The 57368-nt window shown below is 63.1% G+C and carries 47 protein-coding genes and 2 tRNA genes (1 of these 49 only partly in view); 30 read left to right on the top strand and 19 right to left on the bottom strand.

The features are described from left to right. Positions 1 to 484, top strand: partial view of a GNAT family N-acetyltransferase gene (locus K0F86_RS21910; protein WP_071077956.1) — the 3' portion only. The gene continues 278 nt to the left of window position 1, outside the view; the window shows 484 of its 762 coding nt (coding positions 279-762); its start codon lies beyond the left edge, outside the window; its stop codon occupies positions 482 to 484. Here the strand turns inward: K0F86_RS21910 and K0F86_RS21905 are convergent. The 3 genes from K0F86_RS21905 to K0F86_RS21895 form a co-directional block, all read right to left on the bottom strand. Further along, entirely contained in the window at positions 417 to 5894 is a 5478-nt protein-coding gene (locus tag K0F86_RS21905; RefSeq protein ID WP_219136293.1) for a CHAT domain-containing protein, read from the bottom strand. The two genes, K0F86_RS21910 and K0F86_RS21905, sit on opposite strands and share 68 nt — an antisense overlap. Before the next feature lie 291 nt (positions 5895 to 6185). After that, positions 6186 to 6473: a hypothetical protein gene (locus tag K0F86_RS21900; protein WP_219136292.1), complete on the bottom strand. Its 288-nt coding sequence runs from the start codon at positions 6471 to 6473 to the stop codon at positions 6186 to 6188. 179 nt (positions 6474 to 6652) lie between these two features. Then, on the bottom strand, positions 6653 to 7345 hold the full coding sequence (locus K0F86_RS21895) for an ABC transporter ATP-binding protein (protein ID WP_219136291.1): 693 nt from the start codon (positions 7343 to 7345) through the stop codon (positions 6653 to 6655). A gap of 320 nt (positions 7346 to 7665) precedes the next feature. Between K0F86_RS21895 and egtD the strand changes: the two genes are divergently transcribed. Both egtD and egtB read left to right on the top strand, forming a co-directional pair. Then, positions 7666 to 8658, top strand: coding sequence for an L-histidine N(alpha)-methyltransferase (gene egtD / locus K0F86_RS21890; RefSeq protein WP_219136290.1), 993 nt, complete (start codon positions 7666 to 7668; stop codon positions 8656 to 8658). Positions 8659 to 8666: 8 nt separating this feature from the next. After that, positions 8667 to 9911 carry an ergothioneine biosynthesis protein EgtB gene (gene egtB / locus K0F86_RS21885; RefSeq protein ID WP_219136289.1) on the top strand — a complete coding sequence of 415 codons (1245 nt, stop codon included), beginning with the start codon at positions 8667 to 8669 and terminating at the stop codon, positions 9909 to 9911. 5 nt (positions 9912 to 9916) lie between these two features. Here the strand turns inward: egtB and K0F86_RS21880 are convergent, their stop codons facing one another. Both K0F86_RS21880 and leuA read right to left on the bottom strand, forming a co-directional pair. Continuing rightward, positions 9917 to 11521, bottom strand: coding sequence for a methyl-accepting chemotaxis protein (locus K0F86_RS21880; protein ID WP_219136288.1), 1605 nt, complete (start codon positions 11519 to 11521; stop codon positions 9917 to 9919). Positions 11522 to 11692: 171 nt separating this feature from the next. Continuing rightward, a complete protein-coding gene (gene leuA, locus K0F86_RS21875) occupies positions 11693 to 13399 on the bottom strand; it encodes a 2-isopropylmalate synthase (protein ID WP_219136287.1) in 1707 nt (568 codons plus the stop codon). A gap of 490 nt (positions 13400 to 13889) precedes the next feature. On the opposite strand from leuA, the gene tssF reads away from it, so the two are divergent. The 5 genes from tssF to K0F86_RS21850 all read left to right on the top strand — a co-directional run bounded on the left by tssF (position 13890) and on the right by K0F86_RS21850 (position 23198). Beyond that, the gene (gene tssF, locus K0F86_RS21870) at positions 13890 to 15725 is read left to right on the top strand and encodes a type VI secretion system baseplate subunit TssF (protein WP_219136286.1); all 1836 of its coding nucleotides are present in this window, start codon (positions 13890 to 13892) and stop codon (positions 15723 to 15725) included. Then, positions 15689 to 16720, top strand: coding sequence for a type VI secretion system baseplate subunit TssG (tssG, locus tag K0F86_RS21865; protein WP_219136285.1), 1032 nt, complete (start codon positions 15689 to 15691; stop codon positions 16718 to 16720). Before tssF ends, tssG begins: the two co-directional genes overlap by 37 nt. A gap of 79 nt (positions 16721 to 16799) precedes the next feature. Further along, a complete protein-coding gene (locus K0F86_RS21860; RefSeq protein ID WP_219136284.1) occupies positions 16800 to 19553 on the top strand; it encodes a type VI secretion system Vgr family protein in 2754 nt (917 codons plus the stop codon). Positions 19554 to 19593: 40 nt separating this feature from the next. Further along, on the top strand, positions 19594 to 21816 hold the full coding sequence (locus K0F86_RS21855) for a DUF3274 domain-containing protein (RefSeq protein ID WP_219136283.1): 2223 nt from the start codon (positions 19594 to 19596) through the stop codon (positions 21814 to 21816). A gap of 38 nt (positions 21817 to 21854) precedes the next feature. Further along, entirely contained in the window at positions 21855 to 23198 is a 1344-nt protein-coding gene (locus K0F86_RS21850; protein ID WP_219136282.1) for a hypothetical protein, read from the top strand. Positions 23199 to 23212: 14 nt separating this feature from the next. Here the strand turns inward: K0F86_RS21850 and K0F86_RS21845 are convergent, their stop codons facing one another. Together K0F86_RS21845 and K0F86_RS21840 are read right to left on the bottom strand one after the other, a co-directional pair. Continuing rightward, the gene (locus K0F86_RS21845; RefSeq protein WP_257572297.1) at positions 23213 to 23470 is read right to left on the bottom strand and encodes a barstar family protein; all 258 of its coding nucleotides are present in this window, start codon (positions 23468 to 23470) and stop codon (positions 23213 to 23215) included. Between the two features lie 26 nt (positions 23471 to 23496). Next, positions 23497 to 24159, bottom strand: coding sequence for a hypothetical protein (locus K0F86_RS21840; RefSeq protein ID WP_219136280.1), 663 nt, complete (start codon positions 24157 to 24159; stop codon positions 23497 to 23499). 165 nt (positions 24160 to 24324) lie between these two features. Between K0F86_RS21840 and K0F86_RS21835 the strand changes: the two genes are divergently transcribed. From K0F86_RS21835 to K0F86_RS21810, 6 genes are all read left to right on the top strand, one after another. Next, positions 24325 to 25236, top strand: coding sequence for a patatin-like phospholipase family protein (locus K0F86_RS21835; protein WP_071077947.1), 912 nt, complete (start codon positions 24325 to 24327; stop codon positions 25234 to 25236). Between the two features lie 59 nt (positions 25237 to 25295). Then, the gene (locus K0F86_RS21830) at positions 25296 to 25703 is read left to right on the top strand and encodes a heme-binding protein (RefSeq protein ID WP_102123312.1); all 408 of its coding nucleotides are present in this window, start codon (positions 25296 to 25298) and stop codon (positions 25701 to 25703) included. Positions 25704 to 25998: 295 nt separating this feature from the next. Next, positions 25999 to 27177: a glutamine-hydrolyzing carbamoyl-phosphate synthase small subunit gene (carA, locus tag K0F86_RS21825; RefSeq protein ID WP_219136279.1), complete on the top strand. Its 1179-nt coding sequence runs from the start codon at positions 25999 to 26001 to the stop codon at positions 27175 to 27177. Then, the gene (gene carB / locus K0F86_RS21820; protein ID WP_219136278.1) at positions 27170 to 30400 is read left to right on the top strand and encodes a carbamoyl-phosphate synthase large subunit; all 3231 of its coding nucleotides are present in this window, start codon (positions 27170 to 27172) and stop codon (positions 30398 to 30400) included. Before carA ends, carB begins: the two co-directional genes overlap by 8 nt. A gap of 163 nt (positions 30401 to 30563) precedes the next feature. After that, positions 30564 to 31040 (top strand): transcription elongation factor GreA, encoded by a 477-nt coding sequence (gene greA, locus K0F86_RS21815; protein ID WP_071077944.1) that lies wholly within the window; start codon positions 30564 to 30566, stop codon positions 31038 to 31040. Beyond that, entirely contained in the window at positions 31040 to 31483 is a 444-nt protein-coding gene (locus K0F86_RS21810) for a DUF4149 domain-containing protein (RefSeq protein ID WP_219136277.1), read from the top strand. Before greA ends, K0F86_RS21810 begins: the two co-directional genes overlap by 1 nt. A gap of 198 nt (positions 31484 to 31681) precedes the next feature. Here the strand turns inward: K0F86_RS21810 and K0F86_RS21805 are convergent, their stop codons facing one another. Next, positions 31682 to 32152 carry a YhbY family RNA-binding protein gene (locus K0F86_RS21805; protein WP_010397237.1) on the bottom strand — a complete coding sequence of 157 codons (471 nt, stop codon included), beginning with the start codon at positions 32150 to 32152 and terminating at the stop codon, positions 31682 to 31684. Positions 32153 to 32194: 42 nt separating this feature from the next. Between K0F86_RS21805 and K0F86_RS21800 the strand changes: the two genes are divergently transcribed. The 6 genes from K0F86_RS21800 to K0F86_RS21775 all read left to right on the top strand — a co-directional run bounded on the left by K0F86_RS21800 (position 32195) and on the right by K0F86_RS21775 (position 37620). Then, the gene (locus tag K0F86_RS21800) at positions 32195 to 32878 is read left to right on the top strand and encodes an RlmE family RNA methyltransferase (protein ID WP_096234939.1); all 684 of its coding nucleotides are present in this window, start codon (positions 32195 to 32197) and stop codon (positions 32876 to 32878) included. A 203-nt stretch (positions 32879 to 33081) separates the two neighbouring features. Beyond that, a complete protein-coding gene (ftsH, locus tag K0F86_RS21795; RefSeq protein WP_071077941.1) occupies positions 33082 to 34965 on the top strand; it encodes an ATP-dependent zinc metalloprotease FtsH in 1884 nt (627 codons plus the stop codon). A 115-nt stretch (positions 34966 to 35080) separates the two neighbouring features. Then, entirely contained in the window at positions 35081 to 35914 is an 834-nt protein-coding gene (gene folP / locus K0F86_RS21790; RefSeq protein WP_219136276.1) for a dihydropteroate synthase, read from the top strand. A gap of 40 nt (positions 35915 to 35954) precedes the next feature. After that, positions 35955 to 37292, top strand: coding sequence for a phosphoglucosamine mutase (gene glmM, locus K0F86_RS21785; RefSeq protein WP_219136275.1), 1338 nt, complete (start codon positions 35955 to 35957; stop codon positions 37290 to 37292). A gap of 82 nt (positions 37293 to 37374) precedes the next feature. Continuing rightward, positions 37375 to 37451: transfer RNA gene (locus K0F86_RS21780), tRNA-Pro, on the top strand. Positions 37452 to 37545: 94 nt separating this feature from the next. Further along, positions 37546 to 37620, top strand: a tRNA-Arg gene (locus K0F86_RS21775). 70 nt (positions 37621 to 37690) lie between these two features. Here K0F86_RS21775 and K0F86_RS21770 read toward each other — a convergent pair. From K0F86_RS21770 to K0F86_RS21760, 3 genes are all read right to left on the bottom strand, one after another. Beyond that, positions 37691 to 37870 carry a hypothetical protein gene (locus K0F86_RS21770; RefSeq protein WP_219136274.1) on the bottom strand — a complete coding sequence of 60 codons (180 nt, stop codon included), beginning with the start codon at positions 37868 to 37870 and terminating at the stop codon, positions 37691 to 37693. A 127-nt stretch (positions 37871 to 37997) separates the two neighbouring features. After that, on the bottom strand, positions 37998 to 38573 hold the full coding sequence (locus K0F86_RS27700) for a PEP-CTERM sorting domain-containing protein (protein ID WP_257572296.1): 576 nt from the start codon (positions 38571 to 38573) through the stop codon (positions 37998 to 38000). A 276-nt stretch (positions 38574 to 38849) separates the two neighbouring features. Then, entirely contained in the window at positions 38850 to 39422 is a 573-nt protein-coding gene (locus K0F86_RS21760) for a GbsR/MarR family transcriptional regulator (protein ID WP_242428456.1), read from the bottom strand. A gap of 117 nt (positions 39423 to 39539) precedes the next feature. Here K0F86_RS21760 and cydD point away from each other — a divergent pair, with 117 nt between their 5' ends. The 6 genes from cydD (at position 39540) to K0F86_RS27860 (ending at position 47906) form a co-directional block, all read left to right on the top strand. Next, positions 39540 to 41240 carry a thiol reductant ABC exporter subunit CydD gene (gene cydD, locus K0F86_RS21755; protein ID WP_219136273.1) on the top strand — a complete coding sequence of 567 codons (1701 nt, stop codon included), beginning with the start codon at positions 39540 to 39542 and terminating at the stop codon, positions 41238 to 41240. Further along, positions 41237 to 42919 (top strand): amino acid ABC transporter ATP-binding/permease protein, encoded by a 1683-nt coding sequence (locus K0F86_RS21750; RefSeq protein ID WP_219136272.1) that lies wholly within the window; start codon positions 41237 to 41239, stop codon positions 42917 to 42919. The genes cydD and K0F86_RS21750 overlap by 4 nt, the downstream gene beginning before the upstream one ends. Before the next feature lie 121 nt (positions 42920 to 43040). Next, entirely contained in the window at positions 43041 to 44618 is a 1578-nt protein-coding gene (locus K0F86_RS21745; protein WP_219136271.1) for a cytochrome ubiquinol oxidase subunit I, read from the top strand. Positions 44619 to 44631: 13 nt separating this feature from the next. Next, positions 44632 to 45786: a cytochrome d ubiquinol oxidase subunit II gene (gene cydB / locus K0F86_RS21740; RefSeq protein WP_219136270.1), complete on the top strand. Its 1155-nt coding sequence runs from the start codon at positions 44632 to 44634 to the stop codon at positions 45784 to 45786. A gap of 22 nt (positions 45787 to 45808) precedes the next feature. Then, positions 45809 to 45934 (top strand): cytochrome bd-I oxidase subunit CydX, encoded by a 126-nt coding sequence (gene cydX / locus K0F86_RS21735; protein ID WP_070258990.1) that lies wholly within the window; start codon positions 45809 to 45811, stop codon positions 45932 to 45934. A gap of 406 nt (positions 45935 to 46340) precedes the next feature. Beyond that, a complete protein-coding gene (locus K0F86_RS27860; protein WP_306823218.1) occupies positions 46341 to 47906 on the top strand; it encodes a methyl-accepting chemotaxis protein in 1566 nt (521 codons plus the stop codon). On the opposite strand, the gene K0F86_RS21725 is transcribed toward K0F86_RS27860, so the two are convergent. Beyond that, on the bottom strand, positions 47884 to 48066 hold the full coding sequence (locus tag K0F86_RS21725) for a hypothetical protein (protein WP_219136269.1): 183 nt from the start codon (positions 48064 to 48066) through the stop codon (positions 47884 to 47886). The two genes, K0F86_RS27860 and K0F86_RS21725, sit on opposite strands and share 23 nt — an antisense overlap. 159 nt (positions 48067 to 48225) lie before the next feature. Here K0F86_RS21725 and K0F86_RS21720 point away from each other — a divergent pair, with 159 nt between their 5' ends. Next, entirely contained in the window at positions 48226 to 48954 is a 729-nt protein-coding gene (locus tag K0F86_RS21720) for a hypothetical protein (RefSeq protein WP_219136268.1), read from the top strand. A gap of 15 nt (positions 48955 to 48969) precedes the next feature. Here the strand turns inward: K0F86_RS21720 and K0F86_RS21715 are convergent, their stop codons facing one another. Together K0F86_RS21715 and K0F86_RS21710 are read right to left on the bottom strand one after the other, a co-directional pair. Then, positions 48970 to 49344: a DUF1294 domain-containing protein gene (locus tag K0F86_RS21715; protein ID WP_219136267.1), complete on the bottom strand. Its 375-nt coding sequence runs from the start codon at positions 49342 to 49344 to the stop codon at positions 48970 to 48972. Between the two features lie 58 nt (positions 49345 to 49402). Next, the gene (locus K0F86_RS21710) at positions 49403 to 49969 is read right to left on the bottom strand and encodes a methylated-DNA--[protein]-cysteine S-methyltransferase (protein WP_219136266.1); all 567 of its coding nucleotides are present in this window, start codon (positions 49967 to 49969) and stop codon (positions 49403 to 49405) included. A gap of 93 nt (positions 49970 to 50062) precedes the next feature. On the opposite strand from K0F86_RS21710, the gene K0F86_RS21705 reads away from it, so the two are divergent. Then, positions 50063 to 50821 (top strand): nucleotidyltransferase domain-containing protein, encoded by a 759-nt coding sequence (locus K0F86_RS21705; protein ID WP_219136265.1) that lies wholly within the window; start codon positions 50063 to 50065, stop codon positions 50819 to 50821. A gap of 9 nt (positions 50822 to 50830) precedes the next feature. Here the strand turns inward: K0F86_RS21705 and K0F86_RS21700 are convergent, their stop codons facing one another. After that, complete coding sequence (locus K0F86_RS21700; RefSeq protein WP_219136264.1) at positions 50831 to 53065, bottom strand: TonB-dependent siderophore receptor; 2235 nt, start codon at positions 53063 to 53065, stop codon at positions 50831 to 50833. Positions 53066 to 53390: 325 nt separating this feature from the next. Between K0F86_RS21700 and K0F86_RS21695 the strand changes: the two genes are divergently transcribed. Continuing rightward, a complete protein-coding gene (locus K0F86_RS21695; protein ID WP_219136263.1) occupies positions 53391 to 54212 on the top strand; it encodes a hypothetical protein in 822 nt (273 codons plus the stop codon). A 2-nt stretch (positions 54213 to 54214) separates the two neighbouring features. On the opposite strand, the gene K0F86_RS21690 is transcribed toward K0F86_RS21695, so the two are convergent. Next, the gene (locus K0F86_RS21690; protein WP_219136262.1) at positions 54215 to 54613 is read right to left on the bottom strand and encodes a bacteriohemerythrin; all 399 of its coding nucleotides are present in this window, start codon (positions 54611 to 54613) and stop codon (positions 54215 to 54217) included. A 75-nt stretch (positions 54614 to 54688) separates the two neighbouring features. Between K0F86_RS21690 and K0F86_RS21685 the strand changes: the two genes are divergently transcribed. After that, positions 54689 to 54826: a hypothetical protein gene (locus K0F86_RS21685; protein WP_219136261.1), complete on the top strand. Its 138-nt coding sequence runs from the start codon at positions 54689 to 54691 to the stop codon at positions 54824 to 54826. On the opposite strand, the gene K0F86_RS21680 is transcribed toward K0F86_RS21685, so the two are convergent. The 3 genes from K0F86_RS21680 to K0F86_RS21670 form a co-directional block, all read right to left on the bottom strand. Continuing rightward, positions 54823 to 54978: a hypothetical protein gene (locus K0F86_RS21680; protein ID WP_219136260.1), complete on the bottom strand. Its 156-nt coding sequence runs from the start codon at positions 54976 to 54978 to the stop codon at positions 54823 to 54825. The two genes, K0F86_RS21685 and K0F86_RS21680, sit on opposite strands and share 4 nt — an antisense overlap. Positions 54979 to 55128: 150 nt before the next feature. Next, positions 55129 to 55314, bottom strand: coding sequence for a hypothetical protein (locus tag K0F86_RS21675; protein WP_219136259.1), 186 nt, complete (start codon positions 55312 to 55314; stop codon positions 55129 to 55131). Positions 55315 to 55449: 135 nt separating this feature from the next. Further along, the coding region (locus K0F86_RS21670) for a sulfite reductase flavoprotein subunit alpha (protein WP_257572295.1) at positions 55450 to 57368 on the bottom strand (1919 nt) is incomplete at its 5' end.

The following is a 57368-nucleotide window of genomic DNA, read 5'->3' as shown; positions in this document are numbered from 1 at the left end:
GCTGTACGCGGAAAACGAGTTCGACCTGAGCCGCCTGAAGAACCTGCGCGGACGCATGGTCGAAGCGGGCCGCGCCTGCATCCATCCCAAGTACCGGGGCGGCAGCGTGATCATGCTGCTGTGGTCGGGCCTGGCCGAGTACATGCGCCGCGAGCGCTGCGACTATCTGGTCGGCTGCGCCAGCATCAGCCTGGCCGATGGCGGGCATAACGCCGTTGCCGTGTACCAGGCGCTGGCGGAAAAGCACATGGCCCCGAGCGAATACCGCGTCACGCCGCACCTGCCTTTCCCCATCCACCAGGTGGAAGCGGCGCACAAGCCGCAAGTGCCGCCGCTGATCAAGGGCTATCTGCGTTCGGGCGCGTGGATTTGCGGCGAGCCGGCGTGGGACCCTGATTTCGAAAGCGCCGACATGTTCATGATGATGCCGCTGGCGAATCTGGACGAGCGCTATGCGCGCCATTATGGCGTGGTGCCTGGCTAAGGCTGCCAAGGCTGGCGCCGGGGAGTGAGGCCTGCAGCTGGCTGGCCAGCGCCTGCACGGCGCTGCGCAAGCCGGTCTCCGCGCTGTCGGGCGGCAGCAGTTCGAGCAGGAAGCGCAGCGGCACGCTGATCGCTTCCGGTTCGCCGATGCTGCCGTGGCGCCGCACGGCGTCGTGGTACAGGGCCAGGAAGGCGGCGCGCGCGGACGCGTCGAAGGGCTGGCCGTCCGGCACTTGCCACAGGGCCGCCAGCAGGGCGGCGCGCACGGGGGCGCCGGCGTCGATGGCGCGGTGCTCGTCCGCGTGGCGCTGGCGCGCATAGGCGATGGCGTCGTGCAGCAAGTCGGCCAGTTGCGCATCGAGTGCGCGCCAGGCGGCGCTGTCGCCATGGGCTTTCAACAGCAGGGCGCCCGCCAGCACCTGAAAAATCAGGTCGCAGTCGGCCACGCCGCTGCGCAGACGCGCTTCTTCCAGCGCGGCCAGGCAGGCATCGGTCATGGCGCGCAGCGCCGGCGCGCCGGAGCTCCCCCTGGCGAAGGCCAGGCGTGCCTGCAAGGCCCAGTAGCGTCCCAGCAGGGCCAGGCGCTGCGCCGTGGGCGCCAGCGCCACCAGCAGGTCGATATGCTGTTTTCCATCCTGCAGCAACTGCCGTCCCTGCGCCATATCCGGCACGGCAGGCACCTCGATGCCGGCGCCCGCATCGATGCCGCACAGGGCCGCGCCCTGGCGTATCTCCAGTTCCGCCCAGTGCGCCAGCGCGCGCAAGCCCACCTTGCCGTCGGCCGCGCTGTGCGCCGCCCGGTAGTGTTCGATGGCGCGCAGGGTGTTCTCCAGTCCCCCCAGGCCGGCGCGCGTGGCGGCCATGTTTTCGCGGATGTCGGCGCAGCCGAAGAAGCGCGTGCGCACGGCTTCCTCGATGCTGGCCAGCTTTTCCTCGATGGCCGCGCGGCGCGCCGGATCGGCGCCCGCCAGGCGCGCATGCAGGGTTTCCAGGTCGGCCAGCAGGTGGCCGTGGTAGTGGTAGTCGGGCGCCTGCCAGGGCCGGCTCTGGGTGTTCGGAAAGCGGTAGCGGTCGTCGCCATACGCCTGGTAGGCGCCCCAGGTATTCGATGCCGGGAACTGCAGATACGCCGCCTCGCGCGCCAGGCGCACGGCGTCGCCGAAGTACTCGCCGCTCAGCATGGCGTGATAAAAGCTGTGCGCGAAGATGCTGGCCGCCTGGTCGTCGATGCGCCAGCCGGCCGCGATGACCGCCTGCGCGCCTATTTCAATGAAGGCCGTGGCCAGGCTGGCGGCCAGTTTCGACCACGGCGCGATGGCGTCCGGGCGCATGTCGCCCAGGTGGCAGCAATTGATGAAGACGAATTGCGGCACGCGCTTCAATTTACCCACCTGCGCCGCCGTCAGCCGCGTTTTCGGCCCCAGCACCAGACCCGTATGCGCGATGCCGGGGCCGGCCACTTCACCGTGGCCGGCCAGGTGGATGGCGAAATAGCGCTCGTCGAACAGGTGCACCAGCACGCGCTGCGCCTGCGGGCGCAGCAGCTCACGCACCTGGTAGCCGTGCGCGCGGAACATGCGCGCCACGTCCTGCGCCTCGGTCTGCGCGGCGGGCAGCTCGGGCAGGCCGGAATCGGTGTCGCCGATCACCAGCACGCTGTTGCTGGGCGGGCTGGTGGCGGGCGGCTGCTCGCGCAGGCTGGCCAGCTGGCGCACCATGCCGATGCGCGTGGACAGCGGGCTTTCCTCGCTGCCCGCCTCGTCTCGCATCAGCTCCCACGGATAGATGGCGGCACTCTGGTCGACGGCCAGGATCAGGCCGCGCATTTCGGGGATGGCCGCCTTCAGCCCATTCGGCAGCATCAGTTCGTACAGCGCGCGCGACAGGCCCGGCTGGTCGGTGGTGTTGTCGGTGGCGTCCATGATCAGGCCATCGACGGCTTGGCGCTGGTTCGGCTCCTCGTCGACGCTGTTGTGGGCGCGGTCCGTCAGCACGGTGAAGCGCAGGGCGCCGGAGAGGTCCGCGGCGACGATCTGCACGCGGCGCCAGCCATTGTCGCCGCTCAGGCTGGGCAGGATGCGCCGGTAGCCGCCCGGGCTGTGGCGGATGCGCCGCTCGAACGTGAAGCCGCCCTGGTAGCGCGCCTCGGCCATGATCTGCTCGATGGCCACGGCGGCGGCGATGGCGCGCGCCTCGGATTGTTCATAGATGGCGATGTGGCCGATGCGGCACGCCATGCCCGCGTCTTCCAGGCGCCGGTTGGCGCTGCGCACGCCGTCGATCAGGGCCCGCGCGCACAGGGCGATGCTCAAGCCGCCATAGCCGGAACCGGACAACAGGCTGGCCACGCGCAAGCCGTGTTCGCCCATCGGCGGCGCGGCCGCATGGCCGGCGGCGCGCACCTGCAGGCAGACGCACGCGTATTCGAGCAGGCCGCCGGCAAAGGCGCGCGCCAGTTCGCCCGGCGTCAGTTCGCCCAGCGCGCCCAGGCCGATGACGATGGCGCCGCCGGGCCGGCGCGCCGCATCGGGCTGCAGCACCACCAGGGCGGAGTCGGGACGCTGCGGGAAGCGCCCCAGCGCGTGGATTTCCTGCAGCTTGCCCGCCAGCAGGCGGTCGAGAAAACTCATGCTGCCGCGCAGCGACTCGTAAGCGTAGCAGCCGCTCATGACGGGCGCGTCGGCCGAGGCCATGCTGCCGTGGATGACGGATAGGCTCAGCTGCGGCGCGCGGCTCTCGACAGCGCTGGCGGGGCCGGCGGCGCCGAGGGCGGCGTCGAGCAGTTCCGGCGGCTGCGGGTACAGCGGCCGCGCATCGGGAGCGTACGCGCGGAAGCGCGGCGGGGCGCCGCCCGGCGCGTGCGGCGGGCGCCGGGACAGGCCCGCGCCCTGGCCGTTGTCGAGCAGTTGCGCGATGGCCGGGTAGGTTTCTTTTTGCAGCAGCAGGTCGCCATGCGCCACCGGCAGGTAGCAGGCTTCCACGCCGTCCGGCACCGCGCCTTGCCAGGCCGTGCGGCCATCGCCGTCCGGCGACCAGGCCGTCTCGATGCCGCCGTCGCGCAGGCGCAGCGCCACCGGCGTGTCGGCGCAGCCGGCCAGGTAGCTGCAATGGCGCGCGTCGAGCGGGGCGGCCTCCAGCAAGGCCACGGTGGCGCGCGCCGCCGCCAGCGCTGGCGCCTCGGGCGCCTGCCAGCCGTCGGGCAGGCCCGCTTGCGCGTCGCCGGCGGCCAGTTGCGCCCAGGCGTTGGCGTCGAAGTAGTCGATACTGCCCGCCTGCGGCCACGGCAGCATGTCCAGCACGCCGGGAAAGGCGCGCACGAAGCCGAGAAACTGGCGCCGCGTGTGCTTCCAGCCTATCCAGCAGGCCAGCATTTGTACCAGCCGGTCGCGCCCCAGCAGCACTTGCACCATCGCTTGCGTGCCCCGGTTGGCCGTGCCCACCTGCAGCAGGCGGCTGCCGGGCAGGGCGCCGAAGCGCGGCCAGCGCTCCTTCAATGCCAGGCGCGCCACCAGCCCGCCCGTGCCGTGGGCAACGATGCGCAACGGCTGTCCGCGCTGTTCGGCGTCGCGCATGGCCTCGTCCAGCACGGGCAGGAAGGCATTGCCGGAGTGCTGCAGCGACAAACGCCAGTCATACGTAAAGGGCCGCACTTCCTGGCTTTGCGCGAGAAAGCGGGCCAACGGCTCATAGCACGATTCGATCCAGCCGGCGCTGACGATGTGCGGCTGGCCCACGGCCAGGCGCTCGATGCGCCCTTCGACCAGGTTGACGGGGTCGAACCAGATGCGGTTGCTGCCCACTTGCAGATGGCTGCCCATGATATCGGGCAGCAGCAGCACGATGGGGGCGTGCGCGCGCCGCTTCGGCACTTCGCCGCCGCGTCCCAGCGCGCCGTGCTCGATGCCGGCCAGCGGCTGGTAGGCGCTGTCGTCGCCCGTGAGCGCCTGCACTGCCGCCAGGCCGGACGGTGCGCGCTCGAAGTAGTTCAGGTGGTGCGTCCGCGGCCCGCGCAGCAGCAGTTGCCGCACCGGCGTGCTGCGCGTGGCGCCGCCCGCCATCGAGGCGCAATTGACCACCAGGTCGTTCTGCCCGCCGTACAGCTGGTCGCCGAGGCAGTCGCCCAGCCAGCCCAGCAAGCCATCGCCGCTGCACGCGCCTGCCAGCACGTGCAGCGGGCTGGCCACGCGCACGTCGGGCGCGTTGAGCAGCGCCACCAGCGGCGAGTCGGGCATCATCGCTTCCAGGCCCGGCAGGATGCGCGCGTCGCAGCGCTGCTGCACCACGGCCAGCAGGAAGGCCATGCCGCCATCGGGCACATCGTCCTGCGGCAGCAGGTTGCACATCACGCTGGCCCAGCGGTCGAGCCGTCCCGACATCAAGGTGGTGCCGCGCGCCGGGCAAGCCACGCGCACGAAGCGGGCGATGCGGATGGCGCGCGCCTTCAACTCCTCGCCCAGTTCGCGCAGGCGCGCCGCATCGGCGTCGTGGCCGCCGCGTCCGCCCAGCCGCGCCTGCGCCGTGAAGTGCCCGATATCGTGGCTGTTGAACGCTTCGCCGCCCACCGTGTTTTCGCTCAGCCGTTCCAGGCCGTCGCCCGCCAGGTCGACGGCGCCGCGGCTGTCGATGCGCTGCGCGCGCGCCAGCAATTCGCCCACCAGGCCGCCGCGCGAATGGGCCAGCAGGTGCAGCACGGCGCCGTGCGGCAGCTGGCGCACGAGGGCCAGCGCGTTCTCGATGGGGCTGTCGCTGAGGCTGCGGTGCTCGTAGCCGTAGATGCGGTTGCCGTAGTGCGCCGCCAGCTGCGGCGCCAGGCCGTTGCGCCACAGGCCGCCAAAGCTGCGCTGAGTCGACGACGCCGTGCCATGCAACAGCAGCAGCACCGGTTCCGGCCCGGCGGGCACGCTGGCGACGGCCGTCATGCTGCCCGCCTCGATGCCGCAGCGGTACAGGCCCAGCCGTTGTTCCAGCTGGCGGTCCTGGAAGGCGCCCGCCGCCGCCAGCGCCGTCATGGCGGCGGTACCGCAGCGGTACACGCGCACGGCCCGCAGCATCCAGGCGCCCAGGCCGTCGCGGCTGGCGCCGGGCGGCGGGCGCGCCGCCTGCGGGCGCAAGGCCAGTCCCACTTCGATGCTGGCGGGCGCGCCGTCGCGTGCCGCCGTGGCCGGCCCCAGGTAGCGTGGCAGGTCCAGGCTGCTCGCCAGCAGCGAACTGCCGTCGCACAGCAGCAATTGCACCACGTCGGCCGGACCGATATCGAGTGCCGTGCGGCAACTGCCGATGCCGCGCGCGCCCGACAGCACGTGGGTCTCGCTGTGCCAGCCGGGCGCGGCGGGGCCGTCGCCGGCGTCGGCGAGGGGATCGCGCGTGAGCGTCAGGCGCAGCACGGGCGGCGCAAGAGGGTCGCTGGACATGCGGTTGGGATCACTGGTTAAAAGCTGACCTTGATGCCTGCGGAGACTATGCGTGTTGTGTCAGATCAAGTTTGAGTGGAAATGCTGGCTGGCAGGGGGAATGCGCAGTGAAAGCGGGGAGGGGATGGCGCTGGAGCGGATGGGCAGAGAAACGGTCAGCATGGTTTGGGCTGGGTCTCTTCGCTATCGTGCGCGGATGTGGTGCGGTGAGCGAACTGCGCGAATTGCATGGCAAAAGTTCATGGCGCCGGGGACCTGGGTGCCTGGCATGGCATGACAACAGCGTGTATCTCAGTGGACTGGCGTGGCGGACAGTTCCTTCAGTTCGCGGATGGTGATGTCCGATTTTTCATGCATGCGCAATAAAATCGTTGCACCGACCGACAGTTTGCCGTGACGAATCTTGCTGATGATGGGAGGCTGGACTTCCAGAATACGGCACAGTTCCGCATCATTTTTCAGGTTCATCTTCTCGATCAGGGTATCGAGCAGCTTGTTGGGCACAAAACTCGATGGTTCGAGCGCACGCGCCCGGTTCATCGCTTCAATCATTTCCAGCTTCTTTTGCCGAACGTTCATTTACTCCTCCTTCAGGTTATGCAAGGGACGAGACCACTGTATGTGGTCCCAGCTATAGTTCGTCATCGCAGTACGACTGTCCGGGTGACGTGATACCATTCGCGTTACAACATTGATAACCAGGCAAGTGTTTTCAATAATACTACGATAACAAAATTTGTGAAAGATGGTCAGTTAAATTAACTGATTGTTTGATCAATTTGATCGACGGTTGTTGTATTTTGTAAGCCGTTTTTCGTCAGGATCATGGTTCTGTCCGCCATTTCGGCGGCGGCCAGCGAATGCGTGACCATGATCGCGCAACTGCCGTTGGCCTTGATTTCGGCGCGCAGCAATTGCAGGATGCTGTGTGCCGTATCGGGATCGAGGTTGCCGGTTGGTTCGTCGGCCAGCACCAGCGCCGGCTTGTGCACGAGCGCGCGGGCAATGGCCACGCGCTGCATTTCTCCGCCGGACAATTGCTGCGGAAAGTCGCCGCCGCGTCCGCCCAGGCCGACCGCGTCGAGCATGCTGGCGGCACGCTCCTGGGGCAGTCCGTTGAGCAGCAGCGGCAGGGCCACGTTTTGCAGCAGGGTCAGGTGCGGCAAGACGTGGAAGGCCTGGAAGATAAAGCCCATGCGGGCGCGACGCAGCCGGGTGGCGGCGGCGTCATCGAGGCTGGACATGGCGATGCCGTCCACCAGGATAGGGTGCGCTTCGGCACCCGCATCGGGCGTATCGAGGCCGGCGATCAGGTTCAGCAAGGTCGACTTGCCAACGCCCGAGTCACCCATGATGGCGATGAATTCCCCCGCCTTGAAGCGGCAGGAAATGTTGGCCAGCACGGGACGGGCATGGGCATAGGACTTCGACAGATGGCGCAATTCGAGCATGGTGATCTTGATTAATAACGGCTATCGTAAAGGGAGGCACGCGGGGGAGAGGGGGGCCTGGGAACTGCAAAGGGGCGCGGATTGATTGGCCGGCAATGTGTAGTATACGACAGGCTTATCATTTTTGCTGGGCAATACCAATTTTGCGTGCACACCGCTAGTTTGATCTTGCGTTACCTGTCGCACAGCTGGCTTGTGCGGATTCCGCTATGATGGAAAAAAGTCATCGGAAAAGGCGCCCGCAAACCGCTGTGGCAGGGGCGGCGCCCGGTGGCTGACCGTGCAAGCCCTTCGTTAACCTTGATAGACGACGCCAGCCCATGACCATGCCACACGCGCAACAGCAGTCAGATTTGTCTCCCGCCAGCAACGTTCGAGTGGCCAGCGCCACTCCTGCCACGATAGTCGAGGTCAGCAGCGGCCTGCTGGCACGCGAGGCCTGGACCTCGCCCAAGTACCTGTACGACGCGCTGGGCTCGAAACTGTTCGAAGCCATTTGCGCCTTGCCCGAGTACTATCCGACGCGCACCGAGGCGGCCATCTTCGCCCGTCACGGCGCCGAGATCGCGCACGCCGTGGGGCCGGGCAGCACCCTGATCGACCTGGGCGCGGGCAATTGCGCCAAGGCCGCCAGCCTGTTCCCCCTGCTGCACCCGGCCCAGTATGTGGCCGTGGATATTTCCTACGATTTCCTCAGTGAATCGCTGAGCCGGCTGCAGCAGCGCTTCCCGCACATCGAGATGACGGGCCTGGGCCTGGATTTTTCCAGCCGCCTGGACTTGCCCGACAGCGTGCGCGAGGCGCGGCGATTGTTCTTCTATCCCGGTTCGTCGATCGGCAATTTTTCGCCTGAACAAGCGACCGCCTTTTTGCGCCGCCTGCGCGCGAACGCGGACGGCGATGGCGGCCTGCTGATCGGCGTCGACCTGATCAAGGACGATGCCATCCTCGACGCCGCCTATGACGATGCGCTGGGCGTCACGGCCGCCTTCAACCTGAACATGCTGCGTCACGTGAACGGCCTGATCGGCGCGGACTTCGACGTGCGCGCCTGGCGGCACCACGGCTTTTTCAACGCCGACGAGCGCCGCGTGGAAATGCACCTGGAAGCGCGCAGCGAACAAGTTGTCCACTGGAAAGGTGGCCAGCGGCGTTTCGCGAAAGGCGAGCGCATCCATACGGAAGACAGTTATAAATACACGCGCGCGGACTTCGTCGGTTTGCTGGAGCAGGCAGGGTTTTCCACCGTGCAAGTCTGGACGGACCCGCAGCAGTGGTTTGCCGTCATTTACGCCCGTGTCATCAGAGACTAAAGGCGACGATGCTGATCGATCATTACAACAAGGTGCGCCAGCATTCGCTGCGCCTGGCCGAACCGCTGTCCGACGAGGATTGCGGGGCCCAGTCGATGCCGGACGCCAGTCCCGTGAAATGGCATCTGGCGCATACCACCTGGTTTTTCGAAACATTTATTTTGGAAAGCATGGAAGTGGCGTTCGCGCCGTTCCACCCCGCCTTCCGCGTGCTGTTCAATTCCTACTACAACGGCGTGGGCGAGAAGCATCCGCGCGCCCAGCGGGGCTTGCTGACGCGCCCCGGCATGGCGCAAGTGCGCGCTTATCGGGCCAACGTCGATGCGCGCATCGCCTGCCTGCTGGCGGGCGAGCTGGCGCGGCCCCAGCGCGAACGCCTGACCATGCTGCTGGCGCTGGGCCTCGAACACGAGCAGCAGCATCAGGAGCTGCTGTTGACGGACGTCAAGCACCTGCTGGCGCAGAGCGCGCTGTTTCCCGCTTATCTGGACAACGCGCTGGACAGTGTTCCTGCGCCAGCGCCGCAAGCTGCGCAGCCCACGGCCTGGCTCGCGTTTGACGGCGGCCTGGCGCAGATCGGCCATGCGGGCGATGGTTTTTGCTTCGACAATGAATTGCCGCGCCATCCGCAATACGTGGCGCCGTTCGAACTGGCCAGCGCGCTGGTGACGAATGGCGAATTTCTCGCCTTCATCGAGGCGGGCGGCTACCGCATGGCGCATTGGTGGCTGGCCGAAGGCTGGGACTGGGTGCGCAGCCAGCAGCTGGCGTGTCCGCTGTACTGGCAGCGCGATGACGCGGGGCACTGGCAGGAATTCACGCTATTTGGCTTGCGCCCGCTCGCCCTGCAGGCGCCAGCCACGCACCTGTCGCTGTTCGAAGCGGACGCGTATGCGCACTGGGCGGGCGCGCGCCTGCCGACGGAAGCGGAATGGGAAGTGGCCGCGCAAGGCGTCGCCGTGGAAGTAGGGCAGCTGCATCCGGCGGCCGGTGCGCCGGGAGCGGGACTGCGGCAAATGTTTGGCCGCTGCTGGCAGTGGACCAGCAGCAGCTACGCGCCGTATCCGGGCTACCGCACGGCGCCCGGGGCGCTCGGTGAATACAACGGCAAGTTCATGCTGAACCAGTATGTGCTGCGCGGCTCGTCCTGCGCCACGCCGGCCGGCCATGCGCGCGCCAGCTACCGCAATTTCTTCCCGGCTGGCGCGCGCTGGCAATTTACGGGCATCCGCCTGGCGCGCCAGGTGGAATAGCGGCTTTACTGCAAGCGCGGAACGGCGGGCGCGTCGGGGCGGGCTGGCGCCTTGGCGACGGCGTTTTGTTCCAGCTTGAACTGGCTGACGAGGGTTTCCAGGTCGCCTGCCTGCTCATGCATGGCTGCCGCCGCCGCGGCTGCTTCCTCGACCAGGGCCGCGTTCTGCTGCGTCGTCTGGTCCATCTGCATGATGGCGGCATTGATCTGCTCGATGCCTTCGCTTTGCTCGTGGTTGGCGACGCTGATTTCACCGACGATGGCGCTGACCCGGCCCACGCTGGCCACCACTTCATCCATCGTGGCGCCCGCCTGGCTGACCAGCTGCGCGCCCTGTCCCACGCGGTTGACGGAGTCGGCAATGAGTTCCTTGATTTCCTTGGCGGCCGCCGCCGAGCGCTGCGCCAGGTTGCGCACTTCGGTGGCCACCACGGCAAAGCCGCGTCCCTGCTCGCCGGCACGCGCCGCTTCCACGGCCGCGTTCAGGGCCAGGATATTCGTCTGGAAGGCGATGCCGTCGATGACGGCGATGATGTCGACAATCTTGTGCGAGGACGCATTGATGGCATCCATGGTGCCGATCACTTCCGCCATGGCCGTGCCGCCGCGCTGGGCGATGGCCGATGCCGAGCGGGCCAGGCTGTCGGCCTGGCGCGCATTGTCGCTGTTGCTGCGCACGGTGCTCGTCAGTTCGATCATCGACGAGGCCGTTTCTTCCAGCGCGCTGGCCTGCGCTTCCGTGCGGGCCGACAGGTCGGCATTGCCGCTGGCAATCTGGCTCGACGCCACGGCGATGGTGCCCGTGCCGCCACGCACTTGCCCCACGAGGGTAGCCAGGTTGGTATTCATGTCGCGCAGCGCCTGCAGCAACTGGCCCGTTTCATCCTTGCCGTCGGCCACGATATTACTGCTCAGGTCGCCTGCGGCCACGGCTTGCGCCACGCGCAGCGCATACGCGATGGGCGTGGTGATCGAGCGCGTGACCCGCCAGGCAAAGAGCACGCCCAGCAGCAGGGCGGCCGTGCCCAGGCTGGCCATCAGCACATTCGCTGCTGAAATATTCTGCTGGATTTGCTGGCCGCCATGCACGACCACTGCGCGCTGCAGCTCGTTCAGCTGGTTCACCGTCGTTTGCAAGCGGTTCAGGGCGGGCAGGGTATCGTCGCGCACATGCACGGCCGCTTCCGCGCGTTGTCCTGCCATCAGCAGCTTGTCGGCCTGGCTGAACGAGACGACATAAGCTTTGCGCTGCTGCTTCAGGGTGGCCAGCAGTTCCTTGCCTTCAGGCAGCACGATCAGGCGGTCGAGGATGGCCAGCGCATCGCTGATGGTGGCCTTGTTGGCATCGATTTCGCCGTGGATGGCGTTGGCGCGGGCGGGATCTTCATGGATGAACAGTTCCAGAACCAGCGCCGCGTTTGAACGCGTGGTGCTGCGGATGGTGGCGATGGCGTCGGCCTTGGCCCAGTCTTTCTCGATGATGGACTCGCTGAGTCCGCCGATTTTGTCCAGGCGCAACAATCCCGTGCCTACCAGCACTGCCATCAGCAGCAGCACCACGCCAAAACCGGCGCCCAAGCGCACGCCTATCTTCATATCCGTCAATTTCATACTGATTCCCTCGGTAAGCTAATGTTCTGTCTCCGCTGGTCTTATTATGAAACGATTATACGGCGCGTGATACTTCTTTTGCAGCAACAATTGCCATGGAGAAATGAAAAAGCGGCACGGCGATCAAGCCGTACCGCTTTTTTTTCCCTATGAGGGAGGCCCGGGTCGTGCTCAGGCGGCGCTGGCCGCCACGTCGGCCGCTGTTGTTTTTTCGGCTTCCGTCTGCTTGATGCGGCGGTTCACTGCCGACAGTACGGCCTTGAACGAGGCGGTGACGATATTGCTGTCGATGGCGGCGCCGAACAGGGTCGGGCCATTATCGAGGCGCAATTCCACGTAGCACGCCGCTTGCGCGTTGGCGCCCGAGCCGATCGAGTGCTCATGGTAATCCATCAATTTGATGTCCAGGCCCAGCGCATTGACGAAGGCGTCAATGGGGCCGTTGCCGCCGCCTTGCAGGGCCAATGGCGTCTGGCGGTGCGACAGGCTGATGTCGATCTGCACGGATTCATCGCTGCTGGTGTCTTCCACCATGCGGTGCGCGGCGTAGGCGTACGGCGCCGTCTGCTGCAGGTATTCCTTCTGGAAGATTTCATGGATATCCTGCGCGGCGATTTCGCGGCCCGTGGCGTCGGCCACGGCTTGCACGGCGCGCGAGAATTCGATCTGCAGGCGGCGCGGCAAGACCAGGCCATATTCCTGTTCCAGCAAATACGCCATGCCGCCCTTGCCGGACTGGCTGTTGACGCGGATCACGGCATCGTAGCTGCGGCCCAGGTCGGCCGGGTCGATCGGCAAGTACGGCACTTCCCAGATGCTGTCCGGTTGTTGCTTGGCAAAACCCTTCTTGATGGCATCCTGGTGCGAACCGGAGAATGCCGTAAACACCAGGTCGCCCGCATACGGGTGGCGCGGGTGGACGGGCAACTGGTTGCACTCTTCCACACATTTGCGCACGGTATCGATGTCGGAGAAATCCAGGCCCGGGTGCACGCCTTGCGTGTACAAATTCATCGCCAAAGTCACCAGGTCGACGTTGCCCGTGCGCTCGCCATTGCCAAACAAGCAGCCTTCCACGCGGTCGGCGCCCGCCATCACGGCCAGTTCGGCCGACGCGACGGCCGTGCCGCGGTCGTTATGCGGGTGCACGCTGATGATGATGGAATCGCGGCGCGCCAGTTTGCGCGACATCCATTCAATCTGGTCCGCATACACGTTGGGCGTGCTGCATTCCACGGTCGATGGCAGGTTGATGATCATCTTGTTGGCGGGCGTCGGCTTCCAGATGGCGCTGACGGCGTCGCAGATATGCTTGGAGAAGTCGAGTTCCGTGGTGGAAAACGATTCCGGCGTGTATTCAAAGCCCCATTCCGTTTCCGGATGCTGCGCCACCAGCTGTTTGACGAGGGTGGTGCCGGTGGTGGCGATATTCGTGATTTCTTCGCGTGACATGCCGAACACCACCTTGCGGAATACGGGTGCCACGGAGTTGTACAGGTGCACGATGGCGCGCTTGGCGCCGACGACCGATTCCACCGTGCGGCGGATCAATTCTTCGCGCGACTGCGTCAGCACGATGATGGTGACGTCGTCCGGGATGCGGCCTTCATCGACGAGCTTGCGCACGAAGTCGAAATCCGTCTGCGATGCCGATGGGAAACCCACTTCGATTTCCTTCAGGCCGATGGCGATCAGCATCTCGAAGAAGCGCAGCTTCTTTTCCGCGCTCATCGGCTCGATCAAGGACTGGTTACCGTCGCGCAAGTCGGTGCTCATCCAGATAGGCGGTTTGCTGATGATCTGGTTCGGCCATTGACGGTCGGTCAATTTGACGGGAGGAAAGGCGCGGTATTTGGAAGCTGGATTTTGCAACATCATGATCGGGTACTCCTGAAGATAGGGGGGAAATCAATGGTTGTGGCGCAAGCTTGCCGGGCGGCCACGCAACACTAGGCCAGGCAAGCGGTCGGTAGTTTTAGCAGGCAAAGCAGGGCAACGGCGCCAGCGGTGGCGGTCGCGTCAGAAGTTACGGGTGTAGCGGGGGATGGTGCAAACATCATCAAACCTTCCAGGGTTTTTGAAACACGCCGGCGTGTGGCCAGGCGAAGCAATGCGGCAAACTTATGCGCGTGCTAGCAGTAGTCGCGATAGCGACAGCAGGGAAGGGGAGGAATGTTTGAAGGAGGACATGCACTTAATGTAAGGGAAGTGGGGCGGGGCTGTCAAGCATATTTCGCCAGGGAACGATGCTGCTGCCATGCCGCAGCTCGACTTATTGTTCCTGCGCAACTTACTTTTCCGGCGATATTGAATAATGCGGATTCCGTCTGGCGACCTGTGTCGCCCGTCCCGCTTTGGAGCTGCCGGCATGGAATCGTTGCTGAAATACTATGAACTGGAACTGGATATGCTGCGTACGCATCAGCAGGAATTCGCTGCGCGCTATCCCGGCGTCGCCGGTGCACTGGGTCTGACTGGCAACAGTTGCCAGGACCCGCATATCGAGCGCCTGATCGAGGCATATGCCTTGTGCAATGCCCGTACGGCCAAGAAGATCGATGATGCGCGCTATGTTTTCACCGAGTCCATGCTGGAAGTGAATTTCCCACACTACCTGAGGCCGTTTCCCGCGTGTTCGATTGCCCACGTGGACGCCAGGGGCGTGCCGGGCCAGGCGCGCGACGGCATCGATATCTTGCCGCGCGGAACCTTGATGCATGCACCGCCATTCCAGGGCGTCGTCTGCAAGTTTCGCACCGCCTATGACGTGGTGCTGGCGCCGCTCAGCCTTGCCGGCGCGCGCTTCGTTCCCGTGATGGATGTTGCTGTCGCGGTCAATTTACCGGCCGACATATCGACTGCGATCGCCATCGATATCGTGTCCACGTCGGCCACCGGTACGCTGGAGCAATTAATGCTGCCTGCCGTACGCGTCTTCATCGATGGCACGCCATCGCTGACGGCCACCTTGCGCGATGCCCTGTTTTTGCATGCCGCGCATGCCTGGATCGAGGCCGGCGGCGTGCAGTTGCCGCTGGCGCAAGTGCCGCTGCGTGCCGTCGGGTTTTTGCCGGAGGAGGCGCTGTTGCCGCGCAAGCCGGGTTCCCATCGTGCCTACTGCTTGCTGACAGAATACTTTGCCTGCCCTGACAAATTCCAGTTCTTTGATATCGACCTTGGCCAGATCACACCGCTGTTGCCGCCTGGATGCCAGCGTTGCACCTTGCATCTGGGTCTGCAGAACATCGCTGCCAGCAGCGCCGGCGCACGCCTGCTGCGGTCTGTATCGGCAAGCAATTTGTTGCTTGCCTGCACACCGGTGATTAATTTGTTCCAGCAAGCTGCAGCGCCGATCCGGTTGACGCAAACGCACAGCGAGTATCCGCTGCTGGCCGAGCATAAATATGCGCACGCGTATGACATTCATAGTGTCGATGCCGTGCGCCTGGTGCGGCAGGGCGCCCGTGCCGGCACGGTGACGCACTGCCAGCCGTTTTATGCCATGCGCCACGGGCAGGCTGCGAAGAGCCGTTACTGGGTGGCGCGGCGCGATGAGGCGCGGGCGCTCAGCCATCCCGGTTACGAAAGCAGCCTGGCGTTTGTTGACGGCGACGAGGACGATACCTATGCCGGGATAACGACGGTATCGGTGGACCTGACTTGCAGCAATCGCGATTTGCCGAGTGCATTGCCGGTCGGTTCTCCGGATGGCGATCTGCGGCACGAGGGGACGGCTGGCGCGCTGCCGGTGCGCCTGTTGCGTCAGCCCAGTCCGGCGTATCGCTTTAAAGCCGACTTGCCTGCGCAAGCCCGTTTGCTGGCATTGTTGTCGTTGAATCATCAGTCATTGCTGGACGATGGTCTGGCGCTGTTTCAGGAAATGCTGGCGCTGCATGATTTGCCGGCTTCCTTGATGTCACAGCGGCAAATTCAAGGCATCCGGGCCTTGACGCAGCGCGCCAGCAGCACCTGGATGCCCGACGCCAGTGGCGGCGTGCTGGTATTTGGCATCGACGTCTTGCTGACGGTGGATGAAGAGGCTTACGTCGGCAGCGGCCTGCATGTCTTTGCGCAAGTGATCGAGCATGTGCTGGGCATGTATGTGCATGTCAACAGCTACTGCCGTTTGGTCGTCATTTCGCTCAAGAGTGGGAAGGAGTTGCTGCGATGCCCGCCCCGCAATGGCCAGCAAGTACTGGCGTAATCGCGCTGCTGTCCCAGGCGCCATACCGTTTCGGTTTCTTTCAAACCGTGCGCCTGCTCGAACGCTGGCTATGCCGGCAGGGCGCGTCTGCCGATTCCGCATTGCACGATGGCTTGCGTTTCCATCAGAGCGTTGCGCTGGCGTTTCCTGCCTGCGAGATAGAGGCGGTGTGGCATGACGGCGAGCATGGCCGCCTGCACCTGCGGCCCAGTTTCATGGGATTGCTGGGTGTGAATGGTACCTTGCCCCTGCACTATACGGAGCGGCTGGTGCGCCAGGAGCGGGCCACGGGCAATGCCGGCGCGCGTGCTTTTCTCGATGCCCTGTCACAACGCGCGCCCGTGCTGTTTTATCAGGCCTGGGCCGGCAGCCGGATCGAGTGCCAGGCCGACGCAAGCGGCCGCCCCGGGTTCCTGTCGTTGCAGCTGGCGCTGGCTGGCGCCTGGCCGTCGCGCCTGGCAAGTGCTGGCGCGCTGCCGCCGGAAGCGCTGGCTTACTACGCTGCGGCATTGCGGCAGCGGCCCGTCAGCGCCGAGTTGATGGCCGATGTGCTGGCTGATTATTTCGGCGTGCCCTTGCGTATCGAATCCTTCGTCAGCACCTGGCACGTGCGCCCAAGCAATGAACATTCCCTGCTCAATCGCAGCAATGTGAGCCTGGGGCAGGGCGCCATGCTGGGCGCGCGCTGCCGGCGCCGGGACTTGCGCCTGCGCCTGTATCTGGGGCCTTTGACGCGGGCACAGTTTGACGATTTTCTTCCCGGACATTCCGCTGCGCTGGCCTTGAAAAACATGTTGAGCCTGTTTGGCTTGCCATGCATGCAATACGAAATCCGTCTGATCCTGCGCGCTGCCGACGTGCATGGCAGCAACCTGACGGCCAGGATGGAGCAGGGCGCAGCTGGCCTGGGGCAGGGCGCGCGCTTGCTGACCGGAGAGGCCCGCCGCGACTGCGACGCCATGTGCTATGAGATCCGATTTCCCGGTGCCGCTTGATGCGCCGCAATTGGCCGTCGGCAAATGTATGAATACTGATGAGCTGGGAGCGAGGCGTATCGGCACTGGGGGAGACGGAATGGAGAGCGCGGACGAATTCATGCAGTTCATGCTGGCGGCGAAGGAACTGAACGCCCATCACCGGCCGTTGCGCCTGCGGCTGGCGTATGCGGACGGAATCAACGACGATGTGCTGTTGCCGCAGCAGGTAGATGGCCGTGAAGCCATTTGCGCCGGCCTGGAGTACCGCATACGTTGCGTCTCGCTCGATGCGCACTTGCCGCTCAAACAGTTCATCGGTGTTCCGGCCGAGTTGCAGATCGTTACCGACGCAGGGCAGTTGCGCAGCGTGTGCGGCATCGTCGCGCAGGCATCGGCCGGATTGAGCGATGGCGGCCTCGCCACTTACCAGTTGGTGCTGCACGATGCGCTGACCTTGATGGAAAAACGCCGCAATACGCGTGTGTTCCGCGGCAAGACGGAGCTGGAGATCGTCGAATTGCTGATTGCTGAATGGCGGCTGGGCAACACCATTATCGGCGCCACGTTTGCTTGCGAAATCGATCAGGCCTTGGCCGGTCGTCACTTTCCGGCGCGCGAACTGACCATGCAGCACAATGAATCCGATGCCGCGTTCATCCGGCGCCTGCTGCGGCGGCGCGGCATTTCCTGGGTCATCCAGCCTGGCGCCGCACGGCATGGGGCGTCCGACGCCATGCCGTCGCATGTCTTGTTGCTGTTCGACGACGCCAGCCGCCTGCCGGAGAACGTGGCGCCTGTCATCCGCTACCACCGGGCGGACGCCACGGAAGAGAGCGATACCATCACGGCCTGGGGCGCCGTGCGCACCCTGCAGGCAGGCAGCATGGGGCGCCATAGCTGGGATTATGCGGCGCCACGCAACCGCCAGTTCATGCGGACGGATGCGGGCGGCATGGCGGATCAGGGTGCCAGCGGCAATTGCCTTGCAGCCAGCCTCGACGACTATTTCGTGGCGACGCCGCACATGGGCAATGACGCAGAAGATTTTCGCCAGCTGGGCTTGCTGGCGATGGCGCGCCATGACGTGGAAACCAAGTGTTTTCATGGCGAGGGCGTCGTGCGCTCGCTGTGCGCCGGCCAGCAGTTCAGCCTGGAAGGTCATCCGGAAATCGACCAGCATCGGCCAGATGCCCGGCGTTTCCTTGTCACGGCATTGGAAGTGCATGCCAGTAACAACCTGCCGCGCGCCCTGGATGCGCGCATCGCGCGTCTGTTCGCCGCCAGTGATTGGCTGGCGCAAGGCGCGACTTGGGTGGCAGGCGAGACGGGGCCGGAAACGCCGCGTTATCGCATGCGCTTCAGCTGCGTGCGTTCCAGCGTGGCCCTGGTGCCCGCATTCGATCCACAGCGCGATGTGCCTCAGCCGCAGCTGCAAAGCGCCATCGTCGTCGGACCCAGTGGTGAAGAAGTGCATTGCGACGAGCAAGGGCGCATCAAGGTACGTTTCCCCGCCACCCGCGCCGCCGACCATGCACATGCGCAAGGTTCCGGTGCCTCGGATACGGAGCGCGACACGGCCTGGCTGCGCGTCATCAGCAACTGGGCGGGCGATGGACAGGGCAGCGCGCACCAGTGCGGCACGCTGGCATTGCCGCGCATCGGCTCGGAAGTGCTGATCGGATTTTTGGCAGGGGACCCTGACCGGCCGATTGTATTGGGACAATTATTCAATGCCGTGGCGCCGCCGCCCGCACTCAGCAAGCGCGGCGCACTGCCGGGCAACCGCTACCTGGCGGGCATGCGCAGCCGCGAAGTGCGCGGCCAGGGCGGCAATCAGCTGCGTTTCGACGATACGCCCCGGCAGATCAGTGCCCAGCTGGCCAGCGATCACGCCACCACTGAGCTCAACCTTGGGTTCCTCGTCGAGCCGCGCGCGGGCGGCGCTGGCCGGCAGCGCGGCGACGGATTCGAGTTGCGCAGCGACCACGGCGGCGCGATCCGCAGCGGCAAGGCGCTGCTGCTGTCGGCCTGGCAGCGGCTCGACGCGACAGGCGGGCAGTTATCCGCCGAGGAACATCTGGCGTTGATGCAAGAGTGCCTGGACCTGTTCAAATCGCTGGGCGAATATGCTGGCGCGCACCAGGCGCTGCCGGTCGACGTGGCGCCCGCCGCCGCCTTGAAAGAGGCGGTGGCTGGTGCCGTGGCACCGACTGCCAGCCTGACGGCGCCCGCGGGGCTGGCGCTGAGCAGCCCGAAGACCATCGTCAGCTATGCCGGCGTGAATGTCGACACGGTGGCGCAGCAGCATGTGCACGTGATCGCGGGCCAGCGCTGCAGCATGCAGGCCGGCGAGGGCGTTTCCGTGTTTGCCCACAAGGGCGGCATCACCCAGATCGCGCACCATGGCAAATTTCTCATGCAGAGCCAGTTTGACGAGATGCAACTGAACGCCGCCAAGGCCCTGAAATTGACGGCCAATACCCGCATGATCGGCATGGCGCAGGATGAAATCACGTTCATGACGGCCGGGGGCGCCTATCTGAAACTGGCGGGCGGCTGCGTGGAACTGGGTGGCCCGGGTGCGCTGACCATCAAGACCGACGGCCATCACTGGAATGGCCCGGCCAGCAGCAAGGCTGAATTGCCGAGCTTTGACGAGGGCGACCTGGGCCGCATGCCGCAGGTGCTTTCCGGCCTCGACGGTAGTCCCGTCAGCGGCGTCAAGATCGTCGTCGAGCGCGAGGACGGCTCGCAGCAAGTGGTCGATGCCGACAGCGAAGGCAAGGGCGCGGCCATCGTGGGCGACAGCCTGGAAAAACTCAAGGTGCGTATTTTCAGGCCGCGCGACTGAGCGTGGATAGTGCGTTGTCCATCATTCACGGGAGTCAGGCATGAGTGTACACAAGCCCAAGACGGGGTCCTTGCCCTTCGATGAAAGCAAATACCTGCAGATAGGCGAAAAAGACGGCCTGCTGCGCTTCGATCACGACAAGTTACTCATTAGCACACGCTTGCCCTTGCCAGGCATCATGATTTTCGTGCATGGCGTCAATTCCGATGGCGAGTGGTATGACGAGGCGGAAACCGGTTTGTGCGCGGGATTGAATGCGCGCTTGCACCGGCGCGTACACGATGCCGGGCGCGGCGCCCAGGAGGGCATCGCCATGACGCCGGCCCGCTATTTGAAGCAGCTGACGCGCGACGGTTTCATTAACCCGCTGATGAAACCCAGAACCTTCATGGAAGGCGATGGCTATTCGCCCGTGATCCGCTTTCGTTGGGGTTATGCGGCCAATGACGAGGAGTTGCAGACGTATGGCGACGGCATATTTCTGAACGAGCAGAATTACTGGGGCGGCGGACCGTTCGCCAATGGCTGCAGTTCGCTGCCGGACCTGTGGGGCGAAGGCTTGTCGGACCAGCTGTTTTTGTGGATGCAGATCCAGCACATGAATCCGACCAATGACCGGCAGGTGTACGCCTGCCCGCCACGCCCGTATTTCGTGTTGGCCGCCTACCGCCTGGCGCGGTTGATCGAGGCCATCCGAAAAAAGCAGGCCGATGTGCCGATCACCATCGTGTGTCATAGCCAGGGCAATATGGTCAGCATGGCGGCGGCATTCCTGGGCGAGCGCCTGCCCAAGGTGTCCGATGCGCAGGGCCGGCAGTGGCCTTGCATTGCCGACAATTATGTACTCTGCAATCCACCCTACAGCGTGGTGGAAGACAACATGGCGGAGAACTGGACGTCGTCGAATCTGAAGGCGGCCGACGGCAGCACGGGTCGCCAGACGGCCGCCGCCCGTTTCGGTACGCTGGCGGCCTTCTTCGCCCTCATCGGCGAGCGGCGCGCCGCACAATGGAAGGCCGAGAAAATCGACCAGGCCATGAGCAGTGCGCACCACCCGTTCAAGGCGCAGCACGATATTGACAGTTATGGCGTGCGGGGCGCAACCGTGGGACGCGTGACCCTGTATTGCAATCCGCACGACCAGGTGATTTCGTCCTTGACGGTGCAAGGCATGGGCTGGCGCGGCTTGGCCGGCCCTGTGCTGGACAAGGATGGCCTGCCAAAAAAAGATCGCCAGGGCAAGCTCGACCCGGGCGAAATCGCCAGGGCAGGCGGCGAGGGAATATTTACCCAGCGCGTGTTTGCCGAGGGTTTTCCCGTCGGCGTAAAAGGCGCGTACGACTACTGGGGCGATCATCGTCCTGCCATCGACTTTGGCAGCGATCATTTCTGGAATCCGCCTTCCATGATTTCCACCTATAGCGTGGAAAAGGGCCTGGAAGCGCAAGAGAACTGGCTGTTCCAGATACTCACCGTGGCGTTTGCACCCATCGCCATCGTGGCCACCACCTTGATGCGCAAGCGTATCAATGCCTCGCCCGACAAGTACTGGAAAATCCCGCTGGAAGCGCCCGACCTGCCGGAGACCTTCTTCCCGCAGGCGAAGTTATTTGGCGCTATCTGCCCCAGCTTTGACATGGGACTGCATCCGCATGGCTGGAATCGCAACAAGGATGCCGCCCATCCGGCGGGCGACCCGTTCCATGGCGAGCGCGAGTTGTCGATACCGCGCGGCGGCCTGCATGGCGAAAAACAGCGCACCGATGCCGCGCGCGGCAACGAGGAGAGCGAAGCGGCCCTGCAATACGAATACCACGCCTCCCTGCGCATGATGGCCAAGCGCGAAGGCAAGGTCGAGAAAGGCAAACACGTCACCGAAGAAGACCATCCCGAGACGGCGAGCGCGCAATACACGGCATGGCGCCAGCGGAAAATCCAGGCGGGCCTGGCCGGCAACGTGGGCACCTATGCCACCGATCACTCCACCATCCTGACCAACAGCGAACATTCCAGAAAGGCGCTCGCGTATGACGTGGCCGTGGGCTGCTGTCATTTGTTGGAAACGGATTTGCGGGAGTTGAGGACGATGGCGGATTGGCGGTTTCTTAATGATTTTGAGGATAGTGAACAAATGAAAGTTTTCAAGGAATATTTTAAAGAAGGGCGCATGAATGAAAAAACTGTTGCGCATTGGGCAAGAACATCAACAGATGGAACTATGCCGGAGAAAATAAAGAATTCGCGTGAAAACAGTGCTACCTGAATTTTATTGTGGAATTTTCTTGATTAAGGTAGGTAATTATGGCTAAAAATTTTATATTTAATACCTTGGCTGCGATGATGGCGACGATAGGTTTATCCTCATGTGCCGTTAAAACGGAAATGAATGTTGAGAAAATAGAAAAAGACACTGCGAAGCCGTTTATTGCACAAGTAGTAGGTGTGCAATGGCTAAATCCCCTGCAGCGACAGGACTATCCTACCGAGTGGCAGCTACTTTGGACTCTTGGAAAGGTTAGACCGAATGAAAAGGATGATATGGTTGAGTTGCATCCGGCTATTTTTTCCAGTGTGAGATCTGTTTCTGGAATAGCGTCTTCCCTTAATGGGAAGGGGAGTTTTAAAAATTTTCACATTAAGTATGCCAATGAGTTGATATCTCCATTTCATGGTATGTACTTTTCAAACCCCACCTATTTTTATAACGCCCACGACTTCAAACACAAAAAAGGCTGGAATGAATTGGCGGGTATCCATGTTGAGTACGCTTTGCCTGCAGAACGGTTTGATCCCCTTCTCGCAGGCGATGACTTGCGCAAGCAAATCACAAGTACTTTTTCAATTGGCAACCCGAACTTCCCCAAATCCTGGACCAAGTCCACCCCGCCCGACGTGCGCGTCACGGCCGGCGGCGCGAATGCAGGCTTTGTGTCTCTGGCGGCTGCCCTCGATTACTTGCAGGCGCATCCCGCTGAAACTGTGTGGGTGATGAGCTGGGATGCGCCCAGTTTTCCGAAAGATGAGCAGATCAATGAAAACATGGTCTTGCTGGTCCTGGCCGGTCCCCATTACAAGACGGAGCGCGATGCGCTGGCGTGGATAGGCTATCCGGCCACGCAGCAGGTCAGCGCCTTGGCGGCGCAGAATGGCTTGCCGCCGCCCACGGTGCAGGCCTGGCAGGCGACGCTGGCGCAGGCGGCAGGCAATGGGCGCAAGAGCGAGGTAGAGATCGGCTATGTAATCCACGATGCAAACAACACCCGGCCGGCGTCGCCTGACCGTATCGCCTACCTGGCGCAGACCTTGACGACCGAGGTGCCGGCCTTCGATTTCCTCCAGCAGACCTTCAATACGCCGGCGCTGCTGGGTGAAATGGGCGCCGCCACGGCCTTGACGAATGTGGCGCTGGGCATCGCGCAGGCGAATCACTTTGGCCAGAATGTGCTGGTGGCGGGCACCAGCGACGCCGGCCAGACGACCGGCGTGCTGATCTTGCCGCCGGCTAAGGTGCGCCCCATCGATCCCGTGAAACCGTGGTTCCGCGCGCGCGGCGGCGGCAATGCCTATCTGATGTGGTGGGGCATCCGGCATGCCTGGGCCAAGCTGGATGCGGGGCAATTCAACGAACAGGGATTTTCGAAATAGACAATGTCGCAGGCTCAGACATAGCGCACCTGCGCCGCCTGGGCCGGAATGTCCTGTGCCATGCGCGCCAGGATGCGCTGCAGCATGGCCGCATCGGCGGGCAGGCGCGTGGCGAAGGCTGGCCAGCCGCGCAGTTCCAGCTGTTGCGGCATGTCCACCAGGCCCGTGATGGCATCGTGGAAGGCATCCCAGTTCATGCCATACATGGAAGGAAAGGCCAGCGCGGGCGCCAGGCTGGCATGCAGCTGGCGCGCGGTGTTGATATCGCTCAAGTCGATTATCACCAGAGCTGGCCTGCTCACAGTATGCCCTTGAGCAAGTTCTGCAGGTTTTCGCGCATGCCACCGACCACTGCCTCGTGCTGTTCCAGGATGGCGGATGCATCCTTGAACGGTGCCGGGTCGAGGTACAGGCGCGGCAGGTCGGCCACGGCCACGCCGCGTGGGCCGCCACGCAGGATCTCGTCCACATGCTGGTTGATCGAGTGGATGGCAGCCTGGATGCGCGGCGTGGAAGATGCCGCCAGGCAGGCGGCCAGCGCCGCGTCGAGTTCGGCGCGCGCGGGCGCCTGCGGCAGCACGGGCGCGGCAATCTGTTCCAGAGGAGACATGTTGACGGCCGGCTTGCGATACGCGCGCAGGGTATCGAGCGCCATCAGCCGGTGCGCGCCGCCGCGCTGCAGCCAGTCAAGGATGCGCGGCCAGGGCGTGCCCAGCAGCGCTGCCGCCACGCCCCATTGTCCCGCCACGGGCGAGCCGATATTCACGTCGATCCAGTCCAGGGCGGCCGGGTTGCCCGTGTAGGCCAGCAGGATGGCGTTCGACGAGCGCAGCGCGGGCGCCTGCGTGACCAGCACGCAAGTCAGCCAGGCGAGGGCGCCGTCGGGCGGATCGTTGGATAACTGTTGTGCAAATGGGGCGCCCAAGGCGCGGCTGTCGGCAAATTGCAAATCGTCGGACATGTTTGATTGAGAGTAAAGAGCAGGCGCCAGTCTAGCAGTGGGGCAGGGGCGCACGAACCTTGTCACTATAAACATTTAAGACTGTCTTCAGTGCCAGCGGCTCCGCTTGCGCTACAATCAGCTCTCCTTTGTTGCCACTGCCGCGCGCGGTTCTCACTCTCCACCATGTTCCCTAAACGCCTGACCCTGCTTGCCCTGGCCGCCTTTGCGCTGGCCGGCTGCGATACCACCGCCCCGAAACCGATACAAGTATTGACGCCACCCGAGCCCATCGTCGTCACGCCGCGCAAGATCAAGATCGGCCTGGCGCTGGGCGGTGGCGCGGCGCGCGGCTTCGCGCATATCGGCGTGATCAAGGCGCTCGAATCGCAGGGCATCCATGCCGACATCGTCACCGGCACCAGTGCCGGCAGCGTGGTGGGCGCCCTGTATGCGGCGGGCAACTCCGGCTTTGCCCTGCAAAAAATGGCCTTCGACATGGACGAAGCGGCCATTTCGGACTGGGCCTTGCCCCTGTTCGGCAAGTCGTCCGGCGTGCTCAAGGGCGAAGCGCTGCAAAGCTATGTCAACAAGGCTGTCGGCGGCGTGCCGCTGGAAAAGCTGAAAATTCCGTTTGGCGTGGTGGCGACCGATTTGAAAAATGGCCAGCCGATCCTGTTCCAGCGTGGCAACACCGGCATGGCCGTGCGCGCCTCGTCGGCCGTGCCCGGCGTGTTCCAGCCCGTGACGATCGCCGGCCACACCTATGTTGATGGCGGCCTCGTCGCTCCCGTGCCCGTGCGTTTTGCGCGCGACATGGGCGCCGATTTCATCATCGCCGTGAATATCTCGTCGCAAACGGATACGCAAAAGGCCATCAGTTCGATGGAGGTGCTGATGCAGACGTTCGCCATCATGGGCCAGCGCATCAACCAGTTCGAATTGAAAGATGCGGACGTGGTGATCCAGCCCAGCCTGGGCACCATGAAGGGCAACGATTTCAACAGCCGCAACCAGGCCATCCTGGCGGGCGAGCAGGCGACGTTTGCCGTCATGGCGCAGCTCAAGCAAAAGCTGAAAGCCAAGCGCGAGCAGTAAGCGATAGCGCCGCTGCGCATTTCGTATACAATTTTGATTCAACATAACAAGGATGCACCATGCAATCGAAACCGATTTTGACCCTGGACGACGTAAAGAAAATCGCTGCCGCCGCCGAAGCGGAAGCGGTCAAGAATAACTGGGCGGTCGCGATCGCCATCGTCGATGACGGCGGCCACCTGCTGTGGCTGCAGCGCATGGATGGCGTGGCGCCGATCTCGTCGCACATCGCCCCATCGAAAGCCAAGACGGCCGCGCTGGGCCGCCGCGAATCGCGCATCTATGAAGAGATGATCAATGGCGGCCGCGTATCGTTCCTGAGCGCGCCGGAAATCGACGGCTTGCTCGAAGGCGGCGTGCCCATCGTGTTTGACGGCCACTACGTGGGCGCCGTCGGCGTCTCGGGCGTGAAGTCGGCCGAAGATGCGCAAATCGCCAAAGCGGGTATTGCCGCTTTGACGGCCTAAGTAGTCGCCGCAGTTGCAGAACCAGCCGTCCCGCGCAAGCCGGGCGGCTTTTTTCATGGGGCGCAGGATTTATGCTGCTGCGCAAAAAAATGCCGGGCCTTCTGTATTTTCTTCCTTGTGGAAAAGCTTCCTTTTGGTTATAATTCAAAGGTTTAGCCAATCACACATATACCGTAGCGACTACCCATCCCCTCATTCAAAATGACCGTTGAAACACCCTGAGTGCATCTGGCTCGGGTAGTTAGGCGGTCGGTCTGACGTGGCGCAGCTACGGTAACTTTATCAGGAGTTGCCCTTGCCGCCATTTTTTTCTGGCCCTGCCGTTCCAGCCATATTAGCGCTTGCTGATGGAACGATCTTTAAAGGTTTTTCGATCGGTGCCGCCGGTCATACCACGGGCGAGGTTGTTTTCAACACCTCGATGACCGGGTATCAGGAAATCCTTACCGACCCAAGCTATTGTCGCCAGATGGTCACCCTGACCTATCCGCATATCGGCAATACGGGCGTCAACCCGGAAGACGTCGAGTCTTCCAAGGTTCACGCCGCTGGCCTCATCATCCGCGATCTGCCATTGCTGGCATCCAATTTCCGTTCCACGCTCTCCCTGTCCGACTACCTGAAAGCTGAAAATATCGTCGCCATCGCCGGCATCGATACACGCAAGCTCACGCGCATCCTGCGTGAAAAAGGTGCGCAGGGCGGTGCCATCCTGGTCGGCACGCAAGGCAATGAGCCATCCGCCGCGCAAGCGCTGGAACTGGCCCGCTCCTTCCCCGGCCTGGCCGGCATGGATCTGGCCAAGGTGGTATCAAGCAAGGCCGCCTATGAGTACCGCGAAACGGAATGGACCCTGGGCGAAGGCTATGGCCAGCTGGCTGACGCGGACGCGAAATACCACGTGGTCGCCTTCGACTACGGCGTCAAGCGCAACATCCTGCGCATGCTGACGGCGCGCGGCTGCAAGGTCACCGTGCTGCCGGCGCAAGCGACGGCAGCCGATGCCCTGGCGTTGAATCCGGACGGCATCTTCCTGTCCAACGGCCCCGGTGACCCGGAACCGTGCGACTACGCGATTGCAGCGACCAAGGAGCTGATCGAGAAGGGCATCCCGACCTTCGGCATCTGCCTCGGCCACCAGATCATGGCTTTGGCTTCCGGTGCGAAAACGCTGAAGATGAAGTTCGGCCACCACGGCGCCAACCACCCGGTGCAGGATCTGGAAACGAAACAGGTCTTGATTACCTCGCAAAACCACGGTTTCGCAGTCGACGCGGCAACTCTGCCCGCGAATTGCCGCGTGACCCATGAATCGCTGTTCGACGGCTCCCTGCAGGGCTTTGCCCGCACGGACAAGCCGGCCTTCTGCTTCCAGGGCCACCCTGAAGCGTCGCCGGGCCCGATGGATGTTGCTTACCTGTTTGACCGCTTCATCAACTTGATGGCTGCGGAGGAGAAAAAGAAAAATGCCTAAACGTTTAGATATCAAAAGTATTCTGATTATTGGCGCTGGCCCGATCGTGATCGGCCAGGCCTGCGAATTCGATTATTCCGGCGCGCAAGCGTGCAAGGCCCTGCGCGAAGAGGGCTACAAAGTCATCCTGGTCAACAGCAATCCCGCGACCATCATGACGGACCCGGAAATGGCCGACGTCACCTACATCGAACCGATCACCTGGTCGGTGGTTGAGCGCATCATCGCCAAGGAGCGTCCTGACGCCATCCTGCCGACGATGGGCGGCCAGACGGCGCTGAACTGCGCGCTGGACCTGTTCAACAACGGCGTGCTGGCAAAATACAACGTCGAGCTGATCGGCGCTTCGCCGGAAGCCATCGACAAGGCGGAAGACCGTTCCAAGTTCAAGGACGCGATGACCAAGATCGGCCTCGGTTCGGCCCGTTCCGGCGTGGCGCACTCGATGGAAGAATCGTGGGCCGTGCAGCGCACCCTGGGCTTCCCGACCATCATCCGTCCATCGTTTACCATGGGCGGCTCCGGCGGCGGCATCGCCTACAACGAAGAAGAATTCGAAACCATCTGCAAGCGCGGCCTGGAAGCATCGCCGACGAAAGAGTTGCTGATCGAAGAATCGTTGCTGGGCTGGAAAGAGTACGAGATGGAAGTGGTGCGCGACAAGGCGGACAACTGCATCATCATCTGCTCGATCGAAAACCTCGACCCGATGGGCGTGCACACGGGTGACTCCATCACGGTGGCGCCGGCGCAAACCCTGACGGACAAGGAATACCAGATCATGCGCAATGCCAGTCTGGCAGTGCTGCGCGAGATCGGCGTCGACACCGGTGGCTCGAACGTGCAATTCTCGATCAACCCTGTCGATGGCCGCATGATCGTCATCGAGATGAACCCGCGCGTGTCGCGTTCGTCGGCGCTGGCATCGAAAGCGACGGGTTTCCCGATTGCAAAGATCGCCGCCAAGCTGGCCGTCGGTTACACCCTGGACGAGCTGCGCAATGAAATCACGGGCGGCGCCACGCCGGCTTCGTTCGAGCCGTCGATCGATTACGTCGTCACGAAGATTCCCCGTTTCACGTTCGAGAAGTTCCCGACCGCCGACCACCACCTGACGACGCAGATGAAATCCGTCGGCGAAGTGATGGCGATTGGCCGTACCTTCCAGGAATCGTTCCAGAAAGCCTTGCGCGGCCTGGAAGTGGGCGTGGACGGCATGAACGAGAAAACCAAGGACCGCGAAAAGATCGAAGAGGAACTGGGCGAGCCTGGTCCTGAGCGCATCTGGTACGTGGGCGATGCGTTTGCCCAAGGTTTTACTCTGGAAGAAGTGCACAATCTCACCAAGATCGACCCATGGTTCCTGATCCAGATCAAGGAAATCGTCGACCTGGAACTGTGGCTCGATACGCAGAAGCTGGACAACCTGGACAAGAACACCCTGTACAAGTTGAAACAAAAGGGCTTCTCGGACCGCCGCCTGGGCTTTTTGTTGCAGACGACCGACACGGCCGTGCGCCTGCAGCGCCATGCGCTGGGCATCCGTCCCGTCTACAAGCGCGTCGACACGTGCGCGGCCGAGTTCTCGACCGACACGGCGTACATGTATTCCACGTACGACGAAGAGTGCGAGTCGAATCCGACCGACAAGAAAAAGATCATGGTGCTGGGCGGTGGCCCGAACCGTATCGGCCAGGGTATCGAGTTTGACTATTGCTGCGTCCACGCTGCCCTCGCCATGCGCGAAGATGGCTACGAAACCATCATGGTCAATTGCAATCCAGAAACGGTTTCGACCGACTACGATACCTCGGACCGTCTGTACTTCGAATCGCTGACGCTGGAAGACGTGCTGGAAATCGTCGCCATCGAAAAACCGGTCGGCGTGATCGTGCAGTACGGCGGCCAGACACCATTAAAACTGGCGCTGGACCTGGAAGCGAATGGCGTGCCGATCATCGGCACCTCGCCCGACATGATCGATGCGGCCGAAGACCGCGAGCGTTTCCAGCAACTGCTGCACAAGCTGGAACTGCGCCAGCCGCCTAACCGCACCGCGCGCACGGAAGCTGACGCCCTGGCGCTGGCGCAGGAAATCGGCTACCCGCTGGTCGTGCGTCCATCGTACGTGCTGGGCGGCCGCGCCATGGAAATCGTCCATGAGCAACGCGACCTGGAACGCTACATGCGCGAAGCCGTCAAGGTTTCGCACGATTCGCCGGTGCTGCTGGACCGCTTCCTGAACGACGCCATCGAGTGCGACGTCGATTGCATCTCCGACGGCGAAACGACGTTCATCGGCGGCGTGATGGAACACATCGAACAGGCTGGCGTCCACTCGGGCGACTCGGCTTGCTCCTTGCCACCATACTCGCTGTCGCAAGAAACCATCGATGAACTGAAGCGCCAGACGGCGCTGATGGCCAAGGGCTTGAACGTGGTCGGCCTGATGAACGTGCAGTTCGCCATCCAGAAACAGGAAATCGATGGCGAAATGAAAGACGTCGTCTTCGTGCTGGAAGTCAATCCGCGCGCTTCGCGCACCGTGCCTTTCGTTTCGAAAGCCACCGGTCTGCAACTGGCGAAGATCGCCGCGCGCTGCATGGTCGGCCAGTCGCTGGCCTCGCAAGGCATCACGCAGGAAGTCGTGCCGCCATACTTCAGCGTCAAGGAAGCCGTGTTCCCGTTCGTCAAGTTCCCGGGCGTGGACACCATCCTGGGCCCTGAAATGAAATCGACGGGCGAAGTCATGGGCGTGGGCCTGACGTTCGGCGAAGCGTTTGTGAAATCGCAACTGGGCGCCGGCGTGAACCTGCCAAAATCGGGCAAGGTCTTCATCAGCGTGAAAGCGTCGGACAAGCCGCGCGCCGTGCAAGTGGCGCGCGACCTGGTCGAGTCCGGTTTTACCGTGGTCGCCACCAAGGGCACCGCCGCCGTGATCGCTGCTGCCGGCATCGCCGTCACGCCAGTGAACAAGGTGATCGAAGGCCGTCCGCACGTGGTCGACATGATCAAGAACCATGAAATCGTGCTGGTGATCAACACCGTGGAAGAAAAACGCAGCGCCATCGTCGATTCGCGGGCCATCCGCACCTCGGCCCTGGCGTCGCGCGTGACGACCTACACCACCATCGCGGGCGCGGAAGCGGCCGTCGAAGGCATCCGTCACCTGGATGAGTTGCGTGTGTACGATTTGCAAGGTCTGCACAAGACCTTGAACTAAGTGCGTTTGCAGTGACCGCCGTTAGGCGGTACACTGCATGCTTATCAACCACAGAGTTCCGTGCAGAGCAGCGCGCGGCCTCTGTGGTTTTCACTTGGTAAGTCCGTTATCCGTGGCAAAACACGGACGATGGCACCGATAACCAGCAGATAGTAGAGATAACATGACCTCAGTCCCATTGACCAAATACGGCGCAGAACTTCTGAAGGAAGAACTGCATCATTTGAAGACCAAGGAACGCCGCATCGTCATCGATGCGATCGCCGAAGCGCGTTCGCACGGAGATTTGTCGGAAAACGCCGAATACGATGCCGCCAAGGAACGCCAGGCCTTCGTCGAAGGCCGCATCGCCGAGCTCGAAGGCAAGCTGGGCGCAGCGCAAATCATCGACCCGACCGCGCTCGACGCGGAAGGCCGCGTGGTGTTTGCCTCGACCGTGAACCTGGAAGACCTGGAATCGGGCCAGAAAGTCACGTACCAGATCGTCGGTCTCGATGAAGCCGACCTGAAAAAGAACAAAGTCTCCGTGACGTCCCCGATCGCCCGCGCGCTGATCGGCAAGTACGCCGGCGACGTGGTGGAAGTGCAGGCGCCGTCCGGCCCGCGCGAATACGAAATCCTGGAAGTACAGTACATCTGATGCTCGCCCGCGTGCGCTTCCTCGTTGCCACCCTGTGGGCCGGCAGCTTGTGGACCATCGGCTTCATCGTGGCGCCCACCTTGTTTGCTACCTTGAGCGACCGTGTGCTGGCGGGCAATATCGCCGGCAGTATGTTCCGCGCCGAGGCCTGGCTGTCAATCGCCTGCGCGCTGATTCTGCTGGCCTTGCTGCAGTGGGGCGCGGGCGCGCTGGAGCTCAAGCGCCGCCGCCTGCTGGGGGCGCTGGTGCTGTCCATGCTGGTGTGCGCGCTGCTCAGCCACTTCGGCATTTCGCCACTGATGGCCGAGCTCAAGGCGCAAGCGCCTTCGGGCATCATGGACGAGGCCATGCGCAGCCGCTTCGGCATGCTGCATGGCGTGTCGACCCTGATCTTTGCCGTGCAGAGCTTGCTGGCGGGCGTATTGATCTGGAAACAGCAGTAATCGTCTGTGGTGTTGTCGGATTACGCGCTGCGCGCTAATCCGACCTACATGGCAACACGTAGGTCGGATTAGCGAGGCCGCAGGCCACGCGTAATCCGATAAATGCCGCAGCGGCAATAAAAAAGCGGAGCAGGGGATATCCCGTGCTCCGCTTCTTGTTTCAAGCCCGGCAGCCTTGCGGTTGCCGGGTGAACAGGCTTACTTGCTGCCCAGTGCGCTTTTCTTGGCGCTTTTCTGACGTGGCTTGGCACGCTTGATGGAACCGCCTTCGGTAACGCGCTCATTGCCCTTGATCATGACTTTCGTCACGCTGGGGCGCTTGGTGCCGCTGGCGCTGGCCTTGACGATGGTCACTTCGCGCATGCCTTTGCCGGCGCTGACCTTCTCCTTAACCACTTCTTTTTTCGGACGGTAGATTACCAGCAGTTTGCCAATATGTTGTACCGGGGCGGCGCCGAGATTGCCGCAAATCGTATCGTACATTCCGACGCGGGCTTCGCGGTCGTCGCCGAACACGCGGACTTTAATCAGACCGTGCGAATCCAGGCCAAGGTCGATCTCTTTGAGTACAGCAGGTGTCAAGCCCGCTTCGCCAATGATGACGATAGGCTTCAGCGCGTGTGCTTCGGCGCGCAGTGCGCTGCGCTCTACGGGTGTAAGTTTTAGCATAATAATATTTAGTAATTCCCTTAAAAGCAGTATTCTACGCGAATGGCAAAGAAGAAATTAAACAAAAACTGGTTGCACGACCACATAAATGATCCTTATGTGAAGTTGGCGCAAAAAGAGGGCTACCGCGCCCGGGCAGCATACAAGCTCAAAGAAATCGATGAAGACGAAAAACTGATCAAGCATGGACAGGTAATTGTCGACCTTGGTTGCACTCCTGGCAGCTGGGCCCAGTATCTGCGGCGCAAGCTGGCCGGCAAGGACGGCGGCGGGGTCAATGGTACCCTGATTGGCCTGGACATGCTGGAAATGGAGCCGATCGCCGATTTCCACTTCATCCAGGGCGACTTCCGCGAAGCGCGCGTGCTGCGCCAGCTGGAAGTGGTGTTGCAAGGACGCAAGGTTGACGTGGTCTTGTCGGACATGGCGCCGAATCTGTCGGGCATTGCCACGGCGGACGCCGCGCGCATGGAACATCTGATCGACCTGGCCATCGAATTCTCGCAATTGCATTTGAAACCATCGGGCGTCTTGCTGGTGAAATGCTTCAAGGACATGGGTTTCAGCCAGATCGTGGAGAAATTCCGCGCTGAATTCAAGGTCGTGGTGCAGAAAAAGCCCAAGGCCAGCCGCGATAAATCGTCAGAAATCTTCCTGATGGGGCGTGGTCTCAAGAATCCGCTGAAAAATGCCGTGCAAGAAGATGATTCCGCCCTTGATATTTAAGCAGGAATCCGCACATGGGAACGAGAAGTGCAGTAGCGTCTGATGGCATAAAAGCCTAAATTGTTTATACTGCATTTTTTTTGCGTGAGCGCGGTTTTTTCGCGCGCACGGATCGGCGGGCTTTGGCACGGCCCGCTTATTGCGAGTAAAATCGTGTTTCTAGCTATTGGTAAAGAGATGCGCACTGCATCCAAGGAGTCTTCGTGAATAACATGTTTTCCAAATCTGCCATCTGGGTAGTCGTATTGCTGCTGTTGTTCATGCTGTTCAAGCAATTCGACAGTCATGGCGCCACAGGCGGCAGCAAGGCCATCGCTTATTCCGATTTGCTGGATGAAGTCAAAGCCAAGCGTGTCAAGGATGTCGTGATCGAAGGTTCGTCGATCACCGCCAAGCTGATGGACGACACCAAGGTGCGTACCACCGCCACCAGCCTCGACAAGGGCCTGATCGGCGATCTGCGCGACAATGGCGTGCACTTCGATGTGCGCCCGCCTGAGGAAGCGTCTTTCCTGCAAACTATTTTTGTATCCTGGTTCCCCATGCTGCTGTTGATCGGCGTCTGGGTCTTCTTCATGCGTCAGATGCAAGGCGGCGGCAAGGGCGGGGCATTCTCGTTCGGCAAGTCGAAGGCGCGCATGATGGATGAAGCCAGCAATACCGTCACCTTCGCCGATGTCGCCGGTTGCGACGAAGCGAAAGAAGAAGTCAACGAAGTGGTCGACTTCCTCAAGGACCCGAGCAAATTCCAGAAACTGGGCGGCCGCATTCCCCGCGGCGTGCTGATGGTCGGTCCTCCGGGCACGGGTAAAACCCTGCTGGCGCGCGCCATCGCTGGCGAAGCCAAGGTGCCGTTCTTCTCGATTTCCGGTTCCGACTTCGTGGAAATGTTCGTCGGCGTCGGTGCTTCCCGCGTGCGCGACATGTTCGAAAACGCGAAAAAGCATTCGCCATGCATCATCTTCATCGATGAGATCGACGCTGTCGGTCGTCACCGCGGCGCCGGCATGGGCGGCGGCAATGACGAGCGCGAACAGACCTTGAACCAGTTGCTGGTCGAGATGGACGGTTTTGAAGCGAACTCCGGCGTCATCGTCGTGGCCGCCACCAACCGCGCCGACGTGCTCGATAAAGCGCTGTTGCGTCCGGGTCGTTTCGACCGCCAGGTTTCCGTCGGCTTGCCCGATATCCGCGGCCGCGAACAGATCTTGAACGTGCACATGCGTAAAGTACCTATCAGTACCGACGTGAAAGCCGATATCCTGGCCCGCGGCACCCCCGGTTTCTCGGGCGCGGACCTGGCCAACCTGGTCAACGAGGCAGCCCTGTTCGCCGCCCGCCGCAGCAAGCGCCTGGTGGAAATGGCTGACTTCGAAGACGCGAAAGACAAGATCTACATGGGTCCTGAGCGTAAGTCGATGATCATCCGCGAGGAAGAGCGTCGCAATACGGCTTACCATGAGTCCGGTCATGCGGTGGTGGCGAAATTGCTGCCAAAAGCCGATCCCGTGCATAAAGTAACGATCATGCCGCGCGGCTGGGCCCTGGGCCTGACCTGGCAGTTGCCGGAACACGATAACTTGTCCGCCTACAAGGACAAGATGCTGGAAGAAATTTCCATCCTGTTCGGTGGCCGCATCGCCGAAGAGATTTTCGTGGGGCAGATGTCCACGGGCGCGTCGAATGACTTCTCGCGTGCCACCAAGCTGGCCCGTTCCATGGTGACCCGCTTCGGCATGTCCGACAGCATGGGCGTGATGGTCTACGAAGACAGCGAAAACGAAGGTTTCTTCGGTGGCGCCACCAAGACGATCTCGGAAGCGACGCAGCAAAAGGTCGATGCTGAAATCCGCAACATTCTCGACAAGCAATATGCTTTGGCGCGTACTTTGCTGGAAAGCAACCGCGACAAGGTCGAAATGATGACCAAGGCCTTGCTGGAATGGGAAACCATTGATGCAGAGCAAATCAATGACATCATGGCCGGCCTGGAGCCGCGTCCACCGAAAGTCATTCCGCCACGCCGCAATGCGGGCGGTGACAGCGGCACGGGCGGCATCTCGCCAAACGTGACGGCACCAGCCTGATAACGGCTGCCCTGACGGGCGGCGCGCGATGGTATGGCAAGAACGAGGGTAAGGAGCGATCCTTGCCCTTTTTCGTTGCCGCAGCAGTTTTTCCCTGACGACTACAAAGATTCACATGCGACACTATTTGCAATTCGGCCGTTTCGGCTTCAACCTGTCCGGCACGCAGGCGCTGGTGATGGGCATCCTGAACATCACGCCCGACTCGTTTTCCGATGCGGGCCAGTATCAGCACCTGGAATTTGCCCTCTCGCGCGCCGAGCAGATGATAGTCGACGGCGTCGACATCATCGATATCGGCGGCGAATCGAGCCGCCCCGGCGCGCCACCATTACCGCTGCAGGACGAGCTTGCGCGCGTCATGCCGGTGCTGTATGGCTTGCGCGACTGCGGCAAGCCCCTCTCCGTCGACACGTATAAACCCGAAGTGATGCGCGAAGCCATCCTGGCGGGCGCCGACATGATCAACGACATCAACGGTTTCCGCGCGCCGGGCGCCATCGAGGCCGTACAGGACAGCGACTGCGCGCTGTGCATCATGCACATGCAAAACGTGCCAGAAACCATGCAAGCCCAGCCCCAGTACGACGATGTGGTGCGCGAAGTCACTGACTTCCTGCGCCAGCGCATCGACACCCTGACGGCGGCCGGCATCGCCCGCGAGCGCCTGTGCGTCGATCCCGGCTTTGGCTTCGGCAAGACGGTGGAGCAGAATTATGCCTTGCTGCGCGCCACGCGCCAGTTGCGCAGCGAGCTGGACCTGCCCGTGCTGGCGGGCCTGTCGCGCAAGTCGATGATCGGCGCCGTCACGGGACGTCCCGTCGAGCAGCGCCTGGCCGGCAGTGTTGCCGGTGCGCTTGCTGCGGTAGCGCAAGGTGCAGAAATTATCCGTGTGCATGATGTAGCTGAAACCGTCGATGCGCTGAAGGTCTGGCGCATGGCACACTGAGCCTGTAAGATTTATCATAAACAACAAGAAGAGAAATACGATGACGCGTAAATATTTTGGCACCGATGGCATCCGCGGCCTGGTGGGCACGGCTCCGATCACCCCCGATTTCGTCATGCGCCTCGGCTATGCGGCCGGCAAGGTGCTGGCCAAGTCGCAAGGCGGCAAGGCGCGCCCGACGGTGCTGATCGGCAAGGACACGCGCATTTCCGGCTACATGCTGGAAGCGGCGCTGGAAGCGGGCATGGCGGCAGCCGGCGTGGATGTGATGCTGGCCGGTCCCATGCCGACACCGGCGATCGCCTACCTGACGCGGGCGTTGCGCCTGTCGGCTGGTGTCGTCATTTCCGCGTCGCACAATCCGTATCATGACAATGGCATCAAGTTCTTTTCCAGCCAGGGCACCAAGCTGCCCGACAGCGTGGAACTGGAAATCGAAGCGGCGCTCGACGAGCCCATGGCCTGCGTGCCGTCGGACAAGCTGGGACGCGCCAAGCGCCTGGACGATGCCCAGGGCCGCTACATCGAGTTTTGCAAGAGCACCTTCCCGAACGAGCTGGACTTGCGCGGCCTGAAGATCGTCGTCGACTGCGCGCATGGCGCCGCCTACCATATCGCGCCGCACGTGTTCCATGAGCTGGGGGCGGAAGTCATCGCCATCGGCAACAAGCCCGATGGCTTCAACATCAATGCGGGCTTCGGCGCCACGGCAACCAAAGCGATGGCCGAAGCCGTCGTCGAGCACGGTGCCGACCTCGGCATCGCCCTCGATGGCGACGCCGACCGCCTGATCATGTGCGACGCCACGGGGCGGCTGTATAACGGCGACGAGCTGTTGTACGTCATGGTCAAGGACCGGCTGGCAACGGGCCCCGTGGCGGGCGCCGTCGGTACGTTGATGACCAACATGGCGCTGGAAGTGCTGTTCAAGCAGCAGGGCATCGGCTTTGCGCGCGCCAAGGTGGGCGATCGCTACGTGCTGGAAGTCATGAAGGAAAAGGGCTGGATACTGGGCGGCGAGGGCTCCGGCCATCTGCTGTGCCTGGACCGCCACACGACGGGCGACGGCATCGTCTCCGCGCTGCAGGTGTTGTCCGCGCTCAAGCGCAGCGGCCAGAGCCTGCAGCAATGCCTGGCCGAACTGGTACTGTTCCCGCAAACCCTGATCAATCTGCGCGTGGCGCCCGGTTTCGACTGGCAAAAAAATGCCGCCATGGTGGCCGAGAAAGAATTGGTCGAGGCCGAACTGGGCGACACGGGCCGCGTGCTGATCCGCGCATCGGGCACCGAGCCGTTGATCCGCGTGATGGTCGAGGCGAAAGATAAAGAGCAGGCTGAATCGATGGCGCGCCGCATCGCGGATAAAGTTACGGCGTGATAGGCAAGAACCGATAGTTATTTCCATCTAATTCGTCTATGGCAATTGACGAAATTGGATGGGGGCGTTATTATCTTGTCTTCGGAGTGTGGCGCAGCCCGGTAGCGCACCTGGTTTGGGACCAGGGGGTCCAAGGTTCGAATCCTTGTACTCCGACCAAAGTCATAAACGGGCTGTCAGAAATGACAGCCCGTTTTCTATTCCGCGCTGGCATTTCATTGCTGGCGCGCATAGATTAAAATACTGCACCTTTCCGCCCATCGTTCAACGGATAGGACAACGGTCTTCTAAACCGTGAATGGGGGTTCGATTCCCTCTGGGCGGACCAGTTTCATACTGGCCACGGCTTGCGCCATGCGGCCGCAACTTCTCTCTTTCCTGTCTGTCAGCACGCGGCCCTAAGGCTGCGCAAACAGCACCATGCTCAGCAAATACAGCAGCGGCACCGCGCACAGCAGCGCCGAGCATACCGAAACGATTTTTCTGTTGGCCAGTCGGGCCAGACGCAGCCGTTCCCGCACGGGCAAGTGCTGGCGGATCACGCTGCGCGCGCGTGGCTGAAACGGTTGTTCGTGCATGAGATCTCCCTTGTCGATCAGCGGTTGATGCTGTCGAGCATAGCGAGGGGGATCTAAAAATGGTGTAAACAGTGGGCCTGGCGCCGCAAGCGCGGCGTAAAGATGCCGCTGCCGTGATGAGGCTTATTTATGAGGCTTGCTCTCCCTGGCGGCGGCGTGCCAGGAAGCCCAGCATGCCCAGGCCGGCGAGCAGCATGGCATAGGTTTCAGGTTCCGGCACGGCGGAAATGAAGGCCCTGTAGTTGCTCAGATCCTTGGGCAGGCCCGCCACCGTGAAAGTGGCGCCAGCGGCCACAGGTGCGGCCCAGTGGAACACCAGTTCGCCCTGGCCGAAGTGGATGGCCAGATAGTCATAGGCGGCCGCGCTCGTATACGAATTGACGCCGCCGCTCAAGCCTGCCGTGGTGCCGGCAGTGCAGCCCGAGGTGGCGTTGTCGCAAAACGAGACGGCGGCGCCCAGACTGCTGCCGAACACGCCATTGATGTAACCCTGGATGGCCACAGGACTCTGCGGCACCAGATTATCGTCATAATATTTCACCTGCAGTGCCGGCGATGGTGAATACGTGACGGCGCTGCTGGCGATGACGAAACCGCTGGCCGGACCCACGTCGATCCATGTGGCAGCCTGTGCCAGGTCCCCAAAGGCCGTCAGGGCGGCCAGCATGGATGCCTGTATGGCAACGCTTGTTATGCTTTTCATCAAAATCCCCTTTGTTTTATTGAAGGCATTTCATGGCTTCAGGGCGCGCGCCATCCTGTCAGGGAGGTCATTTTGTCGCCCGATCGCCTTTGCGTGAGTACGCATATGCAAGCTTAGTCTCGATGCAAATCAATGCAATTTAAATAATTCTATTGATTTATTTGATAATATCGCATACGCCTATTTATGGCTGTGCTAGCGAGAGTGCTCGCGGCGATCAGAAACGGCGTGAGAGGACACGCCGCTTGGTGCCAGAGGGGGAGGCAGGAGGAGGCTTCAGTCGTTGTTGTTGCTGACGCCAAACAGGCGGTCCTTGGCGTTGAGCAATTTTTGCACCTTGGCGCCCATTTTCATCAGCTGCGCCATCGATTCGGGCGACAGGCGCTGCAAGTCGTCGAACCAGGTGTTGGCCAGGTCGACCAATTCATACATTTCGCGCATGCGCTCCTGCGCATACTGGTCCACGGGTTCCGTGGCCGGCGCCAGCAGCGATTCGCGCAGCACCGTCAGGGTGGGCGCCACTTCGCGACGCCGCCGTTCGGCGGCCACCACGCGGAAGATTTGCCACACATCGCCCAGAGACGAAAAATACTCGCGCCGGTCGCCGGGAATGCGCGACTGGCGGATCAAGCCCCAGCCCTGCAATTCCTTCAAGCCAATGCTCACGTTCGAGCGTGAAAAACTCAGGTGTTCCGCGATTTCGTCCGCGTGCAAAGGATGCTCCGCGACAAACAACAAGGCGTACACTTGTCCCACCGTACGGTTAAAGCCCCAGCGGCTGCCCATCTCGCCGAAATGGCTGACAAAGGTCAGGATCAGCGGCGTCATGTGGATATTTTGAGTTTTCATAATTATCTGAATTTTTTCACGCCACACCCGCAGGGTCAATTGATATATGTCATGTTTCGCAGTATTATACAAAAAATCGAATTTACAGAAAATTCTGAAAACTCAAAAAGTATAGAGATGCCGACCACGCCACTGTCTTTGCCCCGCTTTATCCTCCCCCGCGCCGCCAGCCTGGCGCAAGGCGGCGCCGCCTTGTTGTGGCTGCCACAAGCGGCCTTGCTGGCCTGGGCCGTGCAAGCCATGCTCGATGGTGCACCGTGGCGCGCGGCCCTGTTGCCGGCCGCTGGCGTGCTGCTGCTGGGCGTGCTGCGCGCCAGCGGTGAAGCGTGGGGCGCGCGGCGCATGTACGCGGCGGCGCGCGCCCATCTGAGCACCTTGCGCGCCCAGGTGGCGCAAGCGCTGGCGCAGCGTTCGCCGCTGGACCGCCAGCGCGCGCAGTCGGGCCAGGCGGCCAGCGTCATCGCCGAGCAGGCCGAAGCCATCGTGCCGTATCTGGTGCGCTACAAGCCGGCGCGCTGGAAAGTGCTCACCGTGCCGCTCGTGATCCTCGCCGTCGTGACGCCGCTGTCGTGGATCGCCGCCTTGATCCTGCTCATCGCCGCGCCCCTGATTCCCGTCTTCATGGCCCTGGTGGGCATGGGCGCGCAAGCGGCCAGCCGCGCGCAGATGGTGGAAATGGGCAGCATGAACGCCTTTCTATTGGACCGCCTGCGCGGCCTGGCCACCCTGCGCGCGCTCGACGCCGTCGACGCCACGGCCGCGCGGCTGGATGCCTCGTCGCAATCCGTGCGCCGGCGCACGATGGTGGTGCTGCGCATCGCCTTTTTGTCGTCCGCCGTGCTGGAACTGTTTTCCGCGCTGGGGGTGGCCATGGTGGCGGCGTTTATCGGGTTCTCCTTGCTGGGCAGCATCAATTTCGGCACCTGGGGCCGCGAACTGACGCTGGGGCAGGGCTTGTTCATCCTGCTGCTGGCGCCCGCATTCTTCGAACCCTTGCGCGAACTGGCCGCCGTCTGGCACGACAAGGCGGCCGGCGAAGCGGGCCTGGCCGGCCTGCATGACCTGGCGGGCGAGGGCGTCGCCCTGCCTGGTGCCGGCGTGGAAGTTGCCGCCGTTTCCGCCGCCGCCATGGCGGTGGCACCACCACCGGCCATCGACATCCGTGAACTGCGCTTTGCCCACCCTGGCGAAGCGCCCGTATTCGACGGCTTTGACTTGACGGTGCGCGCCGGCGAACACGTGGCCCTGCTGGGCGCCAGCGGCGCCGGCAAGACCACCTTGCTATCCTTGCTGGCCGGCTTGCTGCCCGCCAGCGGTGGAGAGATACGCATCGGCGGCGTGCGCCTGACCGACAGCAGCGTCAATACATTGCGCCAGCGCATGGCCTGGATGGGCCAGCGTCCGCACGTGTTTGCCGCCTCCGTCAGCCAGAATGTCACCCTGGGCCGCGTTGGCGCGAACGCGGCGCAGGTGGCGCAGGCGCTGCATCTGGCCGACCTGGCTAGCGTGGCGCAGGCGCAGCCGGCCATCATGCTCAGCGATGGCGGCCAGGGCTTGTCCGGCGGCGAAGCCGTGCGCCTGGCCCTGGCCCGCGTGGCCCTGCATCCGCATGCCGATTTGCTGCTGGTCGATGAACCGACGGCCCACCTGGACAGTGAAACGGCGGCGCGCGTGACGGACGCCTTGCTGGCACTGGCCAAGGGCAAGACGATGCTCGTCGCCACGCACGACCCCGTGCTGGCTGGCCGGCTGCAGCGCACGGTGCAGGTCGATGTCCGGGCGCAGGCACAGGAGCACGAACAGGAACAGCCGGCATGAACACTTCCCTCATATCGAACCCCGTCCTGCGGCAATTGCTGCTGGCGCAACCCGGCAAGCTGATCGGGGGCGCCTTGCTGGCGGCCCTGACGGCGGTGGCCGGCATGGCCTTGCTGGGCTTGTCCGGCTGGTTTATTACCGCCACCTCGATTGCCGGCCTGCATGCCTCCACGGCCGTGCTGTTCGACGTGTTCGGCCCGTCGGCCGGCATCCGCCTGCTGGCCATCGGCCGCACGGGCTCGCGCTATGCGGAGCGGCTCGTCACGCACGACGCCACGTTCGCCGCGCTGGCGGCCATCCGCGTGCAACTGTTCCGCGGCTGGACGCGCCCGGAAGCGGCCAGCCGCCTGCTGCGCCAGCCCGCCAAGCTGCTGTTTCGCCTGACGGCCGATATCGACGCGCTCGAAGCGCTGTATTTGCGCCTGCTGGTGCCTGCCTTCACGGCACTGTGCGTAGCGCTGCTGGCCGGCGTGGCGCTGGGCGTGATGCAGTGGCAGCTGGGCCTGGGCCTGGCCGCGTGGCTGCTGGCCGCCGGCGGCGGCATCAGCTGGCTCGTGGCGCAGCGTGCCCGGCGTCCCGCCATCGTGCGCTCGCGCGCCATCGAAAAATTGCGTTCCGGCACCATCGACCTGGTGGCCGGCCAGACGGACCTGGTGATGGCGGGCCGCATCGACGCCCAGTGCGCCGCGCTGGGACAGATCGACCGCTCGCTGGCGCAAGCCGATTTCGCCCTGCTGCGCCTGGAGACGGCGGCCGGCGCCGCGTATGGCGTGGCCGGCAGCGCGACTCTGGCAGCGGTGCTGCTGGCCGTGGCGGCGCTGGTGCAGCAGCAGGTGCTGAACGTGCCGCTGGCGGCGCTGGCCCTGCTGATCGCCCTGACGGCCGTGGAACCGTTTGCGGGCTTGCGCCGTGGCGCGCTGGAAGCGGGCCGCATGCTGCTGGCCATGCGCCGCCTGGCGCCGCGCCTCGATGGAGAAGATGTACCTCCGCCGCCCGTCGACGCCGCACCGGGCTTGCGCCTGGAACACGTCAGCGCCGCGCATGCGGGCAGCAATAATGCCATCTTGCACGATATTTCCCTGCATATCGCCGATGGCGAGCGCGTGGCCGTGATCGGCCCCAGCGGAGCGGGCAAGTCCACCTTGCTGGCCATCGCCGCGCGCGAGCTGGCGCCGCTGTCGGGCACGGTGCACGCGGGTCGCGCCTGTTTGTTCACGCAGAAGACGGAATTGTTCCAGGACAGCCTGCGCGACAACCTGCGCCTGGCCGACCCGTCCGCCAGCGATGCGCAGCTGTGGGCGGCGCTGCAATCGGCCGGCCTGGAGGAGGAAGTGCGGGCCTTGGCGGGTGGCCTGGACACCATGCTGGGCGAGGGCGGCCTGGGCTTGTCGGGCGGACAGGCGCGCCGGCTGGCGCTGGCGCGGCTGTTCCTGCACGCATCGACCTTGTGGCTGCTGGACGAAGCGACGGAAGCGCTGAATGCGCAGGTGGCGATCGACGTCCTGCAGCGCCTGCGTGCGCGCAGCGAAGGACGCAGCTTGCTGATCGCAACCCACTTGCGGCGCGAAGCGGCGCAGGCGGACCGGCTGGTCAGCCTGCGCGACGGCCGCATCGTCGGTGACGCGCGCCGTGGCACACCCGCCTTCGAGGCGGCGCTGGCCGGCTTGCGCGGCGATTGAAGAACAATAGGAGAGACACAGGCGGCGCTGCCTGACAGCTTTGCCACAACGGCGCCAAGCGAAACAGCATCAGATTGATACCAAGTTTACAATTACAGTAGGGAAACACCAAGGAAATCATATGGACTTCGATATTGTCGCTTTATCCAGACTGCAGTTCGCGCTGACAGCTCTGTACCACTTTATATTCGTTCCGCTGACGATCGGCCTGTCAGTGATCCTCGCCATCATGGAGACGGTTTACGTGATGACGAACCGCCCCATCTGGCGCGACATGACCAAGTTCTGGGGTGTCTTGTTCGGCATCAACTTCGCCATGGGCGTGGCGACGGGCATCGTCATGGAATTCCAGTTCGGCATGAACTGGAGCTATTACAGCCATTATGTGGGCGACATTTTCGGCGCGCCGCTGGCCATCGAGGGCTTGATGGCTTTCTTCCTGGAAGCGACCTTCGTCGGCCTGTTCTTCTTCGGCTGGGACAAGCTGTCGAAGCGGGGCCACCTGGTCACCACCTGGCTGGTGGCCATCGGCTCGAACTTCTCGGCCCTGTGGATTCTGATCGCCAACGGCTGGATGCAAAATCCCGTCGGCGCGGCCTTCAATCCGCAGACCATGCGCATGGAAATCACCGATTTCGGCGCCGTGCTGACGAATCCCGTGGCACAGGCGAAATTCGTGCACACGGTGTCGGCCGGCTATACGGCCGCGTCGATTTTCGTGCTGGGTATTTCCGCCTGGTATCTGCTGAAGGGCCGCCACGTGCAGCTGGCCAAGCGCTCGATGACGGTGGCCGCCTCGTTCGGCCTGGCCGCCAGCCTGTCGGTGGTGGTGCTCGGTGATGAAAGCGGCTACCTGTCGTCGGAACATCAAAAGATGAAGCTGGCCGCGATTGAGGCCATGTGGACCACGGAGCCGGCGCCCGCCGCCTTCACGGCCTTCGGCTTCCCCGACGCGAAAGCGCGCGAGACGCATTACGCCGTGCACATTCCGATGGTGATGGGCCTGATCGGCACGCGTTCGCTGACGACGGAAATCCCCGGCATCGAGCAACTGGTCGACCGCGGCGAACTGCTGATCCAGGATGGCATCAAGGCGTACGACGCGCTGCAAACCATCCGCGGCGTGGCGCCGGGCGCGCCCGTGCCGCAGGAGGCGAAGGATATGTTCGAGTCGAAAGGCCAGTCCATGGGCTATGCCTTGCTGCTGAAACGCTATGTCGACGATCCGCGCCAGGCCACGCCCGAGCAGATCCGCAAGGCCGCGCTCGATACCGTGCCGCCCGTGGGGCCCTTGTTCTGGTCCTTCCGCGTGATGGTGGGCCTGGGCATGTTCTTTATCTTGTTGACTGGCACGTTCTTCATCCTGTCGACGCGCCGCACCCTGGACAAGCACCGCTGGCTGCTGAAGCTGGCCGTATTCGCCATCCCGCTGCCGTGGGTGGCGATTGAGGCGGGCTGGATCGTGGCTGAAGTGGGCCGCCAGCCATGGGTCATCGAAGGCGTGCTGCCGACGGCCGTGGCGGTCTCGAACCTGGGCGCGACGACCTTGCTCATCACCATTGCCGGCTTTGCCGCCATCTACACCGTGCTGTTGATTATCGAAATGAAGCTGATGCTCAAGGCCATCCGCAAGGGGCCGGAAGAGACGGCGCCGGCCCCCGTGCCAGCGGCCGCAGCCATTCATACTCAACGCGCCTAAGGAGGGCCAGACCATGATTTTGCATGAAATGATTTCTTACGAAACACTGCGCCTGATCTGGTGGCTGCTGATCGGCATCTTGCTGGTGGGCTTTGCCATCACGGACGGCTTCGACCTGGGCACGGGTATCCTGCTGCCCTTTGTCGGCAAGACGGACCTGGAACGCCGCGTCGTCATCAACAGTATCGGTCCCGTGTGGGAAGGCAACCAGGTGTGGCTGATCCTCGGTGGCGGCGCCATCTTTGCCGCCTGGCCGCAGCTGTACGCCGTCTCGTTCTCGGGCTTTTACCTGGCCATGTTCGTCATCCTCGTGGCGCTGATCGTGCGTCCCGTGGCGTTCAAGTTCCGCAGCAAGCGCGAAGATCCGCGCTGGCGCGCCCGCTGGGATGCGGCCCTGTTCGTGGGCGGCTTCGTGCCGGCCCTGATCTGCGGCGTGGCGATCGGCAACGTGCTGCAGGGCGTGCCGTTCCGTTTCTCGCCAGACATGCACATCTTCTATGACGGCACCTTCTTTGCGCTGCTCAACCCGTTCGCCTTGCTGTGCGGCCTCGTCTCGGTGGCCATGCTGGTGATGCACGGCGCCACCTGGCTGCAGCTGAAAACGGACGGTGCCGTGGCTGACCGTGCGCGCCGCTACGGCAGCGTGGCGGCGATCGCGACAGTCGTGCTGTATGCGGCCGCCGGCGTGGCCCTGTGGCTGTGGGTCGATGGCTACCGTGTCACCAGCGCCGTCGTCGTCGACGGTCCGTCGAACCCCATGCTGAAAACGGCAGAAGTGCACGTGGGCGCCTGGTTCCTCAACTTTGCCGCCCATCCGTGGACCTGGATCGCCCCTGCGATAGGCTTGCTGGGTCCCCTGCTGGCGTTTGCCTTCCTGCGCGCGCGCCGCGAAGTGCCTGCCTTGCTGGCCAGCGCGGCTGCCATCGCCGGCATCATCCTCAGCGTGGGCGCGGCCATGTTCCCGTTCATTCTGCCCTCGTCGATCGACCCGCGCGCCAGCCTGACGGTGTGGGATTCCTCGTCCAGCCACATGACCCTGTTCATCATGCTGGTCGTCACGGCCGTCTTCATTCCCCTCATCGTGGCGTACACGACCTGGGTATATAAAGTACTGTGGGGCAAGGTTGATGCAAAAGCCATCCAGGACGACAGCGGTCACGCTTACTAAGAATTAAGGAAAGGAACTAACTATGTGGTATTTCGCCTGGATACTGGGTCTTCCGCTGGCGGCGACGTTCGCCGTGCTCAATGCGATGTGGTATGAAATTGCCGACGGCGACACGACGCCGGAGCAATACCGTGACACGCCGAAGTAGGCGCGTGTCGGCTTGACTGGCCCCGCCCGGCGCGATGGTTTTACCATCGCTGCCCGGCGGGGTTTTTTTATGCTTGTTCACGGATGTCCGGAAAGCAACCACAGCAATAAGAATGCGCTGAAGAAAGGATCGCTTTGTTGTGCAAGCAACATAGAACTCGTCGCCATGCGGATAGAGATTCACGACATAAATTTATGTATTTTGTTTTATTTTTTTTGTTTTTGTTAATTTAATTAATTTTTCGTTGAATTTTCATAAATTCGATGTAGAATAAGTTGCCTCTTATAAAAATTAAATACCGTTTTAATCATATATCGGACTTCGAATGATCGCCTGCCATACATGCGCGAGCAGTGTTACTCCGTAGCTGAACCAGATGCAAGCACAGCTAATATAAGGAAACATCATGAATATGTTACGAGTACTCAAACTATCGCACCGTTTAGCTGTGCTGATTGTGATCTTTTCAGCTGGCTTCATCCTCTATGGCCTATGGTCGTTCAAGACTCTGCAAGAATGGAAAGTGAACGGTCCGGTCTATCAGAAAATTGTGCAAAGCAAGGATCTGATTGCGGACGTGTTGCCACCGCCGGAGTACATACTGGAATCCTATCTGGTCAGTTTTCAGCTGCTGGCGACCGAGGATCGTGCCGAACAGGCGCAGTTGATCGCACAATTTAAAACGCTCAAACATGATTACGATGAGCGCCATGCATTCTGGAAGGGCGCGACACTGGATGCCGATATCGCCGGGCTGTTGCTGAACAAGGCGCATGCGCCGGCACAGGCCTTCTATACGACGGCACTGCAACAGTTCATCCCCGCAATAGAGGCACAGGATAAGGCTGGCGCTACTGTTGCGATGAAAGAAATGACGATCAGTTACACCCAGCATCTGCAGGCCATCAAGCAACTGGTAGAGATGACCACCCAACGCGCGTCGGCGACAGAGGCGGAGTCGGGCGCGCGCATCACGGTGGCGAGCAGCTTGCTGTTGGCGATACTGCTGCTCTCGCTGGGCATTGGGATTGCGGTGGCTGTGCTCATTAGCAAGAGTATTACCAGGCCACTGCAGGATGCCGTGAAGGTGGCCCGCATTGTCGCATCCGGTGACCTGCGCAGCCAAATCGCGACCGACTATCGCGACGAGCCGGGCGAATTGATGAGTGCTCTGAAAAGCATGACGGAGAGCCTGCGTCATACGGTGGGCCGTGTGCGTGGCGGGACTGAAACCATTTCGACTGCCTCGCAGGAAATTGCTGCAGGAAATATGGACCTCTCGGCCAGAACGGAGGCACAGGCCGGTGCACTGGAGCAAACGTCGTCGGCGATGCAGCAGTTAACCAGCACTGTCCAGCAGAATGCCGAAAGCGCCCAGCAAGCCAATCAACTGGTTTTGTCGGCGTCAGCGGTCGCGGTGCAGGGCGGGAAAGTGGTTGAGCGTGTCGTCGCGACCATGGTATCCATCAAGGATAGCTCGAAGCGTATCGTCGAGATCATTTCCGTGATCGATGGCATAGCGTTTCAGACCAATATTCTGGCCCTGAACGCGGCTGTCGAAGCGGCGCGCGCCGGTGAACTGGGGCGCGGTTTTGCCGTCGTCGCATCGGAGGTGCGCGCCCTGGCGCAGCGTTCCGCCAGCGCCGCCAAAGAGATCAAGCAGCTGATTGCCGAGTCGGTCGAAAAAGTCGAGCTTGGCAGCAATCTGGCCGATGAGGCTGGCGGCACGATGCAGAAAATCGTCTCCTCTGTGCAGCAGGTGGCGGGCATCATGGGGGAAATCGCCGTCGCCAGCCACGAACAAAGCGACGGCATCAAACAGGTGAATCAGGCCATCAGTCAGATGGATGCGGTGACCCAGCAGAATGCCGCCCTGGTCGAACAGGCCACAGCGGCAGCGGCCAGCATGCAGGAGCAGGCGAACAGTATGATGCAGGACGTGCGCGTGTTTAAACTGCTGGCGTCTTGCTGACCGGCTTGGGGATGGCAATGGCAATCGGATCGCTGGCCGGAAAGCTTTCCTTCAGCGCTTCATCCAGCGCTTGCTCGGCATGGCTTTCGCTGGCCGGCGTGGGCGAATCGCGCTCCGGTGGCGGGGCGGGCGTGGTGGCGGCGTTGGTGCTCGAATGCATGGTCATCCCCTTGCGGTGGTGTGCCACCCGGCCGGAATGGTCGTGGCACGTGCTGATGTTTCCATCCTAGCACATCGCGCAGCGCGCCCGCTGCGCCTGCCCAAGGGGAGGATGGCGGCGTCTGCTACACTGCGCTCCACTTTTATCGACGGAACCGCCATGACTTCCCTTCCTTTGCCGTACCGCGCCACCGCCTTTGACGCCTGTGCCTGGCTGGCACAACAGACGGGCACGCCGTGGACCCTGGCGCGCCTGCTCGAGCAGGGCGGCTTGCCATATGTCTGGCTCGATTACAGCGACGCCTGGGCCGAGCTGTTCCATGATGGCGTGACGCGCTATGCGGCGCCCGTCGTGTTTGTCGAGGACAAGCAGCACCTGGCTTCGGGTGCGGACGACGTGTGGCTGCGTTTTACGCGCGATTCGGGCAATCTTCCCATCGAACTGAAAGGGCAGGGCTTGCGCGTGCCGCTGGACGGCTTGCACTTCCAGGAGCGCGATCTGTTGCGCTTGCTCAAGGAGTTGCAGCACCCGCAGCCGGCCGAGCCGGAAGCCGGAGCTGACAAGGCAGCGCCGTTTGTCTTGCCCAGCGCCCTGAAGGGCCTGGGACGCGAGCAGATTTTGCTTGCCTTTGCCGGCGTGGGCAAGGTCGACCTGGACAAGGGCATGGCCAGCGGCGTGGGCATCTTTGGCGACGATGGCGCGCGCGTGCGCAAGAATTCACGCGGCGGCAAGAACAGCCACCTGTGGCATCCGGTGACCCTGGCGTTCGGCTTGCACGACGTGCATCGCGTGCCGATGGCGCACCTGAAGAAGGCGTTCGCCACGCAACCGTTGCTGCGCGAATGGAAGGCGGACTGGCTGGAGTCGCTGCGCCTGCTGGGCGAGTGAAGGGCAGGACAGTTTTTACAGCTCGATCGGCGCGACGTCCGTGCCGATATCGGGCGCCGCGTAATGCATGCTGAAATATACGAAAGCGCCGATATTGAGGGCGACCGTGATCCAGAACAGGATGCGGAACGAACGCTTGCTGGACTTGTGGCGCAGCCATTGCTGGGCCAGCACGCCGCCCGGCCAGCCGCACAGCAGTCCCAACAGCAGCAAGGTGCGTTCCGAGGTGCGCCAGCGTCCCTGTTTGGCGGCCGACTTGTCGATCGCATAGGCAACGAAGCAGCTCAGGCTCAGCACGCCATACACGAGGGCGACCAGGACGGGGATGTGGAAAAAGAACGTGGCCAGTAAATACAGTACGACAAAGAACAGGATGACAAGGTAGGGCATAGGATGTGTGGTTTTGAGCGAGGGCGTGAGTATCCCACACGGGGAATGATGCCGCCGCCTAAAATAAACAGCCTTGCGCCGTATCGATGTGCACGGCGCGGCGGCGGGCGTGGCCCGTTTTCAGCGCTTCGCGGTCGCTGGACAAGGAAATACCTTCCAGCGCCAATAACGTTTCCTTCGCATGCAGGCCGCCCGCAAAGCCCGTCAACTCGCCCGTGGCGCCGATGACGCGGTGGCAGGGGGCGATGATGGAAATGGGATTCTTGCCGTTGGCGGCGCCCACGGCGCGCACGGCGGCGGGGCGGCCGATCTGGCGCGCGATCTCGCCATAGCTGCGCGTCTGGCCGTACGGTATCGTCAGCAGCGCGCGCCAGACTTCCTGCTGGAATGGCGTGCCGGCAAAATCGAGCGGCACGTCGAATTGCTGGCGCGTGCCGGCGAAATATTCCACCAACTGGCGCGCCGTTTCCAGCAGCACGGCGCAACCGTCATCGACGCGCATCGCGCCCAGGCGCACGCGGTTGGGCTTGTCGTTTTCCCACAAAATCGCGGCCAGCCCCGCGCCGCGCGCCACCAGGGTCAGCTCGCCCACGGGCGAGGGCACCACGATGCAGTCGTATTCCATGTTGGTTCCTTGATCGGAGAGCGCCAGTGTAGCAGGCTGGCGGCCGCACGCATATTGCAGGTAGGATAGCGTTTTCGGCATGGAGCACTGGCTTTGACGACGATCCCCACTTATGACGCTATCCGCGCGATCGCCGTGCGGCTGGTGCAGGAACGCTATCCCACGGCCGTGGCGGCCATCATCGGTGGCTCGTTTGCCACGGGCCGGCAAACGCCCACTTCCGATATCGATTTGCTGCTGCTGTTCGAGCACGTCGACTGCGCCTGGCGCTCGACCATCGCGGCCGAAGGGCGCACGGTGGAACTGTTCGCGCACGACCTGGCCACGTTCACGTATTTTTGCAAGGAAATGGATGCACCGGGAGGCACGGTGCCGCTGGCGATGATGGTGGTGGAAGGGGAAAACATCGTCGCAGCCAGCGACGCCTGCACCCGGCTGCACGCGCTGGCGCAAGCCATCGCCGCAGCCGGGCCGCCCGTGCTCGACGCGGAGAACTTGCAGCGCCGGCGCTACGCCATCACCACCGCGCTGGAAGACCTGGTCGACAGCCGGCACCCGGGCGAGGCGCTGGCCGTCGCTTGCCAGCTGTACGAAGCGCTGGCCGACCTGCACCTGCGCGCGGCCGGCGAATGGAGTGGCGGCGGCAAGCACCTGTTCCGCTGCCTGCAGGCATTTGACGCGGCCATCGCCGGGCAACTGGACGGGGCCTTGCGCCTGCTCGCCAGCGATTTGCCGGCGGGCCAGCGCGCGTTCGAGCACGTCGCCGCCGCCGTGCTGGCGCCTGTGGGCGGACCCTTGCTGCATGGCTTCTGCCTGCCCGCGCCCGCACACTGGCGCAGCGCGCCAGTGTGATGGTCGCGCTTAAAACGCCGTGCGCACGGCCAGGCTGATGTTGCGCGGCTCACCCCAGAACACGCCGTCGAAGAAGCCCACGTTGCGGTAGTACTTTTTATCGAGCAAGTTATTCACGTTCAGCTGCACGCTGGCGTGGCGGCTGAGGGCATAGCTGGCCATGGCGTTGACCAGCGCATAACCGGCCTGCGGGATATTCGTCATCTCGCCCGATGGCGGGCGGCCGTACCACGACTCGCTGTAGGTGGCGCTTTGCGCCGTCATGCTGGCGCCCGCTTTCAAGCCCGTGAACCGGCCGTCGAAGCGGTAGCTGGTGGCCAGACGCAGCAAGTGGCGCGGCTGCGTGGTGACGGCGCGGCGGCCGTCGGCCTCGGCCGCGTGCAGATAGGTATAGCCGCCGCTCGCTTCCCAGGCAGGCGTGATCTGGCCGGAGACGTCGAACTCGACGCCCTTGGCCGTCACGCCGGCGCCATTGGCCACCATGGCCTGGCCACCGTCGGGCAGCAGAAAGCCGGGCGGTACCGTGCGGTCCAGTTCGGCCATGTTCTTTTTCTTCGTGTGGAACAGGGCGGCCGACGCGTTCAGCTTGCCTTCATAAAATTCGCCCTTGATGCCCAGTTCCGCATTGTCGCCCGTTTCCGGCGCCAGGAACTGGTTGTTGCGGTCCTTGCTCGATTGCGGGTTGAACAGCTGCGTAAAGCTGGCGTAGGCCGAATATTGCTTGTTGATGTCGAACACGGCGCCCACATACGGCGTGACTTCATTGCGCGTTTCCACGAAGTCGCCGCTGCCCGTGTAGGCGCCTTGCGTGTTGTAGCTGCGCGTGTCCGTGCGGTAAGTACTGCTGCGCGCGCCGATGATCACATGCAGCGGGTCGGCCAGGCTCAATCGCGTGGCCACATAGCCGCCCGCCAGGCGCGTCACGGTTTCCGTGTGCGAGCCGTCCGGGTGGAACACGGGGCGGGGAATGTTGCCCGTCCAGCTGCGGTAATCGGGGAGGAATTTCGAGTAATTGATTTCCGCTTTGCCGCCCAGCGAACGGGCGCGCTGGTTGCCGCCGTTCCAGCCGACGATGGCCGTATGCTTGCGCCCCAGCAAGGTGAAGGGACCGCTGGCGTACACGTCGAAATTGTCGTCCGTGTTCTTGCCCGCGCCCCAGGCGCCCGTCCACAGTTCCATGCCTGCGCCGGTGGCGGGATCGGGATAACCTTTGCCCGCATAGAGAACGGTGGTGCGGTTCGTGCTTTCCGTGCGCGCATAGCCGAGGTGCAGATTCCAGTTGCCGGGCAGGCGCTGGTCCAGCGACGTGAATACCGTGTGCTGCTTGTTGGCCCAGGTGCTCCATGGCGCCGTCCAGCTGGTGTTGCGCGGCAAGTTGGCCAGGCTGCCATCCGCGTTCCAGTAGGGCACGGCGCCCCAGGTGGCGCCTGTGGGCTGGTTGTCCTGGAAGTCGACGCCGGCCGTCAGCAGGGTGCCGGGACGCAAGTCCGCCTCAACGATGAGCATGCCGACCGTCTTGCGCTCGTGGTACATGTCCAGGTAGGAATCGCGTTTTTGCCAGGCCAGGGCCGTGCGCGCACGCACGCTGCCCTGCGCGTTCAGGGGCGTGGACAGGTCGGCTTCGAAGCGTTGGTCATCCCAGCGGCCCATGATGAGGCCGGCGCTGGCCTGGAAGGTTTTCGTCGGCCGCTTGCGTATCATGTTGATGGTGGCCGAGGGGTCGCCCGTGCCGCCCATCAAGCCCGTGGCGCCGCGCACCACCTCGATGCGGTCGTACAGGATGGTGTCTTGCAATGGCGCATTGCCGCCGCGCGCCATGCCATCGATCTGGATATTGTTGATGCCGAAGCCGCGCGCACTAAACGTCGTGCGTTCCGTGTCGTTCTGGTTCACCTGGATGCCCGTCGTCTGCGCCAGCGCCTGGTCCAGCCGCACGGCGCCCAGGTCGTCGAGCAGCTGGCGCGTGATGACGCTGACCGATTGCGGCGTCTCGCGCAAGGACAGGTCCATGCGCGTGGCACTGCGCGCTTCGCCTGCCGTGTACGATTGCGTGCCTTCCGCCGTCGCTGTCGACTGGCCTGTCACGGTGACGGCCGGCATGGTCACGTCGGCCGCGGCGGCATCGGCGGCCTGTGCCGGCAGGGCCACGCCAGCGGCAAGGCTAAGCAGGCTGATGTGTAATAGACGGGGCAGGGGGCGCAAGACGGGCTGGCGCGAAGAAGGGAAGGCGGTGGTCGATTGCATTATTTTCCTGGAGTATTTTTAGTCGTGTGTGTTCCTATCTCGTCTGGCGAGGTGCGCAGTAGCTGGGGGGATGGCATGACGCTGGCCCGTGGTCTGGCTTGGATAGCAGTTCCACCGCAAGGCCCGGCGCGGTCGGGCAGTGGAAAAGAAGGGCGCGCGATTCCACTCACTTTCGTGAATAAGAATCATTATCAATATAGGTGGTATTTGCCAAATAATCAAGCGTGTGCACCAAAAGAGTGCGGCAGGCCAATGGAGGCGCATCGTCCGGCCTTCTGCGATAATGCAGGCGCTGATAAAATATTTTCCTCATTGAAAGAAATGCATGCGTACATGGATCGCTTGTGCCGGATGGTTGTGTGTCGTGTCGCTGGGCCAGGCCCAGGAACACGCGCCGCCGCCGGCTGTTCCCGCGCCGCTGCAGAGTGCCAGCGTGCCGCCTGTTACCGATGCCGTGCCGCCGCCCGTTGCGCCAGCGGAGGACGCCTTGCCCCCGCAAACGGTGACGGTCACGGCCAACAGCGACGCCAAGGCGCCGCGCATCCGTTTCACGGCGTACCGCGAGAGTTATCTGACGGCCAGGAAAGTGTGGCAAGTGTCGAGCGGCAGCGTGGTCATGGCCCTGCGCCTGATTCCCGCCAAGCTCAGCGCCACCATCGACGATGTGCGCGTGGCCCTGCAAGGCAATGGCACTCCCGTGCCGATCAAGGTATCCGCCGGCGGCGTGTTTGTCGTGCCGCTCAACGACGACATCGCCGCGCAGGATGGCATTTTCCTGGTGAACAAGGGCAGGGGCGAGCTGACGGCAAATATCGTGCTCCAGCCGTCCGTGGCGCGCGATGCGTGGAATGTCACGCGCGTGGGGCAAGTCTTGCGCGACGCCCGTCGCGCCGTGCGGGCCATCACGCCGTGGTACAAGCGGCCGTTCGCCAGCGATGTGCAATCGCTGGCCTTTTGCGCGACCGAGCGGGGCAGTGCCTTGCAGCTGATGGATGGCGAGCAAATGATCGCCACCTTGCCCATGAATGAGCCGGCCGTCAACGACATCAATCAGCCCGTGTTTTGCAAGATTTTCGACGGCGAAGACAAATACCCGGGACACTACCGCGTCGTCCTGCCCGAGCAGGCCACGGTGCTGCTGCTGTAGATCTAGTTGGGCTGGCGCTGCACCAGCTCCAGGGCGGCCGCCAGGGCCAGGTCCATGGTGGCCTGGTGGAAGATCAGCCATTGCGGCAGGAGCGACAGCGCATGGCGTCCCTGTTCCAGGTCGCCTTCATCGACGGCGGCCCACGCATGGTGCAAGCCGCTGAGCACGCGCGCATGCTGTTCCCGGTGATTCGCCAGCGAGGGAAAACCGATTTGTTCCATCAAATCCTCTTCCTCGCGGAAATCGCGCTCGACGGCCGCAATCAGTTCACGAAACGCCACGCTGAAATGCTGGTCGCTCAACTGCCCCAGCCGCGCCAGCTCCTGAAACAGCGCCTCATGCGCCTCGTCGATGGCGGGAACGCCCAGCGCCATCTCGTCTTTCCAAGCCGATATACCCATGCCGATGCTCCCGGTTAAGTCCGTCGCGATGCGAAGCGGACTGTTCCAGTGTGGACGCAGCGAAGGGGGAAATCCATGACCTGGATCAAAATTATGGTGAAGAGGGGGAAGGTTGAGGCACTGAGAAATGAAGGAAACGGGGAACAAATCACCATCCGCAATAAAGCGGTTTTAATGATGCGCCGAGTTACCGAGTGCCGCCGCGCTTTTTAATGCTTGGGCCAGCGGGCCCAGAGAGCTTGTGCGTCTACATTCGGTACTTGCAGCTGCTGCCCGGCCGACGTCTGCATCGCGTCGCGCAGTACGAGGGGCACGAGCAGCAAGGCCGACAGGGCAAGGCAGGCCAGCACTTTGAGCGTCAACATGGTCGTCTCCCGGTGTCCCGGTGGCGGCGCGGGGATGCGGCGCCTGCCGGTCACTTCCTATGTACTACCATGCTTGCAGTTTAGTTCATCTGATTGAAACTTCAACTAGTTGCTGTGGTGCACCGCACCAGTTCGCCTGTTGCCAGGGGCTTATTTGGCCTTGCGGCTGCGCCGCGGCTTGCCTGCCGGGGGCAGGAAGGAATCGAACCACACTTGCGTCAACTGCCGCGTATTTTTCGCCGCTTCGCGCTTGACGGCGGCCGTGGCGTGGCCGCGCGCCGTGTTGGCGATGCGGTTGGCGGCGCTCAGGTACATGCTCATCCAGGGGTTTTTCATGGGGTGCCTCGCAGACAGTGGGTGGCGCGGCGGGCAGGGCGCCATGCCGCGATGTCCCCACTCTAGTCCGATGGCTGGCGCTGACTGTGCGCCCGCCCACATAGCCGGGCGGCGCTGACCATGTGCTGAGGCAGATCAATACACATCGCGGCGGTAGCGTCCCGCCGCCAGCAGGGCGTCGAGGCCTTCCTGGCCCAGGACTTCTTGCAGCACAGCATCGATTCCTGCCGCCATGCCTTGCAGGCTGCCGCACACGTAGACGATGGCGCCGTGCGCCAGCCAGTCGCGCAGTTCATCCGCGCTGGCGCGCAGGCGGTCCTGCACGTATTGTCGTGTTTCACCATCGCGCGAAAAGACACGGTCCAGTCGTGCCAGGTGGCCAGCGTCGAGCCAGCCTTGCAACTCTGCGCCGCAGACGCTGTCAAAAGCTTGCTGCCGTTCGCCAAACAGCAGCCAGTTACGGGCCAGCCCCGCCCGCTGGCGCGCGCGCAGGTGCGCACGCAGGCCGGCCAGGCCGGAACCATTGCCGATATAAATGCAGGGCACGTCGGTCAGGGCGGGCGCGAAGGCGGGATTGGCTTGCAGGCGCAGGCGGATGGTGCTATCCAGCGGCGCGAAGCGCGTGAGCCAGCCGGAACAGATGCCGTACCCGTCGTTTTCCTCGCCCGCATGGCGCTCCTGGCGCACCAGCAACTGCAGTTCGCCATCGGACGGCAGCGAAGCGAGCGAGTAGCTGCGCGGCGCATGCTGGACTTTATGCTCACCCTGCGCGTCACCCTCGCTGCCGTCCGCGTTGCAAGCGATGATTTCCGCCAGCGCCCCCGCTTCCCAGGTGGCGCCGGCCGGACCCGTCAAGGTGATTTCATGCAGTTCGCCGCCCAGGCTGCCAGGGTTCAGCAGCACGCGGCGCGCGAGGCGCCACTCGGCGTACGACGCTTCTTCCTGCACGCCGATGGCGTCGATGGCGCTGCCGCTGCAACGGGCCAGCGCTTGCGACCAGTCGGCCAGGGCGGCGGGGTCTTGCTTGTCCACTTCGATCAGCGGGAACAATGGCGTGGCGCCCAGCGCGCGCAATTGCCGCTCCAGCGCATGGCCGAAGCCGCAGAAGTCGCTGTAATGGCGGTCGCCCAGGGCCAGCATGCCCACTTCCAGGCCGGCCAGCGGCGTGCCCGACGTGTGTTGCAACAGGCGCGCGAAGCGGCGCGTGCCGTCCGGCGCCTCGCCTTCGCCAAAGGTGCTGGCGACGATCAGGGCCCGCTCGTACTGGCGCAATTGCGCGGGATCAAAGCGGTCCAGCGACTGCACGTCGACGGCCACGCCCGCCTGCTGCAGGGCGCGCGCGCTTTCCAGCGCCAGGCGCTCGGCCTGGCCCGACTGGCTGGCGTAGGCCACCAGAGTGGGCAAGCCCGTGTCCGCCTGGCCCGGCGCGCCGCTGCCCAGCAGGGTGCGTTGCGCCTGCACAGCTCGCTTGGCCTTGCGGCGGCCCAGGTACAACATCCAGCCCGTGATGGCGAACAGGGGCAGGCCCAGGCTGGCCAGGGTGACGATGATGCGGCCCGGCAAGCCGAAATACGTGCCCATGTGCAGCGGATAAATGATGTTGACGAGGCGCGAACCGAGCGCCTGCTGGCTGTACGGCGCGTTTTCCGTGAGCGCGCCGTCGGCCGGGGCAATGCTCATGCGGCTGCGCGCCCGCTCGTGCGGGGCGTCGCTGGCCAGCCACGTGAATTGCACGGCGTCGCCGGGGCGCGCGGGCAGGCGCAGCGTGGCCAGGGTCCAGCCGGGGGCATGTTGCTGGAAGCTGCTCCAGGCCAGGCCGATGTCGACGGCGGGCGATGACGCCTTCGGCGCACCTTTCTTGCCCGGCGCTTGCGCCACCCGTGGGGGCTTGCCGGCCCAGGCATCGATATTGTCGCGCACCACGTCATAGCTCCAGTAAATGCCCGTCAGGGTCAGCGCCACGTAGACGACCAGGCACCAGGTGCCGGCCACGGCGTGCAGATTCCACAAAAACGAGCGGCCTTTCAATGCAGGATCGAAGGTCAGCCAGGTGC

The sequence above is a fragment of the Janthinobacterium sp. UMAB-60 genome (assembly GCF_900095235.1).
Classification (GTDB): Bacteria; Pseudomonadota; Gammaproteobacteria; order Burkholderiales; family Burkholderiaceae_D; genus Janthinobacterium.
The sequence above is the reverse complement of the archived record's forward strand: the minus strand, read 5'-3'. Positions and strand labels throughout refer to the sequence as shown.

Excerpts from the sequence above, each read along its gene's own strand:
- K0F86_RS21805 (WP_010397237.1), bottom strand. The coding sequence starts at position 32,152 with ATGCTAAAACTTACACCCGTAGAGCGCAGCGCACTGCGCGCCGAAGCA.
- K0F86_RS21810 (WP_219136277.1), top strand. The coding sequence starts at position 31,040 with ATGCTCGCCCGCGTGCGCTTCCTCGTTGCCACCCTGTGGGCCGGCAGC.
- K0F86_RS21830 (WP_102123312.1), top strand. The coding sequence starts at position 25,296 with ATGCAATCGAAACCGATTTTGACCCTGGACGACGTAAAGAAAATCGCT.
- K0F86_RS21860 (WP_219136284.1), top strand. The coding sequence starts at position 16,800 with ATGGAGAGCGCGGACGAATTCATGCAGTTCATGCTGGCGGCGAAGGAA.
- K0F86_RS21745 (WP_219136271.1), top strand. The coding sequence starts at position 43,041 with ATGGACTTCGATATTGTCGCTTTATCCAGACTGCAGTTCGCGCTGACA.
- cydB (WP_219136270.1), top strand. The coding sequence starts at position 44,632 with ATGATTTTGCATGAAATGATTTCTTACGAAACACTGCGCCTGATCTGG.
- glmM (WP_219136275.1), top strand. The coding sequence starts at position 35,955 with ATGACGCGTAAATATTTTGGCACCGATGGCATCCGCGGCCTGGTGGGC.
- K0F86_RS21715 (WP_219136267.1), bottom strand. The coding sequence starts at position 49,344 with ATGCCCTACCTTGTCATCCTGTTCTTTGTCGTACTGTATTTACTGGCC.
- K0F86_RS21895 (WP_219136291.1), bottom strand. The coding sequence starts at position 7,345 with ATGCTCGAATTGCGCCATCTGTCGAAGTCCTATGCCCATGCCCGTCCC.
- tssG (WP_219136285.1), top strand. The coding sequence starts at position 15,689 with ATGCCCGCCCCGCAATGGCCAGCAAGTACTGGCGTAATCGCGCTGCTG.
- K0F86_RS21835 (WP_071077947.1), top strand. The coding sequence starts at position 24,325 with ATGTTCCCTAAACGCCTGACCCTGCTTGCCCTGGCCGCCTTTGCGCTG.
- K0F86_RS21800 (WP_096234939.1), top strand. The coding sequence starts at position 32,195 with ATGGCAAAGAAGAAATTAAACAAAAACTGGTTGCACGACCACATAAAT.
- K0F86_RS21725 (WP_219136269.1), bottom strand. The coding sequence starts at position 48,066 with ATGCATTCGAGCACCAACGCCGCCACCACGCCCGCCCCGCCACCGGAG.
- K0F86_RS21850 (WP_219136282.1), top strand. The coding sequence starts at position 21,855 with ATGGCTAAAAATTTTATATTTAATACCTTGGCTGCGATGATGGCGACG.
- K0F86_RS21690 (WP_219136262.1), bottom strand. The coding sequence starts at position 54,613 with ATGGGTATATCGGCTTGGAAAGACGAGATGGCGCTGGGCGTTCCCGCC.
- K0F86_RS21855 (WP_219136283.1), top strand. The coding sequence starts at position 19,594 with ATGAGTGTACACAAGCCCAAGACGGGGTCCTTGCCCTTCGATGAAAGC.
- cydD (WP_219136273.1), top strand. The coding sequence starts at position 39,540 with ATGCCGACCACGCCACTGTCTTTGCCCCGCTTTATCCTCCCCCGCGCC.
- K0F86_RS21675 (WP_219136259.1), bottom strand. The coding sequence starts at position 55,314 with ATGAAAAACCCCTGGATGAGCATGTACCTGAGCGCCGCCAACCGCATC.
- K0F86_RS21720 (WP_219136268.1), top strand. The coding sequence starts at position 48,226 with ATGACTTCCCTTCCTTTGCCGTACCGCGCCACCGCCTTTGACGCCTGT.
- leuA (WP_219136287.1), bottom strand. The coding sequence starts at position 13,399 with ATGATGTTGCAAAATCCAGCTTCCAAATACCGCGCCTTTCCTCCCGTC.
- K0F86_RS27860 (WP_306823218.1), top strand. The coding sequence starts at position 46,341 with ATGAATATGTTACGAGTACTCAAACTATCGCACCGTTTAGCTGTGCTG.
- K0F86_RS21710 (WP_219136266.1), bottom strand. The coding sequence starts at position 49,969 with ATGGAATACGACTGCATCGTGGTGCCCTCGCCCGTGGGCGAGCTGACC.
- greA (WP_071077944.1), top strand. The coding sequence starts at position 30,564 with ATGACCTCAGTCCCATTGACCAAATACGGCGCAGAACTTCTGAAGGAA.
- egtB (WP_219136289.1), top strand. The coding sequence starts at position 8,667 with ATGCTGATCGATCATTACAACAAGGTGCGCCAGCATTCGCTGCGCCTG.
- K0F86_RS21840 (WP_219136280.1), bottom strand. The coding sequence starts at position 24,159 with ATGTCCGACGATTTGCAATTTGCCGACAGCCGCGCCTTGGGCGCCCCA.
- K0F86_RS21880 (WP_219136288.1), bottom strand. The coding sequence starts at position 11,521 with ATGAAATTGACGGATATGAAGATAGGCGTGCGCTTGGGCGCCGGTTTT.
- K0F86_RS21905 (WP_219136293.1), bottom strand. The coding sequence starts at position 5,894 with ATGTCCAGCGACCCTCTTGCGCCGCCCGTGCTGCGCCTGACGCTCACG.
- K0F86_RS21685 (WP_219136261.1), top strand. The coding sequence starts at position 54,689 with ATGACCTGGATCAAAATTATGGTGAAGAGGGGGAAGGTTGAGGCACTG.
- K0F86_RS21700 (WP_219136264.1), bottom strand. The coding sequence starts at position 53,065 with ATGCAATCGACCACCGCCTTCCCTTCTTCGCGCCAGCCCGTCTTGCGC.
- K0F86_RS21900 (WP_219136292.1), bottom strand. The coding sequence starts at position 6,473 with ATGAACGTTCGGCAAAAGAAGCTGGAAATGATTGAAGCGATGAACCGG.
- cydX (WP_070258990.1), top strand. The coding sequence starts at position 45,809 with ATGTGGTATTTCGCCTGGATACTGGGTCTTCCGCTGGCGGCGACGTTC.
- tssF (WP_219136286.1), top strand. The coding sequence starts at position 13,890 with ATGGAATCGTTGCTGAAATACTATGAACTGGAACTGGATATGCTGCGT.
- carB (WP_219136278.1), top strand. The coding sequence starts at position 27,170 with ATGCCTAAACGTTTAGATATCAAAAGTATTCTGATTATTGGCGCTGGC.
- K0F86_RS27700 (WP_257572296.1), bottom strand. The coding sequence starts at position 38,573 with ATGAAAAGCATAACAAGCGTTGCCATACAGGCATCCATGCTGGCCGCC.
- egtD (WP_219136290.1), top strand. The coding sequence starts at position 7,666 with ATGACCATGCCACACGCGCAACAGCAGTCAGATTTGTCTCCCGCCAGC.
- K0F86_RS21680 (WP_219136260.1), bottom strand. The coding sequence starts at position 54,978 with ATGTTGACGCTCAAAGTGCTGGCCTGCCTTGCCCTGTCGGCCTTGCTG.
- K0F86_RS21770 (WP_219136274.1), bottom strand. The coding sequence starts at position 37,870 with ATGCACGAACAACCGTTTCAGCCACGCGCGCGCAGCGTGATCCGCCAG.
- K0F86_RS21695 (WP_219136263.1), top strand. The coding sequence starts at position 53,391 with ATGCGTACATGGATCGCTTGTGCCGGATGGTTGTGTGTCGTGTCGCTG.
- K0F86_RS21760 (WP_242428456.1), bottom strand. The coding sequence starts at position 39,422 with ATGAAAACTCAAAATATCCACATGACGCCGCTGATCCTGACCTTTGTC.
- folP (WP_219136276.1), top strand. The coding sequence starts at position 35,081 with ATGCGACACTATTTGCAATTCGGCCGTTTCGGCTTCAACCTGTCCGGC.
- K0F86_RS21750 (WP_219136272.1), top strand. The coding sequence starts at position 41,237 with ATGAACACTTCCCTCATATCGAACCCCGTCCTGCGGCAATTGCTGCTG.